The sequence below is a fragment of the Actibacterium atlanticum genome, assembly GCF_000671395.1.
In the GTDB taxonomy this organism is placed as follows: domain Bacteria; phylum Pseudomonadota; class Alphaproteobacteria; order Rhodobacterales; family Rhodobacteraceae; genus Actibacterium_D; species Actibacterium_D atlanticum.
Window position 1 is genome coordinate 1 of sequence record NZ_AQQY01000006.1, and the last position, 57671, is coordinate 57671.

The 57671-nt window shown below is 59.2% G+C and carries 50 protein-coding genes and 1 tRNA gene (1 of these 51 running past the window's edge); 30 read left to right on the forward strand and 21 right to left on the reverse strand.

Features of this window, described 5'->3' with window-relative positions:
• Window positions 1–191, forward strand: a 191-nt coding sequence (locus tag ATO10_RS16620; RefSeq protein ID WP_238323458.1) for a hypothetical protein, incomplete at its 5' end; no start/stop codon positions are given.
• Window positions 192–197: 6 nt separating this feature from the next.
• Here ATO10_RS16620 and ATO10_RS09980 read toward each other — a convergent pair.
• On the reverse strand, window positions 198–1823 hold the full coding sequence (locus ATO10_RS09980) for an alpha-D-glucose phosphate-specific phosphoglucomutase (RefSeq protein ID WP_035251090.1): 1626 nt from the start codon (window positions 1821–1823) through the stop codon (window positions 198–200).
• Between the two features lie 290 nt (window positions 1824–2113).
• Here ATO10_RS09980 and ATO10_RS09985 point away from each other — a divergent pair, with 290 nt between their 5' ends.
• From ATO10_RS09985 to ATO10_RS10035, 11 genes are all read left to right on the forward strand, one after another.
• Window positions 2114–3793 (forward strand): sensor histidine kinase, encoded by a 1680-nt coding sequence (locus ATO10_RS09985; protein WP_155886747.1) that lies wholly within the window; start codon window positions 2114–2116, stop codon window positions 3791–3793.
• Window positions 3790–5103, forward strand: a complete 1314-nt coding sequence (locus ATO10_RS09990) for a sigma-54-dependent transcriptional regulator (RefSeq protein ID WP_035251094.1) — start codon at window positions 3790–3792, stop codon at window positions 5101–5103. The genes ATO10_RS09985 and ATO10_RS09990 overlap by 4 nt, the downstream gene beginning before the upstream one ends.
• Entirely contained in the window at window positions 5100–6293 is a 1194-nt protein-coding gene (locus tag ATO10_RS09995; protein ID WP_035251096.1) for an ABC transporter substrate-binding protein, read from the forward strand. Before ATO10_RS09990 ends, ATO10_RS09995 begins: the two co-directional genes overlap by 4 nt.
• Window positions 6294–6539: 246 nt before the next feature.
• Entirely contained in the window at window positions 6540–7814 is a 1275-nt protein-coding gene (locus ATO10_RS10000; protein ID WP_035251409.1) for an ABC transporter substrate-binding protein, read from the forward strand.
• A gap of 88 nt (window positions 7815–7902) precedes the next feature.
• On the forward strand, window positions 7903–8799 hold the full coding sequence (locus ATO10_RS10005; protein WP_035251098.1) for a branched-chain amino acid ABC transporter permease: 897 nt from the start codon (window positions 7903–7905) through the stop codon (window positions 8797–8799).
• The gene (locus ATO10_RS10010) at window positions 8796–9779 is read left to right on the forward strand and encodes a branched-chain amino acid ABC transporter permease (RefSeq protein WP_035251100.1); all 984 of its coding nucleotides are present in this window, start codon (window positions 8796–8798) and stop codon (window positions 9777–9779) included. The genes ATO10_RS10005 and ATO10_RS10010 overlap by 4 nt, the downstream gene beginning before the upstream one ends.
• Window positions 9780–9781: 2 nt before the next feature.
• Window positions 9782–10561, forward strand: a complete 780-nt coding sequence (locus tag ATO10_RS10015; RefSeq protein WP_035251102.1) for an ABC transporter ATP-binding protein — start codon at window positions 9782–9784, stop codon at window positions 10559–10561.
• On the forward strand, window positions 10561–11220 hold the full coding sequence (locus ATO10_RS10020; protein ID WP_035251104.1) for an ABC transporter ATP-binding protein: 660 nt from the start codon (window positions 10561–10563) through the stop codon (window positions 11218–11220). Before ATO10_RS10015 ends, ATO10_RS10020 begins: the two co-directional genes overlap by 1 nt.
• A gap of 9 nt (window positions 11221–11229) precedes the next feature.
• On the forward strand, window positions 11230–12402 hold the full coding sequence (locus ATO10_RS10025) for an iron-containing alcohol dehydrogenase (protein WP_035251106.1): 1173 nt from the start codon (window positions 11230–11232) through the stop codon (window positions 12400–12402).
• A 74-nt stretch (window positions 12403–12476) separates the two neighbouring features.
• Window positions 12477–13958: an NAD-dependent succinate-semialdehyde dehydrogenase gene (locus ATO10_RS10030; RefSeq protein WP_035251107.1), complete on the forward strand. Its 1482-nt coding sequence runs from the start codon at window positions 12477–12479 to the stop codon at window positions 13956–13958.
• A complete protein-coding gene (locus ATO10_RS10035) occupies window positions 13955–14395 on the forward strand; it encodes an acyl-CoA thioesterase (protein WP_035251108.1) in 441 nt (146 codons plus the stop codon). The genes ATO10_RS10030 and ATO10_RS10035 overlap by 4 nt, the downstream gene beginning before the upstream one ends.
• A 12-nt stretch (window positions 14396–14407) precedes the next feature.
• Here ATO10_RS10035 and ATO10_RS10040 read toward each other — a convergent pair whose 3' ends face one another.
• The 8 genes from ATO10_RS10040 to ATO10_RS10075 all read right to left on the reverse strand — a co-directional run bounded on the left by ATO10_RS10040 (window position 14408) and on the right by ATO10_RS10075 (window position 25210).
• Window positions 14408–17746 carry an error-prone DNA polymerase gene (locus tag ATO10_RS10040; protein WP_035251109.1) on the reverse strand — a complete coding sequence of 1113 codons (3339 nt, stop codon included), beginning with the start codon at window positions 17744–17746 and terminating at the stop codon, window positions 14408–14410.
• Between the two features lie 125 nt (window positions 17747–17871).
• Window positions 17872–19350, reverse strand: coding sequence for a Y-family DNA polymerase (locus ATO10_RS10045; RefSeq protein ID WP_035251110.1), 1479 nt, complete (start codon window positions 19348–19350; stop codon window positions 17872–17874).
• The gene (locus tag ATO10_RS10050; RefSeq protein ID WP_035251111.1) at window positions 19292–19843 is read right to left on the reverse strand and encodes an ImuA family protein; all 552 of its coding nucleotides are present in this window, start codon (window positions 19841–19843) and stop codon (window positions 19292–19294) included. Before ATO10_RS10050 ends, ATO10_RS10045 begins: the two co-directional genes overlap by 59 nt.
• 164 nt (window positions 19844–20007) lie before the next feature.
• Entirely contained in the window at window positions 20008–20775 is a 768-nt protein-coding gene (locus tag ATO10_RS10055) for a citryl-CoA lyase (protein ID WP_035251112.1), read from the reverse strand.
• A complete protein-coding gene (locus ATO10_RS10060; protein WP_035251113.1) occupies window positions 20772–21956 on the reverse strand; it encodes a CaiB/BaiF CoA transferase family protein in 1185 nt (394 codons plus the stop codon). Before ATO10_RS10060 ends, ATO10_RS10055 begins: the two co-directional genes overlap by 4 nt.
• Complete coding sequence (locus ATO10_RS10065; RefSeq protein ID WP_035251114.1) at window positions 21949–23463, reverse strand: tripartite tricarboxylate transporter permease; 1515 nt, start codon at window positions 23461–23463, stop codon at window positions 21949–21951. Before ATO10_RS10065 ends, ATO10_RS10060 begins: the two co-directional genes overlap by 8 nt.
• A gap of 12 nt (window positions 23464–23475) precedes the next feature.
• Window positions 23476–23958: a tripartite tricarboxylate transporter TctB family protein gene (locus ATO10_RS10070; RefSeq protein ID WP_035251115.1), complete on the reverse strand. Its 483-nt coding sequence runs from the start codon at window positions 23956–23958 to the stop codon at window positions 23476–23478.
• A gap of 271 nt (window positions 23959–24229) precedes the next feature.
• Complete coding sequence (locus ATO10_RS10075) at window positions 24230–25210, reverse strand: tripartite tricarboxylate transporter substrate binding protein (protein ID WP_035251116.1); 981 nt, start codon at window positions 25208–25210, stop codon at window positions 24230–24232.
• Window positions 25211–25328: 118 nt separating this feature from the next.
• Between ATO10_RS10075 and ATO10_RS10080 the strand changes: the two genes are divergently transcribed.
• Genes ATO10_RS10080 through ATO10_RS10090 form a run of 3 tightly spaced genes read left to right on the forward strand, consistent with a single transcriptional unit; the run spans window position 25329 to window position 28353 of the window.
• Window positions 25329–25994, forward strand: coding sequence for a response regulator transcription factor (locus tag ATO10_RS10080; protein WP_035251117.1), 666 nt, complete (start codon window positions 25329–25331; stop codon window positions 25992–25994).
• The gene (locus ATO10_RS10085; protein WP_035251118.1) at window positions 25991–27367 is read left to right on the forward strand and encodes a sensor histidine kinase; all 1377 of its coding nucleotides are present in this window, start codon (window positions 25991–25993) and stop codon (window positions 27365–27367) included. The genes ATO10_RS10080 and ATO10_RS10085 overlap by 4 nt, the downstream gene beginning before the upstream one ends.
• On the forward strand, window positions 27337–28353 hold the full coding sequence (locus ATO10_RS10090) for an ABC transporter substrate-binding protein (RefSeq protein WP_035251119.1): 1017 nt from the start codon (window positions 27337–27339) through the stop codon (window positions 28351–28353). Before ATO10_RS10085 ends, ATO10_RS10090 begins: the two co-directional genes overlap by 31 nt.
• 358 nt (window positions 28354–28711) lie before the next feature.
• Here ATO10_RS10090 and ATO10_RS10095 read toward each other — a convergent pair whose 3' ends face one another.
• A complete protein-coding gene (locus ATO10_RS10095) occupies window positions 28712–30322 on the reverse strand; it encodes a GMC family oxidoreductase (RefSeq protein ID WP_035251120.1) in 1611 nt (536 codons plus the stop codon).
• A gap of 226 nt (window positions 30323–30548) precedes the next feature.
• On the opposite strand from ATO10_RS10095, the gene ATO10_RS10100 reads away from it, so the two are divergent.
• The 4 genes from ATO10_RS10100 to ATO10_RS10115 are packed head-to-tail and all read left to right on the forward strand — an operon-like array spanning window position 30549 to window position 34552.
• Window positions 30549–31640, forward strand: a complete 1092-nt coding sequence (locus ATO10_RS10100; RefSeq protein ID WP_035251121.1) for a TRAP transporter substrate-binding protein — start codon at window positions 30549–30551, stop codon at window positions 31638–31640.
• A gap of 31 nt (window positions 31641–31671) precedes the next feature.
• On the forward strand, window positions 31672–32226 hold the full coding sequence (locus ATO10_RS10105; RefSeq protein WP_051598076.1) for a TRAP transporter small permease subunit: 555 nt from the start codon (window positions 31672–31674) through the stop codon (window positions 32224–32226).
• Between the two features lie 34 nt (window positions 32227–32260).
• Complete coding sequence (locus ATO10_RS10110) at window positions 32261–33631, forward strand: TRAP transporter large permease (protein ID WP_035251122.1); 1371 nt, start codon at window positions 32261–32263, stop codon at window positions 33629–33631.
• A gap of 21 nt (window positions 33632–33652) precedes the next feature.
• Window positions 33653–34552, forward strand: a complete 900-nt coding sequence (locus tag ATO10_RS10115) for a LysR family transcriptional regulator (RefSeq protein ID WP_035251124.1) — start codon at window positions 33653–33655, stop codon at window positions 34550–34552.
• 296 nt (window positions 34553–34848) lie between these two features.
• Here ATO10_RS10115 and ATO10_RS10120 read toward each other — a convergent pair whose 3' ends face one another.
• The 3 genes from ATO10_RS10120 to ATO10_RS10130 form a co-directional block, all read right to left on the reverse strand.
• Window positions 34849–35415, reverse strand: coding sequence for a hemerythrin domain-containing protein (locus ATO10_RS10120; protein ID WP_035251126.1), 567 nt, complete (start codon window positions 35413–35415; stop codon window positions 34849–34851).
• A 70-nt stretch (window positions 35416–35485) separates the two neighbouring features.
• Window positions 35486–37012 carry a glutamate synthase-related protein gene (locus tag ATO10_RS10125; protein WP_035251128.1) on the reverse strand — a complete coding sequence of 509 codons (1527 nt, stop codon included), beginning with the start codon at window positions 37010–37012 and terminating at the stop codon, window positions 35486–35488.
• A 219-nt stretch (window positions 37013–37231) separates the two neighbouring features.
• Window positions 37232–38107, reverse strand: a complete 876-nt coding sequence (locus ATO10_RS10130; RefSeq protein WP_035251129.1) for a LysR family transcriptional regulator — start codon at window positions 38105–38107, stop codon at window positions 37232–37234.
• Window positions 38108–38215: 108 nt separating this feature from the next.
• Between ATO10_RS10130 and ATO10_RS10135 the strand changes: the two genes are divergently transcribed.
• The 5 genes from ATO10_RS10135 (at window position 38216) to ATO10_RS10155 (ending at window position 43563) form a co-directional block, all read left to right on the forward strand.
• Window positions 38216–39373, forward strand: coding sequence for an ABC transporter ATP-binding protein (locus tag ATO10_RS10135; RefSeq protein WP_035251130.1), 1158 nt, complete (start codon window positions 38216–38218; stop codon window positions 39371–39373).
• A 1-nt stretch (window position 39374) separates the two neighbouring features.
• Window positions 39375–40346, forward strand: a complete 972-nt coding sequence (locus ATO10_RS10140) for a carbohydrate ABC transporter permease (protein WP_035251132.1) — start codon at window positions 39375–39377, stop codon at window positions 40344–40346.
• Window positions 40343–41305: a carbohydrate ABC transporter permease gene (locus ATO10_RS10145; protein WP_035251134.1), complete on the forward strand. Its 963-nt coding sequence runs from the start codon at window positions 40343–40345 to the stop codon at window positions 41303–41305. Before ATO10_RS10140 ends, ATO10_RS10145 begins: the two co-directional genes overlap by 4 nt.
• A gap of 110 nt (window positions 41306–41415) precedes the next feature.
• Window positions 41416–42663, forward strand: a complete 1248-nt coding sequence (locus ATO10_RS10150; protein WP_035251135.1) for an ABC transporter substrate-binding protein — start codon at window positions 41416–41418, stop codon at window positions 42661–42663.
• Window positions 42664–42717: 54 nt separating this feature from the next.
• Window positions 42718–43563: a phosphodiesterase gene (locus ATO10_RS10155; protein WP_035251137.1), complete on the forward strand. Its 846-nt coding sequence runs from the start codon at window positions 42718–42720 to the stop codon at window positions 43561–43563.
• A gap of 106 nt (window positions 43564–43669) precedes the next feature.
• On the opposite strand, the gene ATO10_RS10160 is transcribed toward ATO10_RS10155, so the two are convergent.
• The 3 genes from ATO10_RS10160 to ATO10_RS10170 all read right to left on the reverse strand — a co-directional run bounded on the left by ATO10_RS10160 (window position 43670) and on the right by ATO10_RS10170 (window position 47637).
• On the reverse strand, window positions 43670–44284 hold the full coding sequence (locus tag ATO10_RS10160) for a response regulator transcription factor (RefSeq protein ID WP_035251413.1): 615 nt from the start codon (window positions 44282–44284) through the stop codon (window positions 43670–43672).
• A gap of 35 nt (window positions 44285–44319) precedes the next feature.
• Window positions 44320–46137 (reverse strand): ATP-binding protein, encoded by a 1818-nt coding sequence (locus ATO10_RS10165; RefSeq protein WP_238323460.1) that lies wholly within the window; start codon window positions 46135–46137, stop codon window positions 44320–44322.
• Between the two features lie 165 nt (window positions 46138–46302).
• Window positions 46303–47637 carry an aspartate aminotransferase family protein gene (locus tag ATO10_RS10170; protein WP_035251139.1) on the reverse strand — a complete coding sequence of 445 codons (1335 nt, stop codon included), beginning with the start codon at window positions 47635–47637 and terminating at the stop codon, window positions 46303–46305.
• Between the two features lie 219 nt (window positions 47638–47856).
• On the opposite strand from ATO10_RS10170, the gene ATO10_RS10175 reads away from it, so the two are divergent.
• From ATO10_RS10175 to ATO10_RS10190, 4 genes are all read left to right on the forward strand, one after another.
• Window positions 47857–48828: a TAXI family TRAP transporter solute-binding subunit gene (locus ATO10_RS10175; protein WP_035251140.1), complete on the forward strand. Its 972-nt coding sequence runs from the start codon at window positions 47857–47859 to the stop codon at window positions 48826–48828.
• Window positions 48829–48919: 91 nt separating this feature from the next.
• Complete coding sequence (locus tag ATO10_RS10180) at window positions 48920–51523, forward strand: TRAP transporter permease (protein ID WP_035251142.1); 2604 nt, start codon at window positions 48920–48922, stop codon at window positions 51521–51523.
• Window positions 51520–51951, forward strand: coding sequence for a universal stress protein (locus tag ATO10_RS10185; RefSeq protein ID WP_035251143.1), 432 nt, complete (start codon window positions 51520–51522; stop codon window positions 51949–51951). The genes ATO10_RS10180 and ATO10_RS10185 overlap by 4 nt, the downstream gene beginning before the upstream one ends.
• A gap of 17 nt (window positions 51952–51968) precedes the next feature.
• On the forward strand, window positions 51969–52517 hold the full coding sequence (locus ATO10_RS10190; RefSeq protein WP_035251145.1) for a carboxymuconolactone decarboxylase family protein: 549 nt from the start codon (window positions 51969–51971) through the stop codon (window positions 52515–52517).
• 364 nt (window positions 52518–52881) lie between these two features.
• On the opposite strand, the gene ATO10_RS10195 is transcribed toward ATO10_RS10190, so the two are convergent.
• Together ATO10_RS10195 and ATO10_RS10200 are read right to left on the reverse strand one after the other, a co-directional pair.
• Window positions 52882–52957 (reverse strand) — tRNA-Thr (locus ATO10_RS10195).
• 44 nt (window positions 52958–53001) lie between these two features.
• Complete coding sequence (locus ATO10_RS10200) at window positions 53002–54660, reverse strand: ABC transporter permease (protein ID WP_035251146.1); 1659 nt, start codon at window positions 54658–54660, stop codon at window positions 53002–53004.
• Between the two features lie 149 nt (window positions 54661–54809).
• On the opposite strand from ATO10_RS10200, the gene ATO10_RS10205 reads away from it, so the two are divergent.
• The gene (locus tag ATO10_RS10205; protein WP_238323462.1) at window positions 54810–55637 is read left to right on the forward strand and encodes a hypothetical protein; all 828 of its coding nucleotides are present in this window, start codon (window positions 54810–54812) and stop codon (window positions 55635–55637) included.
• Between the two features lie 6 nt (window positions 55638–55643).
• Here ATO10_RS10205 and ATO10_RS10210 read toward each other — a convergent pair whose 3' ends face one another.
• Window positions 55644–55847 (reverse strand): hypothetical protein, encoded by a 204-nt coding sequence (locus ATO10_RS10210; RefSeq protein WP_035251150.1) that lies wholly within the window; start codon window positions 55845–55847, stop codon window positions 55644–55646.
• 117 nt (window positions 55848–55964) lie between these two features.
• Window positions 55965–56225, reverse strand: coding sequence for a DUF2312 domain-containing protein (locus tag ATO10_RS10215; RefSeq protein ID WP_035251151.1), 261 nt, complete (start codon window positions 56223–56225; stop codon window positions 55965–55967).
• A 115-nt stretch (window positions 56226–56340) separates the two neighbouring features.
• Here ATO10_RS10215 and ATO10_RS10220 point away from each other — a divergent pair, with 115 nt between their 5' ends.
• Complete coding sequence (locus tag ATO10_RS10220) at window positions 56341–56556, forward strand: hypothetical protein (RefSeq protein ID WP_035251152.1); 216 nt, start codon at window positions 56341–56343, stop codon at window positions 56554–56556.
• A 5-nt stretch (window positions 56557–56561) separates the two neighbouring features.
• Here ATO10_RS10220 and ATO10_RS10225 read toward each other — a convergent pair whose 3' ends face one another.
• On the reverse strand, window positions 56562–57671 hold the 3' portion of the coding sequence (locus ATO10_RS10225) for an enoyl-CoA hydratase-related protein (RefSeq protein WP_035251154.1). Its footprint extends 741 nt past the window's final position; 1110 of the gene's 1851 nt are visible here — the last part of the coding sequence; its start codon lies off the right edge, out of view — the gene reads right to left on this strand; its stop codon occupies window positions 56562–56564.

A 57671-nucleotide genomic window follows, 5' to 3' on the forward strand; every position in this document is an offset into this window, starting at 1 on the left:
CGGTGAAGGGGGTTCTAAGGCTACCCACCCAAACCCGCAAGTGCTTTTTTGCATTTTATGCGAGAAAAAGGCGAAAAACTTTGAAAGCTCTAAAAAATCAGCGGCTTAGCTGCGCTGCAGCATGGGGTTTGAAAGAATATTTCAAAAGAAAGGCGCGCCGTGAAACTCAGGGCGCGCCTTTTGCACAATAATACCGATCAGGTGATCACATCCGGGGCCGTGCGCCCCGTCAAATCTCGAATCCCGGCCAGGGTATCAGCGGCCTCTATGACGCTGGACAGGGCCTGTTGCGGATCCTTGCCAAAGTCATCGGCGCTGAACCATTCCAGATAGACGCGCAGGGTGGCACCTTCTGTGCCTGTGCCCGACAGGCGCATCACCACGCGCGCACCACCTTCAAACAGGATGCGGATCCCCTGCCCCTCTGATCGTGACCCATCCACCGGATCGTCATAGGCGAACTCATCCGCAGCCGAAATCACCAGCCCGGCCACGGTTTGCCCCGGCAGATGGGCCAGTTTATCACGCAGGCCCTGCATCAGGCTGTTGGCCGCAGCGCTGTCGATCGCTTCATAGTCATGACGCGAGTAATAGTTGCGGCCGTATTCACCCCAATGATCTTGCATGACAGCAAGAACGCTTTGATTGCGCACGGCCAGAATGTTCAGCCACAGCAGTACCGCCCAAAGCCCGTCCTTTTCGCGTACATGATCTGAGCCTGTACCCGCGCTTTCTTCGCCGCACAGCGTCGCGCGCCCTGCATCCAGCAGGTTGCCAAAGAACTTCCAGCCGGTGGGCGTTTCATAAGACCCGATACCCAGCTTTTCGGCCACGCGGTCCACCGCGCCCGAGGTGGGCATGGATCGCGCCACGCCTGCAAGGCCGTCTTTATACCCCGGCGCCAAATGCGCATTGGCCGCCAGAACCGCCAGACTGTCGGACGGGGTCACATAGCAGCCCTTACCGACGATCATGTTGCGGTCGCCGTCGCCATCCGAGGCCGCCCCGAAATCAGGTGCCGCGTTGCCCATCATCAGATCCATCAGGGTTTTCGCCCAGATCGGATTGGGGTCCGGGTGACCACCGCCAAAGTCGGGGCTGGGCACGGCGTTAATGACGGTGCCGGGCGCTGCACCCAGCGTGTCTTCGAGGATCGCCGTGGCATAGGGGCCGGTTATGGCATGCATCGCATCAAAACACATGGTGAAGCCGCCGGCGAACAAGGCCTTGATCGCATCGAAATCAAACAGGTCGGCCATCAGCGTGGCATAGTCGGCCACCGGATCGACCACCTCGACAATCATATCCCCCATCTGGCTTTCGCCCAAGGTGTCAAGATCCACGTCATGGGTTTGCACGATGTGGTATTCGGTCAACGTCTTGGTGGCCTCAAACATACGTGCGGTCACGTCTTCGGGCGCAGGGCCTCCGTTGGACATGTTGAATTTCACGCCAAAGTCTTCATCCGGGCCGCCCGGGTTATGGCTGGCCGACATGATGACGCCGCCATCAGCCCCGCGCTGGCGGATCAGGTTTGAGGCTGCAGGGGTAGACAGCAACGCCCCCTGCCCCACGATCACCCGTTCCGCGCCGCCCGCAGCGGCCATGCGCAGAATTACCTGCGCAGCACGATCATTGAAATACCGGCCATCGCCGCCCAGAACCAAGGTTTTGCCCTGAACACCGCCAATCCCGTTCCATATCGCCTGAACGAAATTTTCCAGATAGTGCGGCTGCATGAAAATGCGTGTCTTCTTGCGAAGGCCGGAGGTTCCGGGCTTCTGCCCCTCAATCGGGGTGGTGGTAATAGTAAGGCGTTCCAACCTGGTCTTCCTGATATTTACGTCATCGATAAAGCTGCTCTATCGCAGGAATATGCATGAATTATATCGCGCGCCAACCGGAATGGGCGATTTAAGACCTGATGATCACTGCACCGCCTAATAATTAACGAACTGGCTCGGCATGTGCTTGCTGAACAGAGTACCGGGGGCCTACCCCTAAAACCATCCTCGCTCCACCAGCCAAGTCTGAGCGGTTTCCGCTCAGAACCGTGCGCGATTTTGTATCAAAGCCATTCTTCGCGGTGTAACGTCCCCACAGGGAGGAATGCGTGGTGTTTGCCAAATCATGGAGTCGTGGCAGTCTCGCGCGGCGCTATATGGTGGCCGCGTTGATTGCGGCATTGGTGCCGCTTCTGATTATCTCCGTACTTTATGATCGCTACGCTGCGGATCTGTTGCACCGGGTCTCGGCCAGCCGGGTCGAGGGTGAAACGGAAGCCGTCGCCGCCCGGATGAGCAGCTTTCTGTCCGGGCAAATGAACCGGCTGGAAAACATCGCCGATTTACCTGCAACGGCTGCTTTTCTGCGCGCGGGCGCTGAACAACCGATTGATGACGCCTATTTCGACTTTCTACTACTGGAGGCCGAAAGCCCCGAAGTCTATGGCATCGAACTGCTGGCGGATGATGAGCACCTTTTGGCCGCCGCTCCTTCCGGTGCAGGGAAACGCGAAAGCATCCCCGTGATGGCCCCGTTTGTGCGCCATGGCGGTGCCGATATTATCGGCCCGATCCTGCCAGAAAACGGGCGGCCCGGCTGGTTCCTGATCCGCATGCCGGTCACCGTGGATAATCAGCCTTTGGGTTTTGTGATGATGCGCCTGCGGCTTGCTTCGCTAACAGAACAGATGGCCCCCTTAAGCCTTCCGGGCATTCGCAGCCCGCAACTGGTGGTTTTTGATCGGCTGGGAGTCGCGGCCACGGGAACATTGGCGGCGGCGGGGGAAGTATTGCAAAGTTCGGCCCCCATCCTGCCGGGCTGGCGGGTGCAACTGGTGGCCGAGACCGGTCGCCTCGATGCGCCACGCCAGAACTTGCGCCTGACGCTATTGTTGCTGGCCGCGCTTCTGGCGGCGGCGATGGGGGCCTTGTTTGTACAGATGTCACGCCGTTTGTCCGGATACCTGCGCCCGCTGCGCGACGGAGCAGATGCGGTGTCGAGGGGCGATTTCGCAACCCCTGTTCCCGACAACGGCCCCGGAGAGCTGGGCAGTCTTGCTCAGGCGTTCAACCATATGCGCCGCCAATTGCGCGAGATGATCAACAGTCGGGTTGATATGGAACGCCGCGGGGCCTTGGGCGACATGGCCGCCGGAATCGCGCATGAAGTCCGCAATCCTCTGGCCACCGTGTCGACCACGATCTACGGCATGAAGAAAAGCGAGCCCGACCCGGATCGTATTGTCATGTATGACGCGATCACCGACGAAATCGAGCGGGTTGACCGCACCATCGAAGCGTTTCTGAAATACGCGCGCCCCGCCGCGCCGGTTAAATCCCGGGTGGCGGTACGCGAGGTGTTTCGCTCTTTGCGCACCCTCACGGCGGCCCGTCTGATGGAACGCAATGTCACGATGAACCTGGCCGGAGAGTCTCGGTTAGAGTTCGAGATTGACCCAACCCACCTTCGGCAAATTCTGCTGAACCTTGTGTTGAATGCTGTCGAAGCGATGCCTGATGGCGGCGTGATCTCGCTGACGGTCCTGCGTCAGAATGGTGAGGTGGTACTGACCGTTGCAGATACCGGCGCCGGAATGGATGCCCCGACATTGCAGAAAGTTCTGCGCCCGTTTTTCACGACACGGGCCGGGGGCTCGGGGCTGGGCCTTGCGGTGACCGCCGAACTTGTCCGCAACAACGCCGGCACCATGAATATCGACAGCCGCCCCGGCAAAGGTACCGTCGTGACCCTGACCTTTCCGGCACATAAAAGCGAGGCCCCCGAATGAGCGCACGCATCCTGATAATCGACGATGAGATCAAACTGACGCGATCCTTGGCCTTTGCGTTGCGCCAGGCTGGGTATGAGTGTCTTGAAAGTCATGGCGGTGCGGTTGGCCACAAACTGGCCCTGAAGGAAAAGCCCGACCTTGTGTTGCTGGATGTGCGCATGCCCGGCGTATCGGGGATAGAGGTGCTGCGCTCGCTCAAGGCTGAATTGCCCGCGTTGCCGGTGATCGTGATGTCAGCGCTGGACGCCACGCAGGACGCGGTAAAGGCGGTGAAGCTGGGCGCGGTGGATTACTTGGGCAAACCCTTCGACATGGACGACCTGCTTGCGCTGATCGAAACCACGTTGTCGGAAACCGCGACCCTGCACGAGCAACAGTTCTTCAACGAACGCCGGGTCGAGGACGCCAGTCTGTTGGGCAACAGCCCCCCCATGCGCCAGTTGCGCGAACAGGTAGGACGCGCCGCAGAAACCGGGGTGCCCTGCATTTTACTGCAGGGCGAGATCGGCGTCGGCAAGGCTGTGGTGGCGCGGGACTTCCACCTGCGCGCCAGTGGTGCCGAGGCTCCGTTTGTTGAAATCAATTGCGCCACTCAATCTGGCGCTCAGATTGAGGCGGCCCTATTTGGCGAAGGTGGCGACCTGCCGCGCCGCGGGCTTGTCGAAGCCGCTGACGGGGGCACCTTGTTTCTGCATGAAATCGAAGCCTTGGGTCCCACGGCACAGGCCCGCATCATGGCGTTTCTGGATAGCGGCACAATCCGGCTGGAAACCGGCGCAGTTTTGGCGCCAAGTCTTTCTCTTGTTGTGGCGTCGAACAAAGATCTTCAAGCCTGTGTCGCCGCGGGCACGTTTCGCAGTGACCTCTATTTGCGGCTGGCAATGTTCCCGTTGCTGATGGCCCCCTTGCGCGACCGGTTGGAAGATGTCGAATTGCTGTGCCAAAGCTTTGCCCGCGATCTGGCGCGGACCACGGGCCAGAAACCCGTGCGGTTTTCCAAGTCTGCGTTAAAACGCTTGTCTGCCTATGACTGGCCCGGCAATGTGCGCGAGTTGAAGAATATGGTCGAACGGCTGACCATCCTGCGCCCGGGCGCCCTGATCGAAGACACGGCCCTGCCCGATGAAATCCAACGTCAGCATCTGCGCTCTCCTGAAACCATCGAAGACAAAGTACGTTCGATTGAACGCGATCTGGTGCTTGAAGCCTTGCAAAAGGCGCGTGGCCGCAAGGGGGTGGCTGCGGATCATCTGGGCATCTCTCGCCACGCCTTGAAACGCAAAATGCAACGACTGGACCTGTCATGAGAGCACTGTTGATACTGCTGCTGATGGCCTGCCCGGCGTTGGCTCAGAGCGCGCCGGTCAAGGTTGGATGCCTGTTTCCTCTGTCCGGTTCGGGCGGGCTCTATGGGCGGGATTCAACCGTCGCCATTGATATGGCCGTGGATTGGCTGGCCACGCAGGAAGGCTACCCTGAATTGCAGGTAGACGTGCAGGACAGCCGATCCAAAACCTTGCGCAGCCTGCAGATCGCCCGTCGTTTCGTCGAAGAAGATAGCGTTGATTTTCTGTGTGGCGTGGTCAGTTCGTCTGTTGCGCTGACGGTGAGCGAATACGCCCGCAAATCGCAGACCTTTTTCATCGGCACAGATCACGCGTCGCCGACGCTGGTCGGGGCGGCGCGCCACCCTTGGTACTTTCGTGTCAATAACGATGCGCGCCAGTCGATGCGGGCAGGCGCCAAATACATTGCAGAACACTATAAACGTGGCGCACCGCTGCGGGTGGCTTTCATCGGCCCAGATTACGACTATGGCTACCAAAGCTGGGACGATATTCGCCGCTTTCTGGATGAAGAAGGCGTGGCCTATACCCCGGTTTCAGCCTATTGGCCAAAGTTGTTCGACACAGACTACAGCCTGTACATCAACGCGCTGATGCAGGACGCGCCTGATATTCTGGTGAACGCCCATTGGGGATTGGACCTTGTCGCGTTCGTGCGCCAAGCCGATCAACTGGGTCTGTTCCAGAACATGCAGTTCATGAATTTCGATGCCGGGGGCAATTATGAAATCCTCGCGGACCTTGGTGAAGACATGCCCGAAGGGTTGATCCTGTCGGCGCGTCATCATGTCAACTGGCCCGATACGCGCCATAATGCCCAGTTCGTGAAAGAGTTCTACGCCCGCACCGGGCGCTATCCCAGCTACGCGGCAGCGGGCGCATGGTCAGGCATGATCGCCATCGCCACCGCCGTGCGGCAGGCCGGTGGCACCCGCGACACCGCCGCCTTGCGTCTGGCGTTGAAACACCTGCAACTGAAACTGCCCGAGGACCCAGAGGGGTTTTCCTCTCGTATGGATCCGACATCGCACCAGATGCTGCAGGTACAGGCGATTGGCCGTACTCTGCCGAATCCCGACTTCGCGCCCGCTACTATGATGTTGGGCGATATTTCGGTCTATCCGCCCCCCGACATATGGCCCGCTGACTAAGGCGTCGATGCTGCAACGCGTCATGGGTTTTGAGCGCCATCCGCTCAGAATCCGGGTCGCATGCGCGGCTGGCGCTCAGGAATGACTGCCGATTGTCTGTCGCCCCTGCCCTCGCTGCGGCACGGTTAACGGGCGTCCGGAAACGGGGCGTTTGGGAGGATTTCGCAAAGCACATCCAAAACACCGCTTATCAAGCGGGCGATGCTTTGTGGGCTTCTGTATGGAACAGAACAACTGGAGGAAATCATGGGACTTAGCACCCGCATTTTGCAAGGCTCGACCGCGTTGGTCATGGCCGCTGCTCTGGCCGCCCCTGCTGCGGCTGAACCTGTAAAAATGGGCATCGTCACCTTTTTGTCGGGCGGTGCCGCTGGCCCGTTTGGCGTGCCTGCGCGCAATTCGGCCGAGCTGATGATCGAAGCCATCAACGCCGGCACCCTGCCCGCACCTTACAACAGCGCCGGTCTGGCCGGTGAAATGATCGACCCGATCTATGTCGACGAGAACTCCAAGCAAAAGAACGCTGACTTCCAGAAGCTGGTGGAAAAAGACGGGGTCGAGCTGGTCGTTGGCTATATTTCGTCGTCATCGTGCAAAGCCATCGCGCCCGAAGCCGAGAAGCTGCAAAAGCTGACAGTTCTGTTCGACTGTGGCACGCCGCAGATTTTCGAAGACATCGTAACTGAGCCTAAATACACCTTCCGTTCGGCCGCAACGGCCACCATGGATAACGTCGCCGCCGCGCGGTATCTGCAAGATACAGGTGTGTCCACGCAAAAGGTGGCGGGCATCAACCAGAACTATGCATGGGGTCAGGACAGCTGGCGCGATTTTTCCGAGTCGATGAACATTCTGGAAGACAGTCCCGAAGTCGTGACCGAGCAGTTCCCAAAGGTTTATGCAGGTCAGTACGGCTCTGAAATTTCAGCGTTGCTGACGTCGAAACCCGATGTCGTACATTCGTCGTTCTGGGGCGGCGATATGGAAGCTTTCGTGATCCAGGGCTCGGCCCGTGGGTTGTTTGAACGCTCCCGCGTGGTGCTGACCGCGGGTGAAACCGCCATGTACAGTCTGGCCAAGCAGATCCCCGATGGCACGATTATCGGTGCACGCGGCCCGCATGGTGATCTGGCGCCCGAAAGCGCACTGAACGATTGGTTCCGTGCAGCTTATGAAAAGCGCTTTGGTACCCTGCCGACCTATCCCAGCTACAAGATGGCGCAGGCCCTGTTGGGTGTGAAAGCCGCAGCGGACAAAGCCGGTGCTGCAGATCAGCAAGCCCTGATCGGGGCGCTGACCGGGCTGGAATGGGAAGGCCCCTCGGGCAAGGTTTCCATGGCGCTGGCCGGTGGCCATCAGGCCATTCAGGACACCGCCTATGGCACGTTTGAGCTTTCAGATGATGGCGAGGCCAAGCTGGTCAATGTGATCCGCTATAGCGCCGAATGCGTGAACCCTCCAGCCGGTGCCAAGTCGGTTGAATGGATCAAGTCGGGCTTTAACGGCACCAGCTGTAACTAAGCCCAGCTCTGGGGCCCGGCATCTCCCGCCGGGTCCACCCCACACAAAACTGGCGGGCGCAAAAGCCCGCCCTATCGGAGGAATTCCTATGTTGACTGCGGTCGCCATCGCCGTGGACGGGTTGGGCTTTGCCGCCTGGCTGTTTTTGTCCTCGGTCGGGCTGACGCTGATTTACGGCGTCATGCGTATTCTGAACATCGCCCATGGCGGCTTTTATGCGCTGGGGGCTTATGCCTCGGCCTGGGCTATCGGGCTTTATGTACAAACCGGCAATCCTGTCGCGCTTAGCTATCTGATCATCCCTGTGATGGCAGTAATCGCGGGCACGGTGGCCGGACTGCTGATAGAACGCGGCGTACTGCGGTTTATGTATGGCCGCGACGAGGTGCTGATGGTGCTGGTCACCTATGCGCTGTTTCTGATCCTTGAAGACGTGACCAAGCTGATCTGGGGCACCGACAGCTATGTCGCTTGGCAACCGGCCTATGCGTTGGGAACCGTCGACATCATGGGCATCCCCTATACGGTCTATAAACTGGCGATCATCGGTGTTGCCGTGATCTGCGGCGGCTCGCTTTGGTGGGGGCTGACCCATACCCGCGTTGGCAAGCTGCTGTTGGTGGTGATCGAAGACCGAGAGGTCGCCGGGGCCCTGGGCATCAATGTCACCAAGTTCTTTACTGTCACCTTCCTGATCGGTGCCACGCTGGGGGCTTTGGGCGGCGCTTTGACCGCGCCAGAGATTTCCGTAGTGCCCGGCATCGGCGCCGAGGTCATCGTGATGGCCTTTGCGGTGATCGTGATCGGCGGCATGGGGTCGATCCCCGGCGCGGTGATCGGCGCATTGATCGTGGGCTTTGCCCGCGCGACCTCGGTCCATCTGTATCCACCGGCCGAGCTTTTCTCCATCTATCTGGTTATGGCCGCTGTGCTGGCCGTCAAACCCTATGGGCTGTTTGCCCTCAGCGAGGGGCGCAAAATATGAAACAGCTTGATCGAACCGAACTTTCCCTTCTGGTCGCCCTGCCCGCGTTGATCTTGGCCGCCATGGTGCTGCCCTCGTGGATCGTGAACTACGTACAGGTATCGCTGGGCATGGGGCTCGTGGCGCTGGGAGTGATGATCCAGATGCGCGCCGGATTGGTCAGCTTTGGCCAAGGGCTTTACTTCTGCATCGGCGGTTATGCCGCCGGTCTGGCGGGCAAATACCTTGGCATCAGCGACCTGTTCGCGTTGCTGTTGATCGGCATCCTTGCCGCACTGATCATCGCCACGACCCTTGGCTTCCTGTTGCGCCGCTACCGCGAGATTTTCTATGCCATGCTGTCGCTGGCAGTTTCGATGATCCTTTATGGTCTGCTGTCCTCGACCGAGGAACTGGGCTCGACCGATGGGTTCAACCTACCGGTGCCGACCTATCTTGGCATGGCCCCATCGGGCGAAGCCGCGCGGATGACCCTGTTCATCATCACCGCCGCCGTTGTTGTCGCCAGCGCCATTGCATTGAACCGGTTGCTGCGCTCGTCTTTGGGATACGTCAACGAGGCTATTCGCGAGAATGAGCTGCGTGTGGAGTACCTTGGCGCGTCAGCCCACAACGCGGTGCATGTGACCTATGTGATCGCGGCGGTCGTGTCGTCGATGGGCGGGGTGCTTTGGGCGCTGAGCCTGGGCCATGTGGACCCCGAAATGACCAACTGGACCACGTCGGGCAGTTTCGTGTTTGTCTGCATCCTTGCCGGCACGGGCAGCATCGTCGCGCCCCTGATTGGCACCTTCTTGCTGGAAATTCTGCGGGTTTATGCCGTCGAGATATCCCCCAACACCTGGCAGATGATCCTGGGCACGGTGATGCTGTTGACCATCATCTTCCTGCCTAAGGGGCTGTGGTCTTTGCTGGCCAAATCCTCCACCGCGAAGCGCTTTGATCCCGAAGCCGACGCCAACACCCAACCCGGAGAATGAACATGGATGTCATCCTTGAAACTCGTGATCTGAAACGCACCTTTGGAGCGGTGGTCGCGGCCCATAACATCAACATCCGTATTCACGCCGGCGAGGTCATGGGCGTGATCGGGTCGAACGGCGCGGGCAAGACCACCTTTGTAAATATGGTCACCGGCTATCTGCCGCCCAGCTCGGGCGAGATCCTGTATCGCGGCAAAAGCATGATTGGCTTGCCGACGCGGGTCATCACCCGCAAGGGCATCGCGCGCAGCTTTCAGATCCCGCAGCTGTTTCAGGAACTCACGGTGATCGACAACATGCTGATCGCTCTGACCATTGCCGATAATCCCGCCCCGCCAGTGTTCAAACCCGCTATTGATCGCCGCCTTGAGGGCCGCGCGATAGAGGCGTTAGAGCGTTTCGGCATCGCCCAGCACGCCCACCGCGAGGTTGGCACGCTGGCGCAGGGCATCCGCAAGCTGATCGACATCGCCATGGCGACAGTTTCGGACCCGGCATTGCTGTTTCTTGATGAACCCACCTCGGGTGTTTCGGCAGACGAAAAGATGGAATTCATGGGCACGTTGATCGAGGCACTGAAATCCTCGGACACGGCGGTGCTGTTCATCGAACATGACATGGAAATCGTCGAGGCCTTCAGCCCTCGCGTGGTCGCCTTTTATGAAGGCACCATTCTGGCCGATGGCCCCACCGCCGAGGTCCTGACCAACGACAAGGTGCGCGAGTTCGTCATCGGCACCGAATTTCACCGTACCGCAGACACAGAAGGGGTTGCCTGATGCTGACCATGGAAAACGTCAACCTGTCGATTAAGCGGATTCCGATCCTGCGTGACATCAACCTTGAGATTGAAACCGGCACCACTGTGGGCCTGATCGGGCGCAACGGCGCGGGCAAAACCACCGTCATGCGCGCCATTATGGGCGTGCTGCCGGTGGACAGCGGCTCTATCCGGTTTGACCATCAAGATCTGCACCGAACCCCGGCCCATCACCGGGCCGAATTGGGTGTCGGGTACCTGCCCGAAGATCGCCGTCTGGTGCCCCACTTCACCGTCGAGGACAACATCATGGTGTCGCTCTGGGCCACTGGCAACGCAGATCGTGCGCGGCTGAAATGGGTCTATGAGCTGATGCCCGAGATTGGCCGCTTTGCCGAACGCCGCGCCATGACCCTGTCTGGCGGTCAGCAAAAGCTGGTGGCACTGGCGCGGGCCTTGGTGGCGGGCAGCAATCTGTTGTTGCTGGACGAGCCGTTCGAGGGAGTCGCCCCTGCGTTGGCACAACGATTGATGGAGGTCATCGCGGACCTGCGGTCAGAGCACCTGTCGGTTCTGATTTCAGAATCCGACTACAGCCACTCGGAAAAGGTCGTCGACAAGGTCTATGCGATTGAGCGGGGTCAGATGAGCCAGATGCCCGCCAAGGCCGCAGCGTAAGGGGGAGCCATGTCAGATTTCATCTTTAACACCACCGCGTCCGTGCGCCAGATCGACGGCGGCGCGGCGCAGATGGGACAAATCGTGGCCAGCCTGCCCGGCATCGCCCCCGGTGCCCCAGTACTGTTTGTCACCGATCCGGGGATCATGGGGCTGGGCCTTGCCGACGGCGCTTTGGCGTCGCTCAAGGCTGAAGGCTTTGACGTGACCCTGTTTGACGGCATCGAGCCCGACCCCAAAGCCACCACCGTCCAAGAGGCGACCCAAATCGCCCGCGATGCGGGGGTGGCGTGCGTGGTTGGATTCGGTGGCGGCTCGTCTATGGATGTGGCCAAGGTCGTGGCGCTGTGCCTTGGCTCGGATCAACCGCTGGATCAGATGTATGGCGTGGCGCAGGCACGGGGGCAACGCAAGCCGCTGGTGCTGGTGCCGACCACTGCCGGCACCGGGTCCGAGGTCACGCCGATCTCGATCCTGACCACCGGTGCGGCGGAAAAGAAGGGGATCAGTTCACCCCTGATCCTACCCGATGTGGCGCTGTTGGATTGCGATCTGACTCTGGGCCTGCCCCCTGCCGTCACCGCCGCCACGGGCGTCGATGCTATGGTCCACGCAATCGAGGCATATACCTCCAAATCGCCCAACAACAATCCGCTGAGCCGTATGTTGGCGGTGCAGGCATTGCAACTTCTGTCTGCGAATATTCGGGAGGCCGTGTTCAACGGCACCAACCGCACAGCGCGGGCGAATATGTTGCTTGGCTCGATGTTGGCCGGGCAGGCCTTTGCCAATTCCCCCGTTGCAGCGGTGCACGCGCTGGCCTATCCGGTTGGGTCACTGTTCAAAGTGCCGCACGGGTTGTCGAACGCTTTGGTTCTGGCGCAGGTGATGCGCTTCAACGCGCCGGTCGCCGGGCCGCAATACGCGGAACTGGCCCCGCATATCTTCCCCGATATCGACACGAGCCGCGACAGTCAGGCGATCTGCGCCGATCTGATCGACCGTCTTTCCAGCCTGAATCGCGAACTGGGGCTGGAACCCGGCCTGCGCGGTGTTGGTATCGGCGCAAGCGACGTGCCCAAACTGGCAGCAGACGCGATGAACCAGACCCGGCTTTTGGTCAATAATCCACGCGATCTGACCGAGGCCGATGCCCGCCACATCTATGAGGCCGCGCTCTAAGCACCCACGGCGCGGCTGATGCGGCCGCGTCGCCCCTCTCTGAACTCGGCGCTATGGCCCAAGGAAGGACTCTCATGCCCAAAGACACCATCGAATTGGCCGCGCGCCTCTCTGATCCAACCCTGCTGATCTCTGCCGCTCCAGTTGCCGGGCGCTGGATTTCAGACGCCCCAAACCAGTTCGAAGTGCGCAACCCCGCCACTGATGAGGTCATCGCCACCCTGCCCAATCTGGGCATAGACGAAACCCGCGCCGCAATTGATGCCGCTCATGCCGCCCGCCCGGCCTGGGCCGCGCGCACCGGCAAAGAGCGCGCGGCGGTGTTGCGCCGCTGGTATGATCTGGTCGTGGCCAATGCCGATGATCTGGCCGCGATCCTGACCGCTGAGATGGGCAAACCACTGGCCGAGGCCAAGGGCGAAATCCTTTATGGCGCGTCCTATATCGAGTGGTTTTCGGAAGAGGCCAAACGTATCTATGGCGAAACCATTCCCGGCCATCAGCCCGACAAGCGCATCACCGTGATCAAACAACCGGTGGGGGTTGTGGCCTCGATTACGCCGTGGAACTTCCCCAACGCGATGATCGCGCGCAAGCTGGCCCCTGCATTGGCCGTGGGTTGCGCCTGCATCGCCAAGCCAGCAGCAGAAACACCATTGTCGGCACTGGCATTGGCCAAGCTGGGCTTTGACGCCGGGGTGCCGATGGAGTTGCTGTCGGTGGTGACCTCTTCTCGTTCGGCCCCCATAGGCCAAGAATTTTGCGCCAACCCTAAGGTCGCGAAGCTGACTTTTACTGGCTCAACCGAAGTCGGACGAATTCTGATGCGTCAGTCTGCCGATCAGGTACAAAAAACCTCGATGGAACTGGGCGGCAACGCACCGTTCATCGTTTTTGAGGATGCCGATCTTGACGCAGCGGTCGAAGGCGCGATGACTTCCAAATACCGCAACAACGGGCAGACCTGTGTCTGCGCCAACCGGATTTACGTGCAGGACGGAGTTTATGATGCATTCGCTGCGAAATTGGTCAAAGCCGTTGAATCCATGCAGGTAGGCGACGGGTTTGAGGATGGGGTTAGCGCCGGGCCGCTGATTTCGGCCAAGGCGATGGATAAAGTGCAAGACCATATCGCAGATGCCACCGCCAAAGGCGCGCAGGTGGCTACCGGCGGCGCGCCCCATGCCAAGGGCGGCACGTTCTTTCAGCCCACGGTGCTGACCGGCGTCACCCGCGACATGGCCGTTGCCACCGAAGAGACCTTTGGCCCGGTTGCTCCCTTGTTCCGTTTCAGGGACGAGGCCGATGTGATCGCGCAAGCCAATGACACGATCTTTGGTCTGGCCTCGTATTTCTATGCCAATGACATCTCGCGCGTGTACCGCGTGGCCGAGGCGCTGGAATACGGCATGGTCGGGGTGAACACCGGGCTGATCTCGACCGAGGTTGCGCCCTTTGGCGGGGTGAAACAATCGGGTCAGGGCCGCGAAGGCTCGCGTCACGGGGTCGAGGACTACCTCGAGATGAAATACATCTGTTTGGGGCTTGAGGCATGAGTACCCGCCCTAGCCCCGGCAATCGCGCGGAATATGCCGCCTTTTATCCGCTGCAGACGCGCTGGCAAGACAATGACATGTACGGCCATATGAACAACGCGGTGCATTACAGCCTGTTTGATACAGCGGTGAATGGCTGGTTGATCGCGCAGGGGGTTTTGGACCCGCGCGCGTCTGATGTGATCGGGTTGGTGGTGGAAAGTGGCTGCCGTTACTTCGCCGAACTTGGCTTCCCCGCGCCGCTGGAGGCCGGGTTGCGCGTCGGCCATCTGGGGCGCAGCTCGGTGCGTTATGAAATCGGGCTTTTTGCCGAGGACAGTCAAACCGCGGCGGCAGAGGGGTATTTCACCCATGTCTTTGTTGACCGCCAGACCCGAAAGCCAACGCCCTTGACGCCGGAACTTCGTTCAAAGCTCGAGGCATTGATCTGCAGCTGACCCGGCTAAGCATCAATGAAAATCGCGGCTTGGAAACAGCCGCTTGGCCTGTTCGCGCGGGTGCATTGCACGGGGTTGCGCCTTGGGGCGCGGGGCCTGATCCATTTCGGGGGTGGTCTGGGCGACGGCCTCGCCCAGCGGGTGACCCAGCTGCGACAAGCGCGGCGACAGGTCCTCGATCTGTTGGGCGATCAGATGCACCACGATGCCTTCGCGTTGCAAATAACCGGTGACGCGCAACAGCCGCCCCCCCATCACAATCCGCCGATATTTCTCATAGACCTTGGGCCAGACCACGACGTTGCTGACGCCGGTTTCATCTTCAAGCGTCAGGAAAATCACGCCCGAGGCGGTGCCGGGGCGTTGTCGCGTGATGACCAGACCACAGACACTGACCCGACCCAATGGAATGGTGCCCAGTTTACTGTGCTGGGTCAGCCCGGGCAGGCTGGGGCGCAACAATTCCATCGGGTGGGCGCGCAGGGTCAGGCGGGTTGAAACGTAATCTTCGACCACCTCTTCGCCCAGATGCATGGCTGGGAGCGAAACCTTGGGTTCATGAATGCCTTCGCCATCAATCGGGTCATTGAACAGCGGCAGCGGTTTGGGCGCACGCAAGGCCCGCACCGCCCACAAAGCATCGCGGCGGCTTAGGCCCATGCTGGTGAAACTATCGGCCTCGGCCAGACGTTCCAACGCGGCCGGCGCCAGCCCGGCACGTAGCCACAGGCTTTCGGGGTCTGGATAGCCATTGCCGCGCGCCGCGACGATCCAGCCCGCGTCCTCTTCGCGGAAGCCTTTGATCTGTCGAAACCCAAGGCGCAGCGCCAGCCCGCCATCAGAACGCCGTTCAAGCATGTTGTCCCAGTGGCTGGCGTTCACACAGATCGGGCGCACCTCGACCTGATGTTCACGCGCATCGCGCACGATCTGTGCGGGGGCATAAAACCCCATCGGCTGCGAATTCAGCAAAGCGCAGGCAAACACCGCCGGGTGGTGGCATTTCAGCCAGGCCGACACGTACACCAGCAGGGCAAAGGCCGCCGCATGGCTTTCGGGAAAGCCGTAATCGGCAAAGCCTTCGATCTGACCGAAACAGCGTTCAGCCACCTCTTGGCTGTACCCGTTCGCCAACATGCCTTTGATGAATTTTTCGCGGTGCTCGCCAATGGTGCCCATGCGCCGAAACGAGGCCAGCGAGCGGCGCAGATGGTCGGCCTCTTCGGGCGTATAACCCGCGCCGACCACGGCGATCTGCAGCGCCTGCTCCTGAAACAGCGGCACGCCCAACGTGCGCGCGGTGACCTTTTCCAGCGCCGGGCCAAAGGGCTGTGCCTTTTCCAGACCCTGACGGCGTTTGATATAGGGCTGCACCATGCCGCCTTGGATCGGGCCGGGGCGCACGATGGCGACCTCGATCACCAGATCATAAAAGGTGCGCGGCTTCATGCGGGGCAGGAAATTCATCTGCGCCCGGCTTTCGACCTGAAATACCCCGACCGCATCGGCAACGCACAGCATGTCATAGGTCGCCGGGTCCTCTTGCGGGAGGGTATCAATCGTCAGGTTCTGGCCGTGGTGCTGCTGCATCAGGTCAAAGGCCTTGCGGATGCAAGACAGCATCCCCAGCCCCAGCACATCCACCTTCAGAATGCCCAAGGCGTCGATATCGTCCTTGTCCCATTCGATAATGGTGCGGTCCTCCATCGCGGCGTTCTCAATCGGGGCCAGCTCATCCAGCCGCCCCTTGGTGATCACAAAGCCCCCGACATGCTGCGACAGATGGCGCGGGAAACCGATGATCTCGCCGATCAACCGAATGGTCTGGGCCAGTCGCCGGTCTGACGGGTCCAGCCCCAGTTCCTTGATGCGTTCGGGATCGGCGCCGCCATTGGACATGCCCCAGATCTGCCCCGACAGGCTGGCGGTTACGTCCTGACTGAGGCCCATCACCTTACCGACCTCGCGGATCGCCGCGCGGGATCGAAAATGGATCACCGTGGCGCACAGCCCCGCGCGGTGACGCCCGTATTTCTCATAGATGTGCTGGATCACCTCTTCGCGGCGTTCATGTTCGAAATCGACGTCGATATCGGGCGGCTCGCCCCGGTGTTTTGACATGAACCGTTCAAACACCATGGCGATCTGATCGGGTGAGACATCGGTGATGCCCAGCAGGTAACACAGGATCGAATTGGCGGCTGATCCACGCCCCTGGCACAAAATCCCCCGCCCGCGCGCGAATTGCACGATGTCATAGACCGTCAGGAAATAGGCGGCAAAACCCAGATCGGCGACCAGCGCCAGCTCTTTGGTCATCAGGTCATGCACCCGCTGCGCCGCGCCATAAGGATAGCGGGTTTTCAGCCCCTCTTGCGCCAGCCGCGCTAGTCGCGCTTGTGGGGTTTCGCTGTCAGACACTTCGTCGGGGTATTCATAGCTCAGCTCGCTCAAGTCGAAACTGCAGCGCGCGGTGATTTCCAGCGTACGGCGCAGGGCGGCGGGATGGTCGTGGAAAACCCGCTCCATGTCGCGGGCGGCTTTCAGGCGGCGTTCGGCATTGGGAAGGGCGCGGGTGCCGATGGCATCAATCGTGATGTGTTCACGCATACAGGTCAGCACATCGGCCAGCTGGCGGCGTTTGGCGTGATGCATCAGCACATCCCCGACCGCCACCATCGGGGTGGAACAGCGCAACGCCATCTGTGCGCAGGCGGTCAGCCAAGCCTGATCCGAGCCATCATAGCGCGGCGCAGCCCCCAGAAAGACATGGCCGGGAAAACGGCGCTGCATCTGTTGAATCGGCCCTCGTGCTCCCTGCAACGCCCCTTGTGGCAGGGCGATCAGGATCATGCCGGTGCAGCCGTTCAGCAAGTCGGTCATACCCAGATGACAGCCCCCCTTTTCAGCCCGGCGTTTGCCAAGGGTCAGCAGCCGGGTCAGCCGTTGATAGGCGGCGCGGTCTTGCGGCAGGGCGATCCAATCCACCGGACAATCACGCAGCACCAGCCGGCAGCCCACGATCAGCTTGGGCAGTTGGGGCGCGGCGGGGCGGTGCAGGCCCTGGGGCGCGCCGACCTCCTGGCGCGAGCTGCTGTCGGTGCGGTGTTGCGAGCGGATGCGAATGGCGCCCTCGGCCTCTTGGCGCAGCACCTTGAGCGCCGAATAGGCCCGCACCACCCCGGCCAGCGAATTGCGGTCGGTGATGGCGATAGCGGCAAGGCCCAGCTCGGCGGCGCGCGTGACCATCTCTTCGGGGTGCGAGGCGCCGGTGAGGAAGGTGAAGTTGGTGGTGGTGCACAGTTCGGCATAACCGCTAGGCACCGTGTCTGATGTGGTTGCTTTCGGCATTTAGCATCCCTCACGACAGAGGGCAGCGCCCGCTTCGGGGTGGGCGTGAAGCGCCCGCCCGTGGGGTGAGGCGGGCGCTGCCCGGTCCGCGACGCGCACCGGGTGTTTGCATGCCCCTTTGCGCGTCATGCGAATTCCCCCTGCACGAACCAGCCCGGGTTTTGCGGCGTGTGATACATCCACAAGCGCCGCCCTTGCCGGGTTTCTACCTGCCAATAGTCACGCACCCCGCTGCGCCAGTTTTCATCCGCCAGCCACCATTCGGGTGCCAGCCGTTCGGGGCCGGTGGCGCGGGCGGTGGTCAAGGACATGCGCCGCCAGCGAAACTGGCGCGGCGGGCGGGCGCCGTGCCCGGCAACCGGTTCAGGCGGAAACAAGCGCACGGGGCGCGGGCGCAGACTGGCCCAACCGCTTTGGGGCGTGCTGAAGGCGGCGGGGGCGATGATGAAGCTGCGCTCGGGGATGTGGCTGTCGGCAGGCAGAAACCGTTGAATGTTTTCCAGCCCAATCCGGGTGCCGATGCGGCTTATCAGATCGTCCAACCGGTCCTGCCCCTTGGCGGCGATATGGCTGACCTGCCGGGGCTTCAGGGGTTCAACCTGTGTTGCCTCCAGCCGGATCTGGTCAATGCCATATCCGGCATCCACCGTGCCGACACCGCGTTCAAACAACGGCAGGATGCGTTGTGGATCGCGCAGCGGGCGGGCCAGCCGCAACTCGATCTGTTGGCTGTCCTGATCGACACGGCGCAGGGTGACACACAGAGCGCGGGCACCCGCATCATGGGCCAGCAGGCGCTCACAAAGCGGGGCCAGCAACCGACCGATCCCCGCCATCAGATCATCCACCAATCCAATCGGCTCGGGCAGAGTCATTCGCATGCCGTAATGGGGCGGGTCGGGCTGTGGGGTGATGGATTCGGGCACCGCGCCCAGAGCCTGATCCAGCCGCAACAGCAGGCTGGGGCCAAAGCGACGGGTCAGTGGCGCGCGATCGGCGGCGGCCAAATCGCCCACCGTGCGCAAGCCCAACCGTTGCAGGGCAACATCCTGCGCGGCTTCCAGCCGCAAAGCCGCCACGGGCAAATCCGCCAGCGCAGCGCCCATATCACCGGGCGCGGCTACGCCTTCGCCGTGGTGGGCCAGCGCCCAGGCCGCGCCGCGCGTGTCGCCCAGCCCCAGTTGCACGGTCAACCCTGCGCGCAGCAAACGTTGGCGCATCTCGGCCAGCATCTGCGCCTCGCCGCCCCACAGATGTGCGGCGCCGGTCACATCCAGCACCAACCCGTCCGCCCCATCCAGCCCGACCCAAGGGCACCAGCGCGTGGCCCAACGGCGCAGGGTTTGCAGAAACCGGGCCTCTTGCACTGGTTCGCTGGGTCGGGTGATCAGATCGGGGCAAAAAGCGCGGGCATCGGCATAGCTCATGCCACGGTGTAACCCGGCCCGTTCAGCCTGCACATTCAGGCACTGCAGCCGTTCGGCATTGCTGTGTTTCAAGGTCAGGGCAAAGGGCGCGTCAATCGGGCGTGCACGCAGAGCCCGGTCACTTGCCAAGCGGGGAAACCACATCGAGACGATGCGCCGTTGCGTCCCATCGAACATGCCAGAATCCTAATGTTCCTGATTTGTTCTTTGTAATTTCCCAACGCATCAGAGTCGAGTCCTGCGGCTCAAAAACCGGGGCGCAATGCCAGCGGGTTTCGGCGGCGTTGCTGCCCATCCCATCGGGGATCAGACACAGGCCAGTCGTTCCGCCCGCCTTTGCCGCCAACTGTAGCCGCCGCCCTTCGCGCAGGTCCAGCGGGCGGCTGATTTCCAACACCACCAAAGGCACAGCCCCATCTTTGAGCGCCTCTTCGGCCACTGCAAGGGTTTCAACCTGATCCCGTGTCCGGGCCAACAAAAGCCGCGCAGGATCAAAAAAGGCAGACAGCCCATGGGGGTTGATCATCTCGGGTTTCCAGGACTCGCAGACCCAAAGCACGCGTGCCTGCCCTGCCGCCAAAATCGCGGCAAAGCCCATGGCACCGGGTCCGCAGACCTCATGCACGCGCGTTTTGCGCAGCGGAAAGGGGATATCTCTGGGCTGACTCATAATGGGCCTATAATGGCGAAGAACCCGCCGCCCCATCAAGGGCAACCTTTTCAATCGCCATGCATCGGAAACAGATGGCCAACTATTGCCCTGTACCAAAACGGGACGAAGCAAACATTCGACCATGTGGTCGCAAAGCCCCTGCCCCACACATAGGACGCGATCTATTTACCGGTATAGGTCCACCGATACTCGGGCGGGGTCGGCCCTTTGTTTCTGCCACCTTCCTGAGTTTGTTCCCAGGAATGGGCCAATATCCCAACAGAGCGAGACAAGCAGAAAAGCCCCCGGGCAAGAGGTGGCGCAAAGCCCAGCTCGGCATAAATAACCGCCGTTGCACCATCAATATTCATGGGGATGGGGCGGGATTTTCGCTGTGAAATTTCATGCTCAACCTTCAGGGCGATTTGTTGGTAGGCGCCAGCGCAAGCGCCTGCATCGACCGCTTCTTGTACCAGCTCCATCAAGCGTGGCGCGCGCGGATCAGTTGGTGTGTGGAAGCGGTGACCGAAGCCCGGAATAATCTTGCCGCGCGTCGCGATCCAGTCGTCCAACGCTTGGTCAATTGCCCCGTGATGCGACTCGATATGGTGATACAGTTCAACCGCCTGTTCCCCGGCCCCGCCATGCACATCACCCAGCATGTTCACAGCACTGGCCATGGCATTGTTCAACGGCAGGCCACAGGTAACCGCCATACGCGCAGCCGCGATTGAAGGGGCCTGTGGCCCGTGATCGACAGCCGAAACCAGCGCTGCCTCGAACAGCTTGGCCTGCGCCGCAGTTGGTTGGTCACCGCGCACCATCACCCAGATCATCTGAGCAAAGCTGACCTTGCCGATCAGGTCCTGTATCGGATGGCCACGCAGGTGAATGCGGCCCGGTTCCATGTCAATAATCGCGGTTTTCCACCAGTCGGACACGTCGCTCATAGGATTCCCTCATTCTTCAGGGCATCAATTTCTTCCTTGGTCAGACCGATATCCGACCAGATCGCGTAATTGTCTGCACCAAGCTGTGGCGGTGGCGTCTGCGCCATGGGGCGCGCGCCATCGGCCACGATGGGACTGCCCGCAAGCCTGAGGTCTTCGCCATCCATCTGCACTGAACCGATCAGACCCCGACCAGCAAGCTGCGGGTCGTCCAGCGCCTCCGGTACAGACAGGACCGGCCCGGTTGGAACACTAAGCGCATTCAGTTCCTGCACCCACTCGGCAGCGGGGCGCTTACATAGGCAGCGCTCTAGCTCTTCGCGCAGCGCGAGACGGTTGCGCTTACGGTCTTCACGGGTGGCATATTGCGGATTCTCCAACAAGTCATCCCGCCCAAGATGGCGCGCCAGCGCCTCCCATTGCTCATCGCGATTGGCCGCAATGTTGATAGGGCTGTCGGCAGTCTGAAAAGTGCCCGAAGGTGCAGAAGTGGTATTTTCATTGCCATGTGCGGCCGGTGCCACGTCGCCGATCAAATGGTTGGACACAACCCAGCCCATGGTCGAGACCACCGCTTCGGTCATCGCGATGTCAAGAAACGTGCCGCGCGGTTTGGCGTTTAGTGCGGCGGTGATGGCAAAAGCGGCCGTCAACCCGCCGACTGTATCTGCCAGCGGATACCCAACCCGGTAAGGCGCCGTATCCGGTGCCCCGGTGATTGCCATCACCCCGCTGATCCCCTGAACGATCTGGTCATATGCAGGGTCATCTTTTCGGGGTCCGTTTTGCCCGAACCCGCTGATGGCGGCATAGATCAGATCCGGGTTTTCAGCCCGCAACACCTCATACCCCAGCCCCAGACGTTCCATCACACCGGGGCGGAAATTTTCCACCAGCACATCCGCGCTTTGAACCAGCTGTTTCAACAGCGCCTTGCCACGATCCGATTTCATATCCAGCGTGACAGATTTCTTCCCGGCATTTTGCGCCAGAAAACTGATCCCCATACCCGCGCCGTTGCGGTCGGGATCCGCGCCCAGAACCCGTGCCAGATCACCGGAACCGGGGCGTTCAACCTTGATCACCTCGGCCCCTAAAAGGCCGAGGTGATAGCAGCAGTAAGGTCCAGCCAGGACATTGGTCAGGTCCAGAACCCGTATGCCCTTTAACGGATCAGTCACCTTCAGCCACGCCCTCTTTTCGGGCTTTGGCACGGCGGGCGCGATAGCTGGGCACGATCACCAGAAGCGCGGCAATCACCAGCAAGCCCAGGGTCATCGGACGGTCGATGACAAATCCAACCCCGTCATACAACTGCATGGAGCGTGCGAAGTTGTCCTCCAGCATACCGCCAAGAATGAAGCCGATCAGAAGCGGCGCCAGCGGATAGTCAGCAAACTTCAGCACCGTCGCGCAAATGCCCATACCCACCAGCAACAACAGCTCGGTCGCGTTGTTTTGTCCGATGTAACTGCCCATCAGGGTAAAGAACAGAATGAACGGGATCAGATAGTTGCGCGGGATGGACAAAACCTTGGCGATGTAAGGGATCAGCGGCAGGTTCAGGATCAGCAGCACAAGGTTGCCGATATACATCGAAATGATCACCGCCCAGAAAATCTGCGGCTCGTCGATCATCAGGCGCGGGCCCGGGGTGACGTTCAACGCAATCAGCGCGCCCAGCAAGATCGCCGTGGTGCCTGACCCCGGGATGCCCAGCGTCAACAGCGGCACGAACGACCCGGTGCAAGCGGCGTTGTTTGCGGTTTCCGGCGCGGCCAAACCTTTGATCGCGCCCTTGCCGAACTCTTCCTGCTCTTCTTTGCTGGCGATATTGCGTTCCACCGCATAACCCAGGAACGAGGCAATCGTCGCCCCTGCCCCCGGCAGCACGCCGATAAAGAAACCCTGGATCGACTGGCGCCCGATAACAGGCGCAATCTTGCGGCCTTCCTCGCGGGTAATGCGCAGGTTTTCGATCTTGCCACTGGCCCCCTGCGCGCTGCGCGCCGGGTTCAGCACCAGGAACAACGCTTCGGGCAGCGCAAACATCGCCATCGCCAGCGTGATGAAGCTGAAGCCTGATTGCAGGTCCATTAACCCCATCGTGAAGCGCGGCATATTGAACAACGCGCCCTCGCCCACCGTCGCCATCACAAGGCCCACAAGGGTCATCAACACCGCCTTGGCCACATTGCCCGTGCCCGCAAAGGCGGCGATGGCCGACAAGCCCACCACCATCAGCGCGAAATACTCGGCCGAATGGAACAGCAAGGCCACGGTCGACAGCATTGGCGCAAAGATCATCAACAGCAGGGCACCGATACTGCCCCCCGCAAATGATGCGATGGCGGCGATGGTCAGTGCCTTCCCGGCCTGCCCTTTTCGGGCCATGGGATAGCCATCAAAGCTGGAGGCTACCGTGCCCGCGACCCCCGGCGCATTCAACAGGATCGACGAGGTCGAGCCTCCAAAAATTGCGCCGTAATACACCCCGGCCAGCAGGATAATCGCAGCCGACGGGTCGCCAATGGTGATGGCAACCGGGATCATGATGGCGATAATCGACATCGGGCCCAGACCCGGCAGCATGCCGATAAACGTACCAATCAAACATCCGGCGATCACCATCAACAGGTTTTGAATGGAAAACGCGGCGGATAGGCCGATCAGAAGACCTTCGATCATTGTCTCAGCTCCCTAGATAAAGAATGGCCAGGGGCGCAGGAAGATTCCCAGCACCTCATCGACCAGATACCAGACGATAAAACTGGCAAGGGCCGATACCGGCAGCATGATGTGGAACTTGCGCTCTCCTAATGCAAATGAACCAAGCACCAGAAAGGCGAAGGTGGCAAAGAGGAACCCGCCAGGACGCAAGATCAATGCATAGCCAACCATAAGCGCGAGCAAGGTCAGCGCGGGGATCAGATGGTAATCTCCCAATCGGCGATAATCGATGTCTGGCTCCTTGCCGGTGTCCTCAGACTTCTCGAGCCCCAGCAAAATGATCAGCGCGGTAATAATGGTCAGAACCGCCAGAACCTTGGGAAAGGTGCTAGGCCAGATCGGGTTGCGCTGCATGAACGGTGGTAAAAGCGCGTCCATAGTGAAAAATGCGGCGTAGCCATAGGCCATCGTGACGCACAGAATGACAAATGCAACCCAGCGGTCCAGTGCCATTGTCCCCTCCTTGATTTTGGTTGATCGAGGGGCTTTGCCCCTCTTGAGCCTGCGGCTCAATTCACCCCAAGGTATTTTGAGCAAGAGGAAAGAGATTGTTAACCAATCGCCGCCAAATTGAGGTCACGGTACAGGCTGAGGAGCCGATGACCGTGCAAGGGGAAGGTTCTTCCTTCCTTACGGGGGGAGCACCGTGTGTTCTCCCCTTCCTCTTGCCGAAAATACCTCGAGGAGCGCGAGGGGTAGAACCCCTCGCACCCGTTGTTTCAGTTTACAGGAAACCCAGCTTTTTCATCAAATCGCCGATGACCTTTTCCTGTCCTTCCAGGAAAGCCTTAAAGTCATCGCCCGAGTTGTGGATGTTGACCCAACCGTTGCGCGCACGCACGGCTTCCCATTCGGGAGTGGCGTACATCTTTTCGATGGCATCCTGATACATGGTCAGCTTGTCCTCCGGCAGACCTGGCGCCGCGAAGAAACCACGCCAGTTGACGAAGGTGGTGTCGATGCCCTGTTCCTTCATGGTCGGAGCGTCGCCGTAAGCGTCTACGCGCTCGTCCGCGGTTACGCCGATGATTTTGACTTCACCAGCATCTGCCAATGCCACAGCTTCCGAGAAACCCGTCGACAGGGCTTTAATTTCGCCGGACAGCAGCGCTGCCATGGCTTTTCCGCCCGCATCATAGGGGATGTACTTGACGTTCAGCGCATCTTTGCCAGCGGCTTCCATCACCATGGCTGCAACCAGGTGATCCATACCGCCGGGAACAGAACCACCGCCGATTGCGGTTGCTGATGCATCAGCGTCATAGGCGGCCAGCAGATCTGCCATCGAATTGATCGGGCTGTCTTTGTTAACCACAAGCGCCGCATAGTCACCAATTGTGCCTGATACCAGCGTCAGATCGCGGAAGTTGTGCGGGAAAACACCGGTCAGCGAGCGGATCACGATGGGGGTCGAGTTGACCATCAGAGTGCCGTGGTTGCTGTCTGCGTTTTCAATCAGGTAGCCGATGGCTTTGCCGCCACCGCCGCCCGACATGTTTTCATAGGACGCATTTCCAACCAGACCAGCGCCTGTAAGGGCTTCGCCCGTTCCACGTGCGGTGCCGTCCCAGCCGCCACCTGCACCACCGGGGATCAGGAAGTGGATGCTGTCCAGAACCTGGTGACCACCGGCGCTCGCCGAGCCGGCCATGGCGAAAGCTGCTGCTGCAGCAAGAAGGGCGCGACGCCCCAGTACGAATGTCATGTTATTCTCCTCCCATTTGACATTGGCGGCGCATGCCGCTCATGTCAGAGGAAGGTGACAATCTAAGCTGACACAAAGCTGACATGGCTAAGAAATAGGCGGAAAGAGAAATATCCTCATGCGGTTCCTTCTGATTGAAGACAACAAGCAACTTGCTGAAGCGGTCGTCGACAGGCTGATTTTGGATGGCCATGTTGTCGACCACGCGCCGGACATTCAGACCGCACATGATTTCACTGCCACAACCTCTTACGAGTTGATTTTGCTGGATGTTATGCTTCCCGATGGCGATGGAAGAACCTTTCTGGCGCAGCATCGAAAACAGGAAGAAAGCACGCCGGTCATCGTACTGACCGCGCGTTCTCAAGTCGCGGATCGCGTAGGGCTTCTTGACCTTGGTGCAGACGATTACATGGTCAAGCCAATCGACTTTTCCGAGCTTGAAGCCCGCTGTCGGGCGGTGCTGCGCAGGCGCGGAGGTGTCGCCCAAAACCTTCTGCCCCTTGGTGATCTTCGTTTCGATTCGCTTTCCGGAACGTTGAAATTTCCTGATCACGACGTTCAGCTTCGCACCCGGGAGTTGCGCCTTTTCGAGGTATTTGCGAATGCGCCCGGTCAGGTATTCTCGAAATCCATCCTCGTGGACAGGCTGTTTTCCTATGATGATGATGTCACGGAAAACGCGATCGAGGTCTATGTCGGTCGTCTTCGACGCCACCTTAAAAACTCTACGGTGAAGATCACGACCATCAGGGGGCTTGGTTACAAGCTGGAACCTGAATGAGCAAACCTGCAGCGCATGGCTCCATTCGTCGCAGGCTTTTGCTGTCATTGCTCGCGGGGGCGGCTGTGCTGGCGTTCGTTGTTTATTTTGTCGTGCAAACCGTCGCGCGTCAGGTTGCTCAGGAAAGTCAGGACAACGTGCTGGCGGCCTCGGCGCAGTCTATTCTTGATGGCGCGCGTTTAAGCGGCGGCGAGGTCAATGTTGATCTTCCCTACTCTGCCCTATCCATGCTGGACAGCATCTCGGACGAGCGCGTGTTCTATGCCATCCACCTTGAGCACGAGTTTCTCAGCGGCTACGCAGACTTACCGGCACCAGAGGGAGACCCCAGCGGTGCCCCGGCCTTTCTTTCGGCCGAGTTTCTTGGAGAGGATGTGCGGATTGCTTCGGTCCGGCGGCGGGTGTCCACGGGTGCCGGGCGAAGTTATCTGAAGGTTTCGGTTGCACAGACCCTTTCGGGGCAAAAGCTGGTTCTTTCCAGAATCTCGCGGATCTCCATTACCATTGGTGCGGGTTTCTTTCTTATCTCGGTTTTTATGGCCGGGATCATATCAGGAAGTGCAATACGCCCACTGGACCGATTGACGGCTTCGGTCTCTCGCCGGGGGCCCAAAGACCTTAGGCCGGTTGCGGCCCCGGTTCCAACAGAGATGGTTCCGTTGGTTGCGTCGCTGAACTCTTTCATGAGGCGCCTGCAACAGTCGCTCTTGCGGTCAGAGGATTTCATAGCAGAAGCCGCGCACAGGGTGCGTACGCCATTGGCAATCGTACGCACCAAGGCAGAGGTTATTCAACGGGTGTCTGACGATCCCGAGACCCGCAAAGCACTAAAGGAAATGATCCACGCCATAGATGACAGCTCGCGTACAGCAGGTCAGCTGCTTGACCACGCCATGGTGACCTTCCGGCTTGATCATCTTGTGCTGGAAGAGATCAATCTGCTCCATCTCGTACATGACACGGTTGAAAGACTACGCCCGACATCCGAGCTGAAAGACATCACGATGCAGGCCTTCGGGGAACAGGACTCGGTTATCAAGGGTGATCCCATCCTTGTTCAAAACGCCCTGCACAACCTTCTGGACAATGCCGTGAAATATTCCCCAGCCGGCAGCCAGATTGATGTCGTATTGGCGCTTAATCAGAATGAAGCAGAGGTTTGCGTCAAAGATACAGGCCCCGGTTTCCCAGCAGATGAACTTGATAGCCTGCCCAAGCGCTTTGTCCGGGGCAAAAATGCCGAAGCGGTTGTCGGATCCGGACTGGGTCTGACCATCGCAAAAGAGGTCATCACAGCCCACGGCGGCACCTTGAAGATTAGCAACAACCCAGGAGGCGGCGCATGCGTCAGTTTGCTCTTTCCCTTGCCCTGATATTCACGGCCGGTTGGTCCTGTGCTTTCGAGGCCGAAGACGTTGCTTCATTCGGCCCGTCCGACAGCAAACAAGTGCTACGGATACTATCGACGGCTGACATTGATTTCTTCAAACCGATGATCTTGTCTTTCCTTGCCTCGCGGCCTGAAACCGCAATCGACTATACCGTTGCCAGTTCGACCGAACTTCAGAAGGCCATTGTCGAAGAAGGTCAGGCCTTTGACGTTGTTGTTTCCAGCGCGATGGACCTGCAAACCAAATTGGCCAATGATGGTCTGGCGCAACGCTACAAGTCCGAAGCCACCGGTTCTCTTCCGGAATGGGCGGTGTGGAATGATATGCTTTTCGCTTTCACACAAGAGCCAGCGGCAATCGTCGTCTCCAAAACCGGGTTTAAGGACATTCCCCTTCCCAATTCACGCAACGATCTGATCAACCTGCTGCGCCAACACCCTGAAATCTTTCGCAGCCGCGTCGGCACCTATGACGTGCGACAGTCCGGCCTGGGCTATTTGTTTGCGACCCAAGATACCCGCGCCTCTGAAATCTATTGGCGCTTGATGGAGGTTATGGGCGGGCTGGATGCGCAGCTCTATTGTTGTTCTTCGGATATGATCGACGCTGTCAAATCCGGCGACCTGCTAATCGCCTACAATGTGCTTGGAAGCTACGCCATCAACCGGGAAGATCGGGAGGATTTTCACATCATCCTGCCCACGGATTTCACCACGGTCATGCTGCGCACCGCGATGATCCCCAGTAATGCGCCTTCGGCTGAACTCTCAGGTGAATTCATCGATCATCTGTTGGACATGTCACACGGGTTAGATGCCGTGCCCCTGACCAGCGCAGAGCTCGATCTCAGCCGAGTAGAGCCATCCCTGAATCGTATCAAGATCGGCCCCGGTCTTTTGGTCTTTCTGGACCAGCTCAAAAGGCGTTCATTTCTTTTGGAATGGGAAAGCGCCATCCTCCAGAATTAGACAATTCAGGCCGCTGGGGCGTCTGCGCCCTAGATGTCCTGCGGTTCATAATCCGCCGAAGCTTCGGACATGAAGCCTTGCAAAATCGCCACAGATTTTACGCTCATTTTCAGGGGTTAAGCGCCACATCATAGGCGCCCTTTTTTTTACCATGTCCCCGCCCCCATACGAAGCCGAGCCAAAGGCCGCTTCGAATGATCCGCGGGCGAATATTGAGCTTACTTTCGAGTTTCTTAAGCATTTGTCACCCGACAAGATCGCCGCCCACAGGAAAAGTCTGGGCGTGTGCTCTGACAATGTCGTTCGCTAGTAAGCGACTGGTCTTTGGGATGTTTGCTGGGCCCTAAAGGCCGGTCCGCTAAGTTGCTGCGACATGGCCCTTGATGAGATCACTGGCGCGCTCCGCGATCATGATCGTCGGAGAGTTGGTGTTTCCCGATGTGATCGTCGGCATGATCGAAGCATCGACCACGCGCAGGTTTTCGACCCCATTCACCCGAAGCTCCGAGTCGACGACCGCCCGTGCATCGGTGCCCATGCGCGCCGTGCCCACCGGGTGGAAGATGGTCGAGGCGACCTGCCCTGCCCCTTCGGCCAGTTCGGCGTCGGTCTGGTATTGCGGTCCCGGTTTAAACTCTTCGGGCTGATAAGGCGCCAACGCGGGCTGCGCCATGATCTTGCGGGTCTGGGAAACGGCGCGCGCCGCCACCAGCCGATCCCCTTCGGTTGAAAGGTAGTTGGGCTGGATTTCAGGATGGGCGCGCGGGTCGGAGGAGGTAATTTTAACGTGGCCCCGGCTTTCGGGGCGCAGGTGGCAGACGCTGGCGGTGATCGCCGGAAAGTCATGCGGGGCCTGACCAAAAGCCTCCAGCGTCACGGGTTGCACGTGGTATTCCAGATCTGGGGTTTCCACCCCTTCATGCGAATAGCAAAACGCACCTAACTGGCTGGGGGCCATCGACATTGGCCCAGAACGTTTAAACATATACTCCAGCCCGATCTTGGCCTTACCCCACAGGGTCGAGCTCATAACGTTCAGGGTTTTGGCGCCTTGAATCTTATAGGCACAGCGGATTTGCAGGTGGTCTTGCAGGTTGCCGCCAACATCAGGCGCATCGTGCAGCACCTCGATGCCGTGTTCTTGCAATAGCGCACCCGGACCGATGCCCGACAGTTGCAACAACTGCGGCGATCCGATCGCGCCCGAGGCAAGGATCACCTCGCGCCGCGCGCTGACCTTGGACAGGATATCCTTGCGCCTAAACTGCACGCCTTTGGCGCGTTTGCCGTCAAACAACAGCTTTTCGGCTTGTGCATGGGTCATGACTTTCAGGTTCGGACGCGACTGCGCCGGTCGCAGGAATCCCTTGGAGGTGTTCCAACGCCAGCCGGACCGTTGGTTGACCTTGAAATAGCCAACCCCAAAGTTGTTGCCCCGGTTAAAATCGTCGGACTCCGGGATGCCCGCCTGCGCGGCGGCGTTTTTCCAGGCTTCGAGGATCTCCCAGCTTAGGCGCTGTTCTTCGACACGCCATTCGCCACCCGCGCCGTGGGCCTCGTTCGCGCCGGCGTAATAGTCTTCGGATTTCATGAAATAAGGCAGAACATCATCCCAGCCCCAGCCGGTGTTTCCCAATTGCCGCCAGCCATCATAATCGGCGGCCTGCCCCCGCAGATAAAGCATGCCGTTGATCGACGAGCAGCCGCCCAACACCCGGCCGCGTGGATACAACAGGGACCGTCCGCCAAGCCCGTCACAAGCCGCGGTGGAATAGCCCCAATCTGTGCGCGGATTTCCAATGCAGTACAGATACCCGACCGGTATGTGAATCCAGTGGTAGTTGTCCTTGCCGCCAGCTTCGAGCAGCAAAACACGCGTTGTCGGATCTTCGCTTAGCCGATTGGCCAGCACACAGCCCGCAGACCCCGCGCCAACAATGACGTAATCGAACTCACCGTAATCGTGCATGGGCTGTCTCCTCCTTGGCGGACATATCCGGGAACAACGGTCACCCGGCACATGGTCTCGGCTCGAGAAGAAGTCTGAAACAGTGGCATTTTCCAATGAATGTTTTTGCACATTGGCTGTCGGCATTCGTGCATTGGAGCAGGCCCGGGTTGGCCCCTATCGTCGCAACATCCCGCACCAAGGGAGAGGACCAGGTGCGGAACCAACATATGGGAGGAGACAGAAAATGAGCATTACGACCAAACTAAGTGTGTCCACGGCCGCGACCTGCGCCGCATTGACGCTGGCCGCCACCGCGCCCGCGTCGGCTGAAGAAGTACAAAAGTTGAAATGGGCCGTGCCGATCAGCTTTTCGTCCAGCCTGACCGCGCTGGGCGACACCCTGCCTTGGGTGGCCGATCAGATGAAAGCGGCTTCGGGCGGCAACATCCAACTGGAAGTCTTTGAGCCCAACAAAATGATCCCCGCGCTGGCCGTTTTTGAAAGCGTCGCGACCGGCCAGATCGAAGCTGGTTATAGCTGGATGGGCTATGAACGTGGTCAGGTGCCGGCCTCGGCCCTGTTCGGGGCCACCCCGTTTGGTCTTGAGCCCGCGCAGTTCACCGCTTGGATGTATCAGGCGGGCGGCAACGAGCTGCTGCATGAACTGTTCGAACCTTACAATGTGCACCCCGTTCTGTGCGGCACCATCAGCCCCGAAGCTGCAGGTTGGTTCAAGTTCCCGATTGAGTCGGTGGATCAGCTGGACGGCCTAAAGTTCCGCGCGGCCGGTCTGGGTGGCGAGATCATGAAAGAAGTGGGCATGTCGGTGACGGTTCTGCCCGGCGGCGAACTGTACCAAGCGCTTGAAACCGGCGTTCTAGACGCGACCGAGTTTTCGCTGCCCACCGTGGACGAACAGTTGGGCTTCTATCAGGTGGCCAGTTATTACCACCTGCCCGGTTGGCACCAGCCCTCGACCTCGCAATACCTGTATATCAACGGCGATGTCTGGAACGATCTGAACCCCACCACGCAAGCCGTGATCGAAACCACCTGCATGGCCGGAACGGTCTATGCCATGTCGCGCGCCGAAGCGCTGCAGGGGGCGGTTCTGAACTCGTTCGGCGATAAGGGTGTCGAAGCTAAGCGCCTGCCCGAGGACGTACTGCAGGCCTTTCGCGATGCCACCGCCGTTGTGATGGAGCGCGAATCCGCTGCCGATCCGATGTTTGACAAAATCTACAGCTCGATGATGGCGTTCAAAGCGGAAAACGCACAGTGGCATGCCCTTGGGTATCTGCCGCGTGACTGGACCTGGAATAACGACGCCCAGTAAGCGCGACCATTAAACAAAGGGAGGGGACGGAATGCCAAAGCTTGTCGACGATACGCCAACCGCGGGTCATGAACATGTCATGGGTTCCGCCCCCTTACTGGCGCGGATAATCGAAGGGATCGTCCGGCTTGTATCGGTCTCGGCCCATATCAGCTGGATCGTGCTGGTCGTGGTGATCATCCTGAACGTTGTTCTGCGTTATGTTTTCACCAACAGCAACGTGGCCTTGGAAGAGCTGCAATGGCATCTTTATGCCTATGCCTTCATGATCGGCGTCGCCTATTGTCTGGTGCAAGATCAGCACGTGCGCGTCGATGTGATCGCCGAGCATTGGCCTGCAAAGCGCCGCGCTTGGATTGATCTGGTCGCCATGCTGCTTTTGGTCATGCCTTTCGCCTATGCCGTGGGCACCAGCGCCATTCCCTTTGTCGAGTTTTCCCACAAGCTGAACGAAACATCGCGCTCGCCGGGGGGCTTGCCCTATCGGTGGCTGATCAAGTCTGTAATCCCGCTTTCCATGGCCCTGCTGTTTCTGGCTGCCTTTGCACGCGCCTTGCGCATGGTTGCCGTGATCCGCGGCCGCTGAAGTTTCAAAAACAATAAAATCTGGAGGCACCGAGATGCTTGGGCTCGCAGTCAATGAATTGATGGTGATCGGGATGCTCCTGAGCTTCATCACCTTGCTCTTTCTGGGCATTCCGGTGGCCTGGTCGCTTGCGGGCGTGTCGCTGGGTGTCGCCCTGCTGGCAATTGCGTTGAACCAGAACCTCGGGGTCGACACGTATTTCCTGGACAGTTGGCGCGACTATTCGGTGATCGTTCAGCGCATATGGTCGCTGATGGAAAACGGCGTTTTGGTCGCCTTGCCCATGTTCGTTTTCATGGGGCTGATGCTGGACCAGTCCGGCCTAGCTGAAAAGCTGATGTCCGAATTTGCCGCGACCTTGGGCCGGTATCGCGGAGGGCTGGCCGTGGCGGTGATCCTGATAGGGATTTTGCTGGCCGCTTCGACCGGGATCGTGGGGGCATCGGTGGTTCTGCTGACGACCATCTCGATGCCGATCATGCTGGAAAACGGCTATGATAAACGGCTGGCGGCGGGGGTGATTGCCTCGGCTGGAACGTTGGGGATTTTGATCCCGCCCTCGATCATGCTGATCATCATGGCCGATCAGCTGGCCCTTTCGGTGGGCGAACTCTTTATGGGAGCCGTCATCCCGGGGCTGCTGCTGGGCTTTGCTTATCTGGCCTATGTAGTGCTGGCGGTGACCGTTAAACCTGACCTTGCCCCGCGCCCCGAAAACCCTGACCCGCTGACCGCGCGCCGCCTGTTGCGCACGCTGGGTGCGGTACTGCCGCCTATGGCGCTGATCTTCGCAGTGCTGGGCAGTATCTTCATGGGGATCGCCACCCCGACCGAAGCCGCCGGGATCGGCGCATTGGGCGCGGCGCTGCTTGCCCTTGCCAATCGTCGCCTGAGCCTGTCCGTCCTATATGAGGTTGCCCGGCGCACAACGCTGACCACATCCTTCATCTTTGGGATTTTCATTGGCGCCACCGCCTTTGCGCTGGTGATGCGGTCCTTAGGCGGCGACCAGATGATCGCCGAAGCCCTGAAAGCCATTCCTTTCGGCAATCTGGGCGTCGTGGTCACCATCTTGGTGTTCGCCTTCTTGGCTGGGTTCTTTCTGGACTGGCTCGAGATCACTCTGATCTTCTTGCCGCTGGTCGGGCCGGTTGTGGTCAACGATCTGGGCTTTGATCCGATCTGGTTCGTGATCCTGTTCTCGGTGGCGCTGCAAACTTCGTTCATCACGCCGCCGGTCGGGTTCTCGCTGTTCTACCTGAAAGGTGCCGCACCGGATGAGGTCAGCACGCCGGACATCTATCGCGGGATCATCCCCTTCGTTCTGATCCAGCTTGCCATCGTCGCCTTGATCCTTTTCATCCCAGACGTGGTGACTTGGCTGCCCGAACTCGTCTACGGTTGATCCAGAGGGACACACAGGTACATGAACTTTGATTGGGACGATATGCGGATCTTTCTGGAGATCCAGCGCACCGGACGCCTGAACCGGGCGGCCAAAAGGCTGGGGTCGTCCCACACCACCGTCGCGCGGCGGCTGAAAGCCATGGAGGCCAAGTTTGGCCTGTCCCTGTTCGATGACACCGAAGACGGTCTGGTGCCCAGCGAGTTTGGCCAGCAGGTTCTGTCCCACGCACAGGATATGGAGGCCGCCGCCACCGCCATCGCAGATCAGGCCGACCGGCTGACAGGCTCGGGCAGTAAGCGCGTGCGCGTCGGTGCGCCCGATGGGTTTGGCAACGCGGTCTTGTCGCATATCCTGCCGCAGTACATGGCGGCAGACCCTTCGATGGAGGTGGAACTGGTGCCGATCCCGGTGACCCACAAGCTGTGGCGCCGCGATGTAGACATCGCCATCAGCCTTGATCGGCCGCAAACCGGCCGTCTGGTGATGCGCAAACTAACAGATTACGATTTGCGCCTGTATGCCGGCCCCGCGTTTTTCAACGATAAGCCACGCCCCAAAAGCCGCCAAGACCTGCGCGAACTGCCGTTCGTCGGCTATGTCGACGAGCTTCTCTATACCCGCGAGTTGGACTTCAACACGATCATCCTGCCGGGGCTCAACATCGTCTATCGCGGCGCCACCGTAAAAGCCCAGTTTGACGCGGTGCGCGGCAATGTCGGGCTGGGGGTTTTGCCCTGCTTTATGGCACGCGAATCCGATCTGGAGCCTGTCCTGCCAGAAGAGATCACCTTCAGCCGCACCTATTGGCTGCTATATCCCGAAGAATATCGTGACCTTGAACGCATTCGCAGTGTCAGCGATTACATCGTCGGGGCGACGCGAAACATGGGTGCGCATTTCAAGTTTGACTGCGCCTGATCGCGAAACATCCGCGGAATACTCGCGCCGAAAAGCCACAACAAAATGCGGGCGGTTTGAGCGCGTTTTCTTGATCAGACGATCACGTAGCAGTGGGACAGACGGCAAAGGGTCAACCAGACGTGTCCCGTTGTTCACCGCCAAGGGGCTTCTATGCCTCCCTATCCGCCTTCATATGCGGCACACTCATGCCCTTGCGATCCTGAAAAACTGGGCGAAACCCATATGCGCCGCGCACGGGTTACTCTCGTGCGCGACGTGTTTTGGTGGGGCTTTGAGCAGTATAATCGCTCAGACTACCCCCTTAACCGGTGGTGCAGGATGATCGGGACAGCCAGTTCCTCTTCATCCGCGAGGTGGCGTTCTAGGAATGCCTCAATCGCTTCAGCGGCGGGCAATACGGCCCCCACCTCTTCCATGGCTTGCGTTTCATCCAAGGTCGACAGCTTAATGACACGGTTTGCTTTGCGCGTTATGTCATCGAGCACCTGATCCAGATCTGCATGGTCTTGCTCCAACAGCTCTAACCCAGCGTCAAAACGCGGATCAGCAGCGCTGAGTTCCGGGAAATAGCTGTGGTCTTCCCAGCCATGATGCCCGTGCAAGCTGCCCACGAGGTTGCCACCAAAATAAGAGAGCCGCCCGGCATAGCTGTCCAAAGCGATATCTTTGTTGATTACAGCTTCGGTATCCAGTCGCACCTGTTCCGCGATTTGGCGAAACGCGCTGTGCGCAGCCAGCCAGTGACGGGTTTTCTCCTTAAAGCCCGGATGTGCATCCCATGCCTCTCGCGGGTAGGTTTCCAGAAGAACCCGCATCTCTTTCGGCATGTCGTGGTCGCGCATTTTGTAAGTATCGAGCATTGGTCTTCTCCTTTCCACATTGATTTGGGGGGCGACAACGGCGCGCACCAGATGTGGTCAGGCATGGCAGTTATGCGACCCCGGCAAAGCGAATGCCGGACATGTCTGCGACCTCTCTCTTCCAGCTGGTAATGTCACGCCACGTGAAACCCGACAGGCTGTCATGGCCGCAAGCACGCGCCAGCACCTGCATCAATTCGACAGATGCACCAAAATAGCGGGCCAGTTGTTCGGCCCCCACCTGCACGTCCAGACGTTTGCGAAGTTCGGGTTTTTGCGTGGCAACACCGACGGGACAGTTGTTGGAGTTACACATACGCGCGGCGATACAGCCGACGGCCTGCATGGCAGAGTTGCTGACAGCCACAGCATCGGCCCCCAGAGCCATGGCCTTGGCAAAATCCTCGGCCACGCGCAAACCGCCGGTGATCACCAGCGTGACCTCGCGACCGGTTTTAGCGTCCAGATGGCGCCGTGCCCGCGCAAGCGCCGGGATTGTCGGCACTGAGATATGGTCACGAAAGATCAAAGGCGCTGCCCCGGTGCCGCCACCACGCCCATCAAGGATGATATAATCAGCCGTCGCTTCAAGCGCGAAGTCGATGTCATCTTCGATGTGGTTCGCAGACAGCTTGAAGCCGATGGGGATACCTCCGGATCGTTCGCGCACCTGATCAGCGATCCGCCTGAAATCAGCAGGCGTATGAAGATCCGGGAAGGTCGAAGGGGAAATGGCAGATTGCCCCGGTTCCAGCCCGCGCACTTGGGCGATCTTGCCCTGGACCTTGTCGCCCGGCAAATGGCCACCGGTGCCCGTCTTTGCCCCCTGCCCCCCTTTGAAATGGAATGCCTGCACCTTAGCAACGTGCTCTAGCGACCAACCAAACTGCGCCGAAGCCAGCTCATAAAAGTAGCGACTGTTCTCGGCCTGCTCTTCGGGCAGCATCCCACCTTCACCCGAGCAAATCCCAGTGCCTGCCAATTGTGCGCCACGGGCAAGGGCGGTTTTGGCTTCCTCAGACAGAGCACCATAGCTCATGTCCGAGACAAACAGCGGAATAGACAGCGAAAGTGGTTTGCTGGCACGCGGGCCAATCACCACGTCTGTCGCCACAGGGGCATCATCCAACAGGGGCTTGCGCGCCATTTGAGCAGGCAGAATCTGAATGTCATCCCAATGAGGCAGATCCTTGCGCGGCACCCCCATGGCGCCCATTTCGCCGTGATGACCCAGCTTGGACAGACCATCTTTGGCCAAGGCATGAATGCGCGCCACTGTTGGCTCTTCGGGCGTTGGGGTGGCTTGTGGAATATCTGATTTCGGTTCAGGAGAAGCATCGCCCACAGCCAAATCCCCAAGTCGCGCGTGTGATCCATCGCAAAACGGCGCATTGGCGCTGGCTTTGCACTGACACAGTGCTGCCGCGCCGTCCTTTTCTGCGATGAATTTCAGTGGTTCAAGGCCCGTACCCGCGTGGGAACCATCGCAAAAGGGTTGGGTCTTGGATCGGCCACAACGGCACCAAAAGTAGGTTTTTCCGGCCTCCACTTCGACTTTTTTTGGAACCTTTGCTGCAATGATCGGGGCGTGTGTCATGTGATTTTTCCCATTCATAGGTCTAACGGCCAGTTCAGATCGGCGACGTTATGGCGGCCTGCCGTGCTCCGATCTGACTTCAAAAGCCGGGCCAACGGCGCTGACCAACATTTAGTGAAGTCCTAAATACAGTGTGCGTGCAAAATTCCCCATCTGCCAAGGGTGTTTCGACCCAAAGCTATCCTTCACCAAGTCACTTTGTTGCGGCGTTGCGGGGCGCTAGCGAAAGTCAGATGAAGACGCGACTTCGATGAAGGCTTTGACCAACCTGAGCCGCGACCGGTCTTTGGGGGCGACGACCGCTGTTTCATGCGTCTCGGACAATTCTGCCACGGGCACTTCGACCAGGCCGCGGGAAATCAGCCCGCTGTTGGCAAGAAAGATGGCGATGCCCGCGCCCTGAAGAACGGCCTCGCACATCAGGGGGAATGTCGTCATCTTCAGGGTGTGTTGAAACGTGGCGCCATGTTTTTCCTGTGCTTCACGCACGACGCGCTCGGTCAAAGAACCGGTTTCCGGCAGGATGAGCGTTTCGTTCTTCAAATCCTTGAAAGTCAGAACACGACGATCTGCAAGAGGCGAGGACGGCAACAGGTAAGCCACGTAACGGACCTGCTGAATGGGCACGCGTTCCCAATCGTCCGATTTCGGCGGATCGGTGATCAGCCCCACATCGGCGCGGCGTTCGCGCAACAGGCGCACAGCCGTCGTCCAGGCATAAAGCGCAAAGTCGATCTCGACCTCTGGATAGATTTGACGGAACTGGCTGATTGCGCGCAGGGCCGGAAGCGGCGCGTTGGCGATGACCTTGATATGCCCGCGTTCCATCGCGGCAAAGCCCTCAAGCCGCTCTGAGATCGCAGTGTCCAGCGTCACCAAGCGGTCCGCCAGATTATAAAGCTCTTGTCCGGTTCGGGTCAGTTCCACCCCATCGCGCCTGCGCAGCAATAGTTGCGACCCCACCTGTTCTTCAAGCTTGGCGACATGCTGCGTCACGGCCGATTGCGTCACACCAAGCCGGTTGGCAGCGTGCGAAAAACTGCCCTCGCGCACCACATAGGCAAAGGCGACGAAACGGTGATGGTTGGCGCGCATTTGTGTTCCTTTCACCCGCAATCATAGGGGCCATTAGTCTCGCTAATATGACGTCACAAAATTGCAGGCTCATCTGACTAAACCCGCCGTGTCAGATGGAGGAATCAGATGGCTGGGCTGAAGATTGAGAACATCACCAAACGCTTTGGCGAAACGGATGTGCTCAAGGGCGTGTCTTTGGACATTGCCGATGGAGAATTCCTGTCTCTCGTCGGCCCCTCGGGCTGTGGCAAGTCTACCTTGCTGCGGATCATCGCCGGGCTGGAAGAGCAAAGCAGCGGCGAGATTTACATCGGCGGTGCGCCTGTCGCGGGCCGCCGCGCCGCTGATCGCAACCTGTCGATGGTGTTTCAGTCCTATGCGCTTTACCCGCATCTCAGCGTGGCCGAAAACATCGCTGTGCCGCTGAAGATGCGCCGCCTGAGCCCCCTCCAGCGCCTGCCCGTGTTGGGCCGGTTCATGCCCGGCATGCGCCATCAGGCCGCTGAGATTGGCACCGAGATCACCCACGCTGCCAAGATGCTGGAAATCGCGCATTTGCTGGATCGCAAGCCCGGACAACTTTCAGGCGGGCAACGCCAGCGCGTGGCGCTTGGTCGGGCCTTGGTGCGTGATCCGACCGCGTTCTTGCTGGACGAGCCCCTTTCGAACCTTGATGCCAAGCTGCGCGTGCAGACGCGGGCCGAGATTGCACAACTGCACCGCCGGCTGGAAGCGACGTTCATCTATGTCACCCATGATCAGGTCGAAGCCATGACCATGTCCGACCGGATCGCGGTGATGATGGGCGGGCGCATCCTGCAATGTGCTGCCCCGGATGTGGTCTATGACGATCCCGATACCATCGAAGTCGCCGAATTTATCGGCTCGCCCAAGATCAACATCGTTCCGGTCGAAGTGGCCGAGACCGGAGAGATCTGCCTGCTGGATCGCAAGCTGGACCTGTTGGCGCAAGGCCGGGGCAAGGGCGTGATGTCACTGGGGCTGCGCCCCGAGGCGTTGCGCCTTGCGGGTGAGGACGCGCCGATCAAGGGGCACGTTGTGCATAGCGAAAACCTGGGCGCAGAGCTGTTCGTGCAGATCGACGCGGCCGGTCTGGGCCACCCCCTGACCTTCCGCGCAGCACCGCGTGACCGGCAGGCGCTGGCCCTGGGTGCGCCTGTGGGTCTGGCGTTTGATGCGGCTCAGGCGCTGCTGTTTGGCGCTGACGGGCTGCGGGTGCGCGATGTTCGGCACCATCTGCCCACGCAAGCAGAGGTCGCTTAAAATGGCTCTCGCCGAAACAACTCTCCCCAAACCAACCGCCTCGGCCGCAAGCCAGGAACGGCGCGCGGCGTGGTTTCTGACGGCCCCGGCCTTGGCGCTGATGGTATTGATCCTTCTGGTGCCGGTTGTCATCGCGGGTGTTCTGTCCTTTACCAATTATTCGCTGGGCAACAGCGGGTTCGACTGGGTCGGGATCAAGAATTACGACCGGCTGTTCACCCGCTCGACCTATGAAAAGATGTTCATCGCCACCTTCACCTATGTGGTGACGGTGGTGCCGATCTCGGTCGGGCTGGGCCTTGGGGCCGCCTTGTTGATTAACTCGCTGGGCCGGTTTCGCGAGATTTACAAAACCATCTACTTCCTGCCGGTGATGGCGACCTTGCTGGCCATGGCCATCGCGTGGGAGTTCATGTTGCACCCGACCATCGGCATGGTGAACCGCACGCTGGAAATGGGCTGCGGCACGTTTGTTGAAAGCCTTTGGCCTTTCATGGCCGAAAGCTGCGCGGGGCGGTTCCCGGTTTGGCTGGGCGACAAACGCTATGCCATCTGGGTGATCAGCTTTATCGGGATCTGGCAGGGCTTTGGCTTTAACATGGTGCTGTATCTGGCGGGGCTGACCAGTGTGCACCGCGAGCTGTATCATGCCGCCGAAATGGACGGCGCAAAATCCGCGTGGGAGCGGTTCCGTCTGGTCACATGGCCCGCGCTTGGCCCGACCACCGTCTTTGTCGTCACCATCAGCTGCATCCGCGCCTTTCAGGTGTTTGACACCATCGAGGCCTTCTGGCCCCAAGGCGGCGGCCCCAACAAATCCACATACGTCATGATGTTCGCGATCTTTGAAAAAGGCGTGCAGCAAAACCTGATCGGGATCGGCTCGGCCATTACCATGCTGTTTCTGGTTTTCGTGATGTTCTTGACCCTGATCCAGCGCTGGCTGGTGGAACGAAAGGTGCATTACGGATGACGCGCGACTGGTGGAAACATCTGATCCTGATCCTGGGTGTGATCGTCGTTATCGCGCCGTTTTACATGATGGTCAGCTATTCGTTCAAAAGCCCGGGAGAGATTGACCGCGGCGAAGGCGGGTTCTTTGGTCGCCAGGAGATGATGGTGGACGAACGCTGCGTGAAACTGCGCGATCCCAGCCGCGATGACATCGCCGCTGCCATGGATCGCTTCCCCGGCCAGACCGACGCCGCCATCCGTACGGCACTGGTGGCCGAGGCCGAAGCCGACTGTTCCATGCGCCCGGTGGTGTTCAACTATTCCAAAGCTTTCACCGAGGCCCCCTTGCTGCGCTACCTGCTGAACGGGGTGATCGTGACCGCGTCGATCTTTCTGATCCAGGTGGTTGTGGCGCTGCCGGCGGCCTATGCGCTGGCCAAGCTGAAGTTTTGGGGGCGCGAGACGGTGTTCGGGCTGGTTCTGTTCTGCCTGCTGATCCCGGTGCACGCCATTGCACTGCCGCTTTACATCATGCTGACCAAGCTGGGGCTGACCAATTCCTATGCCGCATTGGTGGTGCCCTGGACGATCTCGGTCTTTGGCATCTTCCTGATGCGCCAGTTTTTCATGACCGTCCCCGACGACCTGATCGATGCTGCCCGCATGGACGGCATGTCAGAACTGGCGATCGTGTGGCGCGTCATGCTGCCCACCGCCGTGCCCGCGCTGATGGCCTTTGCGATCTTCAGCGTCGTGGCCCATTGGAACGATTATTTCTGGCCGCGCATCGTGATCTCGGGCAACCGCGATCTGTTCACCCCGCCTTTGGGCCTGCGCGAGTTCAAAGGCGACGCGGATGGCAGTTTCTTTGGCCCGATGATGGCCACCGCCACCGTGATCGTCACCCCGCTGATCGTCGCCTTTCTGATCGCGCAAAAGCGCTTCATCGAGGGGATCACCCTAAGCGGTATGAAATGAGTTTCGGGTGCGGGTCGCCCCGCACCCGCCCGATATCCCGCAAGGGATCAAACCCGGAGCGTGCATCGCCAAACACATGCGCTCCTTGTCAGGAACGAGAGGACCTTTCCATGAAAACCACCCTGTCCGCAATGGCTTTGGCGCTGACCGCCACCGCCGTGATGGCCGAAGAAACCGTCACCATCGACTTTGCTTACCCCTATAGCCACCTGTTCGACGTGACCTACGAAGCCATGATGCCGGCCTTCAAGGAAGCCCACCCGAACATCGAGGTGAACTTTCGCGCCACCTACGAATCCTATGAAGATGGCACCAACACCATCCTGCGCGAAGCCGTATCGGGCGACCTGCCTGACGTCACCATGCAGGGTCTGAACCGCCAGCAGATCCTGGTGGAAAAAGGCATCGCCAAGTCGCTGGAGCCTTTCATCGCCAAGGAAGCTGACTTTGCCAAGGACGGCTATCACGACGCCATGCTGTCACTGTCGACCTTCGGCGACAACGTGCACGGCCTGCCGTTCTCGGTCTCGCTGCCGGTTGGGTATTACAACATGGACATCCTCAAGGCGGGCGGCATCGACAAAATGCCCACCACCTGGGACGAAGTGATCGGCGCCTGTGAAACCATGAAGGCCAACGGCATCGACAACCCGATCTTCTGGGGTTGGAACATCACCGGCAACTGGTTCATGCAGGCCCTGATGTGGTCGCAGGACAAGGCCATCGTCGAGAACGGCCGCGTCACCCTGGACAGCCCCGAGGCGCTGGCCGCCATGGAGCAAATGCAAGAGATTTTCACCAAGTGTGAAATGCAGAACCTGGAATGGAAAGCCGCGCTGGCCTCGTTCTCGGCGGGTGAGATCGGCATGATGTTCTGGTCGACCTCGGCGCTGGGCGCTGTTGAACGCTCGCAGGGTGATTTTGAACTGCTCACCGGCCCCTTCCCGGGCATGGGCGCAACCCCCAAGGGTCTGCCTGCAGGTGGCAACGCCGCGATGCTGACCTCGACCTCGGATGACCCCAAGGTGCAGGAAGCCGCCTGGGCCTGGCTGAAGTTCATCACCTCGGGTGAAGGCGCGGCCGAAGTGGCCAAAACTACCGGCTACATGCCACCCAACAAAGCCGCCAACGAGGTGATCCTGGCCGATTTCTACGACCAGAACCCCAACAAGCAGACCGCTGTTGATCAGCTGCCGCTGCTGCGTGACTGGCTGGCCTATCCGGGCGACAACGGTCTGGCCATCACTCAGGTCATCTATGACGGCATCGAGCGCATCGTCACCGGCGACGCCACCGACATGAAAGAGCTGCAGCAAGAGCTGGTCGAAGAAGTCGCCGATCTGCTGCCCAACGGCTAAATGATCCCCGGTTGCCCGCATCAGAGCGGGCAGCCGACCTTTGCAGGACATCCCATGAAAATCATCCATATTTCCGATATTCACCTGACCATCCCCGGCGAGGAGATGGGCGGGCTTGACCCTCATGCCCGCTTTGCCCGGGCTCTGGCTGATGTGGCTGAAAACCACACGGATGCAGATCGTATCGTCATCACCGGCGATCTTGCTCATTGGGGCGAGGAAGCTGCCTATGAGGCGCTGAAAACCGCGCTTGCAGATGTCTCTGTTCCGGTGCGCCTGATGATCGGAAACCACGATGACCGCGGGGCCTTTCTAAGCGTGTTTAACGACCATCCCATTGATGCGAACGGCTTTGTCAATCACGCTGAAACGGTGGCGGGTGTCCGGATGATCTATCTTGATAGCGTCGGCCACAAGACCCATGCGGGCCACTTTTGTGCCGCCCGCCGCGCGTGGCTTGAGGCCGAGCTGGCCGGGGCAGATCGCGCCCGCATTTTCATGCATCACAACCCCATGCGTCTGGGCCTGCCCGCCGAAGACAAGATCGCGCTGGTGCCCGAAGACCGCGCGCCGTTTGAAACCCTTTTGCGGACCTATGGCACGCGCATCGACTATATCCATTTCGGCCATGTCCACGCCCCAATCCATGGGCGTTTTGCGGGTGTTCCGTTTGCCAGTGTGCCCTCGACGGGCAACCAGTCTTTGCCGGACCTGACCGAAACCGAGCTTTTGAAGGGCGCGCCAATGGATCCCGCCTATTTCGTGCTGATGATTGATGGCGACGACACCACAATCCATCAAATTCCCTTTGCCTGGGACGGGCCGGTGATCTCGACGGGAACCGGTTGGGAAGACTGGGCCAAACCAAGCCCTGCGACAGAGTGTATTTCCGCCTCTTAGGCGATGGCGGACTTTTCTGGCGGTTGGTGGCCCATCGTTGAAATTAAACCGGTGCCACCGACACCGCAGCACATCACTCCGTTCCGGAAGTCTACCGGAACGGTGCCTAGCTCAGCACTTTTTGAGAGAGCTCAACCAATTCAATGACCGACCCGATTTCCAGTTTTTCTAGAATCCGCGCCCTGTGATGGTCGACCGTGCGGGGCGAGATATCGAGCGCCCGTCCGATATCTTTGCTGGATGTGTTTGAAGGGTGTTCCATCATGAACACGGCCACTTCCCGTTCACGCGAGGTCAGGCGCCCAAACCGTTGCTTGGCGTCGTTCTGCTCGGACGCGGCTTTGCGCATCTTCGCGTCGCGCTCAAAGGCGGTCTGAATGCAGGCGATCAAATCGTTCTGGCGAAAGGGCTTTTCAAGAAAATCCACCGCCCCCGCCTTCATGGCCTGTACGGATTCCGGCACGCCCCCATGGCCTGAAATAAAAACAATCGGGATCGTAATATTTTGCTGGATCATAAAGGATTGCAGCTCCAGCCCATTCAGTTCGGGCATGCCGTAGTCCAGCACCAAACAGCCCAGCTGATCCGTTTCATATTGCTCCAGAAATCCCTTAGCCGAGTCAAAGGCGGCAACGGTGAACCCGCGCTTTCTGAGCGCGCGCGACAGCGTTGTGCGCACCTCTTCTTCATCGTCGATCAAAAACACTGTTGGGTCAGTCACGTTTGGGCCCCGTGTCAAAGACAAATTAAGCCCCTTCATCGCGTTTCCCGGGGCAGCGTAAAACAGAAGATCGTCTGGCCTGCGGCCTCTGCATCATGCCACAAACGACCCCCGTTGTTTTCGACAATACTCCGGCTGATCGACAGGCCAAGCCCCATGCCGCCCTTTTTGCTGGTTTGAAATTGTTTAAACAGCCGCACGTCTTCGGGCACGCCCGGGCCGGTGTCTTTCACTTTGACCAGCAAGACATCTTCCTGTGCCTTGGCCTCTACCAGGACTTCACGGGTCTTTGTGTCAGCGGCGGCCATGGCCTCGATAGCGTTGCGAATTAGGTTGATCAAAACCTGCGCGATCTGAACACGGTTGCCTTTAACCATGGGGTGCTTTGCGGGCACATAGATCAGTTTGACGTGGTTTTCTTCGGCTTCGTGGCGCATCAGACGTTTTGCCTGATCAATCAGTTCGTTAAAGTTGAAGACCGCAGTTTTGCCTTCGTCCTTTCGCACAAAACCACGCAAGGCGCGCACCACATCGCCCCCTTGATGGGCCTGTTCGTCGAGCTCATTCAATATTGTCAGCAGGTCTTCGCTGGCTGTGCCACTTTCCTTGGCGGTCGAGATGGCAGCGTCGACATTCTGCGTGATGGCCGTAAGCGGCTGGCTTAGTTCATGCGCCAAACCCGATGCCATCTGCCCCATGACATTGATGCGCGAGAAATGCGCAAGGTCACGACTGAGCTCCTGAACCTTGGCTTCCGAATCCCGACGCTGGGCGATCTCGTCGATCAGGGTTTTGTTGGCCTTGCTCAGCTCGCGATAGGTTTTAGGCAGTGGCGCGTTGGCGGAAACCTCGCCCTGCGAAACAAGAGAGGTGCGAACCGCAAAGGCGCGGACCGGTCGCAGGATTATCTCGGCAATGGCAAGCCCGACCAGCGCGGTCAAAATAGAGATGCCAGCAGCGATCCAGATATTGCGCGCACGGTTCTTTTTGATTTCACCGATGAAGTCGTTTTCAGGCGCATAGATCGCCACGGTCCATGGCAAATCTATCCCTTCAAGCGGTTCAAAAAGCCCCAGATAATTGTTGCGCCGGAACGCCGCATTCGAGGGCAGGTCAAAGTTGGTGACGGTCCCGCCTTCGAAATTCGCAAAGGCGGCGCGTGACACCGGATCGTCGATGTCCTTGATGTTGGCAAAGCTGAGCGTCCCGTCGTCATTTAACACTTTGATCTGGTTGGGGTCTGGATGTGCAAGCACGCTGCCATCCTGATGCAGGATCACAGCCGCGCCGCTTTCGCTGACCTGCAGGTCGCTCAGGAAATCCGAGATGTCCGAGATTTCGATATCGACACCCACGACCCCCTGAAGACCGTCATCTTCGAAAACAATCGGTGCGGCCACCGTGATGCCCGGCTGCTGAGAGGTGAAAAAGATATAAGGGTTGGTCCAGATCCGCCGGTCAAGATTGCTGGCTTTCAGGTACCAAGGCCGCGTGCGCGCGTCGTAAGGGTCAAGCGGGTCACTGTCGCGGGCGACGACTTCATAATCTGCGGTGCGCCAGATAAAGTCCGTGGTGCGAACGCCGTCTTCGATGGTGATGAACTTAGTGCGGTAAGGCCCCGGCCCGTCGCTTTTCATCACATAGACAAAGTTGCCCTGCTCATCGCCATAGTTGATGCCTGCCACATTGGTTTCGGTCTGCAGAAGCTCAAAGAAATAGCGCTCCATCGTGTCTTTATCGGTGGTGCCGACAAGCCCGGTGTTCAGCACCCGGCGCGCCTGTTCGGTCATCTCTGCAGCTGGTTCAAGAAAACGTTTTGTATGGTCAACGGCATTGGCACCGGCGCGTTCCATCAAGCCGCGGGCGTGGTCCAGAATTGCGCGCTCGGACGAAACGTATGAGGTGAGGACAACAAACAAAATGGCGACGAATTGCAAACCTGCAAGAGAGATCGCCAGGACGAAACCCAGCGAAACCCTGATGCCATCTTGCCTAATGCGATACGCCAAATGCTCTGATCACATCCCCAAGTCTGCGGTGACTTTACTGACGGCGATGGAAAGCTTGCTGACCACTTCTTCCAGATGATGGTCTTCCGAGATGAAGGGGGGCGCAAGCAACACGTGATCCCCGTTCTTGCCGTCAATCGTACCGCCCATCGGATAGCAAATCAAACCCGCCTCGAAGGCTGCGGTTTTCAGGCGGGCGTTGAACTTGTGGCTGGGGTCGATCACCGCCTTGCTGTCGCGGTCGGCGACAAACTCAAGCCCGACAAACAGGCCGCGGCCGCGAATGTCACCCACATTGGGGTGCTGGCCGAATTCCTGATGCAGCAGATCACGCAATTGCTTCCCCTTGGCCGAGACCTGATCCACGATGCCGCCCTGCGTTAGCTTTTGCACCACGGCAAGCCCGGCAGCGCAGGCCGTGGGATGGCCGACATAGGTGTGCCCATGCTGAAAGAACCCGCTGCCGGTTTTGATGGCGTCAAAGATTTCCACCGAACACAGGGTCGCACCGATCGGCTGATACCCGGCGCCCAACCCTTTGGCGATGGTGCAGATATCGGGGCTAACCCCGTCTTGTTCTGCTGCAAACAGGGTGCCGGTGCGTCCCATGCCGCACATGACCTCGTCCAGGATCAGCAAAACACCGTATGTGTCGCAAATTTCGCGTATGCGTTTGAAATAGCCTTCGACCGCTGGCACGGCGCCCATCGTCGCACCCACCACAGGTTCTGCGACAAAAGCCATCACCTGATCAGTTCCCAAACGCAGGATTTCCTGTTCCAGCTCGTTGGCGACGCGTTGGCCATAGTCAGAGCTGGTCTCATCCGCGCGGCGATCCCGGTATTCGTAACACGGCGCGATGTGGCTGACGTTCATCAGCAACGGTGCAAAAGGTTCACGCCGCCACGCGTTGCCGCCCACCGCCAAAGCACCCAGCGTGTTGCCGTGATAGCTTTGCCGCCGGGCGATGATCTTGGAGCGTTCCGGCTGGCCGATCTCAAGAAAATACTGCCGCGCCAGCTTTAGCGCCGCTTCCACAGCCTCGGATCCGCCGGATACGAAATAGACGTGCTCTAACCCGTCAGGCGCGTGATCAACCAGCAGATCGGCAAGGTCTTCGGCGGGTTGCGAGCCAAGGAAACCCGTATGCGCAAATGCCATAGAATCAAGCTGTTGCTTGATCGCGTTGATAATATCCGGGTCGCCATGCCCAAGGCAGGAAACCGCAGCGCCGCCCGATCCGTCGAAATAGGCCTTCCCATCGGCGTCATAAAGATAAACGCCGCCACCCTTTGTGCCGATTGGGGGTAACTTATTGGAATGTCTGTGGAAAACGCGGCTCATTGATCCGATTCCATGGTGCTTCCGGCACATGCAATCACTTTGGATAGGCAAATTCTATAGGTAGTGACGCGCATAGACAGCAAGCCCGGTCTCGGGGACCATTTTGGGGTGTGATGCACTGAAACTCCTGCGTTTGACCACCAAACGCCGCGCAATTGCCGTGCTGGCTGTTGCGACCAAGGAGAGAAGCATCAAGAGACCGACAACTGGGAGACACTTATGTCATACACAAAATTTAACACAGTCGCCGCCACCGCTCTGGCGCTTGCTGTTTCTGCACCCGCGGCCTTCGCCGAGGAGTTCATCACCATCGGCACCGGCGGTGTGACGGGCGTTTACTATCCGACGGGCGGCGCGATCTGCCGTCTGGTTAATAAGGGCCGTCGTGACCACGGCATCCGCTGCTCGGTCGAATCCACCGGGGGCTCGGTTTACAACATCAACACCATCCGGGAAGGCGAGCTGGAATTTGGTGTGGCCCAGTCCGACTGGCAGTACCACGCTTACAACGGCACATCGAAGTTCGAAGATGCCGGCGCGTTTGAAGGCCTGCGGGCAGTCTTCTCGGTCCACCCTGAACCCTTTACCGTCGTCGCCCGCGCAGACGCGGGTGTTTCGTCGTTCGAAGACCTTAAGGGCAAGCGCGTGAACATCGGCAACCCCGGTTCGGGTCAGCGCGGCACCATGGAAGTACTGCTGGGCGCACTGGGCTGGACAACCGGCGACTTTGCCCTGGCGACCGAGCTGAAAGCCGCCGAGCAGTCGGCTGCGCTGTGCGACAACCAGATCGACGCGATGGTCTATACCGTTGGCCACCCCTCGGGCTCCATTCAGGAAGCCACCACCGCCTGTGACTCGGTACTGGTGAACGTGTCCGGCGATGCGGTTGACGGCCTGATTGCTGATAACTCGTTCTATCGCTCGGCAACCATCCCCGGCGGCATGTACCGCGGCAATGACGGCGACACATCCACCTTCGGCGTGGGTGCAACTTTCGTGACATCAGAATCGGTATCGGACGAAGCCGTTTACACCGTGGTTTCCTCGGTCTTTGAAAACTTCGAAGACTTCAAGAAACTGCACCCGGCCTTTGCCAACCTCAAGCCTGAAGAAATGGCCACCGCTGGTCTCTCTGCTCCGCTGCACCCGGGTGCCGCGAAATACTACAAAGAGCAAGGCTGGATCGAATAACCCAGTTTGATCAAAAGACTAGGAGGGGCGCCATTGGCGCCTCTCGCTACCAGTGAACTCAAGCCAATTGAGATATCCAGGGGGACTTAACGTGACAGATCAAAAGACAGAAGGCCGCGCACTTAGCGAAGAAGAGCTACAGGAACTGGTTTCGTCTTCCGATGCCGGTGCCCGAAATCCGGTTGGGTTTGTCGGCACGTTCCTTGCGATTGTCGCGATTGTCTGGTCGGTGTTTCAGGTCGTTCTGGCCTCGCCGCTGGCCAACTATGTTCTCCCCGGATCGGTCATAAACAACTCGCGCCAGATCCATCTGGCCTTTGCGATTTTCCTGGCCTTTATGGCCTACCCCGCGCTGAAATCGAGCCCCCGGCATTACATCCCGATCCAGGATTGGATTATGGCCGTGGTTGGCGCTTTCATCGCGCTTTACGGATATTTCTTTTATCAGAAAATCGTCAACTCAGGCGGATTGGCCGACAATGTTGACAAGTGGTTCGCGCTGGCGGGCCTGATCTTGTTGTTCGAGGCCGCGCGACGTGCGCTGGGCCCTGCCATGGCGATCATCGCCACCATCTTTCTGCTCTATGTCTTTTTCGGCTCGTCCACCGTTGTCCCGGATGTGATCCGCTGGGGTGGTGCGTCGCTGAAGAAAGCCATGAGCCATATGTGGATCACGTCCGAAGGCGTGTTCGGCATTGCGCTGGGGGTTTCCACGAAATTCGTTTTCCTGTTCGTGCTGTTTGGCGCGCTTTTGGATAAAGCGGGGGCCGGGAACTATTTCATCAAAATGGCCTTTGGTGCCCTTGGGCACCTCAAAGGTGGGCCAGCCAAGGCGGCGGTTGTGGGCTCGGCGGCGACAGGTCTGATTTCTGGCTCGTCCATCGCCAACGTGGTCACGACCGGCACCTTCACCATCCCCCTGATGAAACGCGTTGGCTTTACCTCGGAACAGGGCGGCGCGGTCGAGGTGGCCTCGTCCGTGAACGGTCAGATCATGCCGCCTGTCATGGGGGCCGCGGCCTTTTTGATGGTGGAATACGTCGGGATTTCATATGTTGAGGTGATCACCCACGCCTTCCTGCCGGCGTCAATTTCCTACATCGCGCTGGTCTATATCGTGCACCTTGAGGCAGTGAAACGGAACATGCCGGTTCTGGGCGACCGTGTTGTGTCGATGGGCAAAACCATCGGCGGCATGGCGGCTTTCTTTGTGGGCTTTGCAGCGCTGTGCTACGGCGTGCAATACCCGGTCAAAGCGATCACATCTTTGCTGCCCGCCTCGGGCCTGATCCTGTCGGCGCTGGTGTTCGTGGCTTACGTGGGCCTGCTGTATCTTGCCGCGCAAGTACCCGATCTTGAACCCGACGACCCGCATGCCAAAGAGGTCCAACTGCCCGTCGTGGGCGAGATTTACAAATCCGGTCTCTATTATCTGCTGCCGATCATCGTGCTGGTGTACTTCTTGATGATTGAACAGAAATCCCCGGGCCTGTCGGCCTTTTGGGCGACCTCCCTTCTGTTCGTCATCCTGCTGACCCAGCGCCCGCTCAAGGCGATGTTCCGCGGTGAAAGCGAGATGGTTGAGCGCTTCAAAGACGGCGTTGTCGACCTGCTGCAAGGTCTGGTCGATGGCGCACGCAACATGATCGGTATTGGTTTGGCCACCGCCACGGCGGGCGTGATCGTTGGCACTGTGACCCTGACCGGGGTTGGTCAGGTCATGGCCGATCTGGTTGAGTTCCTCTCGGGTGGCAATCTGATCTTGATGCTGGTCATGGTGGGCCTGTTGTCCCTTGTCCTTGGGATGGGCCTGCCGACCACGGCGAACTATATCGTGGTGTCCTCGCTGATGGCTGGGGTCGTGGTTGAACTGGGCGCGCAATCGGGCCTGATCGTGCCACTGATCGCCGTGCACCTGTTTGTGTTCTACTTCGGGATCATGGCGGACGTGACCCCGCCGGTGGGGCTGGCCAGTTTCGCAGCTGCCGCCGTATCGGGGGGGGATGCGATCCGCACCGGGTTCGTCGCGTTCTTCTATAGCCTGCGCACCGTGGCTTTGCCGTTTGTCTTTATCTTCAATACCGATCTTCTGCTGATTGATGTGACGTGGACGCAAGGCATATTGGTGTTCGTGATGTCCAGCATCGCGATCCTTGTCTTCACTGCTGGCACCATGGGGTACTTCATCACCAAGAGCCGCATTTACGAAAGCGTCGCTCTGATCGTGATCGCGTTCTCGCTGTTTAGACCGGACTTCTTCCTGGATCGCATCCAGCCGCCGTATAACGACATTCAACCAACGGCCTTGGTTGAAGCGGTCGATGCGGCGGCGGCCGGCTCTGAACTTCGGATCGTGCTGAACGGGCCTGATTTCGACACGGGCGCGCTGAAGGACACAACCCTTGTCCTGCCGATTGATGACACCCCTGCGGGTGCCCGAATGGATGCCTTGGGGCTGCTGACGTTTGAGGAGGATGGCAAACTGGTCGTCGAAGAACCGCTGTTCGGTACGCCATTTGCCACCACGTTGCAGGGCTATGACTTCTACGCAGACGAATTTGTCACCGTCAAAGAGGTCAAAGCCCCAACCGACCAAATGCCCAAAGAGCTGCTTTTCATTCCCGGACTGTTGCTTTTGGGTCTGATCGTCTTCCTGCAAAAAGCGCGCGCTTCAAAACAAGGAGTTCCAGCATGAGCCGTTCCGTCCTGTGTGCTGTCGACATTTCCAATCAGGGAAAAGACGACGCGGTTTTGAAAGAGGCCAAACGTCTTGCCGATCTTCATGGCGCCCAGCTTGATGTGGTCACGGTCATCCCTGACTTTGGTAAAAGCCTTGTGGCCGGGTTCTTTGAGAAAAGCCATCATGACAAAGCCGTCGCCGCGGCAAAGACTGACCTGAAAGGGCAGATCGTCAAAAGCCTTGGGGCGGAGGCGGATGCAAAGGTGCGTCACGTTGTGGCCACGGGCACGGCCTATGAGGAAATCCTGCGCGTGGCCGAGGAAACCAAATGCGAATTGATCGTGATCGGGGCGCATAAACCCAATTTCGCAGATTATCTGCTTGGGCCAAACGCGGCACGCGTGGTCAGGCACTCTACCTGTTCTGTGTACGTGGTGCGCTAAGCAAGCGAGCAAGGGCGATGATTCAGGGTTTCGAACCGATCCGCGATGCCGAGTGGCCCGCCGAAATCGCCGACATGCTGTCCGGTTTCGCGGGCGGGTTGAATGTTTATAGGACCATGGCGCATCACCCCGCATTACTAAGGGCATGGTCGAACCTGCGTGAGCACGTCGTCAACCAAACGTCACTGGGGGCGGAACAGAGCGAAGTCGTTATCCTGCGTACCGGCACGCGGCTTGGGTCGTCCTATGAATGGCATCAGCATATCATTCGGGGACGCAAGGCGGGATTGAGCGACGCGCGAATTGCACGTCTTGGGGGCCCTCTGGACGCAATCACCGGAGGCGATGCTTTGTTGGCCAAGGCTGTCGATGAGCTGTTTGACAACAATCGTTTGTCACCAGAAACCTGCGCTGAACTGAGCCTGAGGATCGGCAAGCATGGCATCTTAGATCTTCTGGCGACGGTCGGGTTTTACTCCACACTTGGCTATCTTCTGAACAGCTTTGAAACGCCTCTGGACCAAAGCATTGCTGATGAACTGACGCGCCAGCCTTTGGGCGCTTGAACACGCGGCTACAATTGCATGTTCTCTATCGAGAATCTGGCCTCACAGTTGGGCGGCAAAGCGTTTACAAATCTAGGGGCACCTGGGTCCGGCGGCACTTTTGATCCAACATAAGAACGACCATGTTTCCCTTGCAATGACCTTTCGTTTGGCTGGGCGGTCTGGTTTGAACAATACCACCGCAAACGAGTTGATCGGGTGGCGGAAAGTGCTCTTTGCCTAGGTCTAGCCCTGTTTGAACAATTTTAGGTAGTCGTAGTTCTTCAATCAGATTGCAGACCTGCTAACAGGGCTGAAGCCGGACGCTTGTTATACTACGACTACCAGCTATCAAGCCATTTCTTGCAAAAAAATTTGGGATTTATGGTGCCCCCACACGGACTCGAACCGCGGACCTACTGATTACAAATCAGTTGCTCTACCAGCTGAGCTATAGGGGCACTGGGGAGTGATTTATCCGCACCCCGGGCGCTGTGCAAGCCCCCTAACGGTTGGCGCGGGCTAAAAAGCCGACGGCGATCAATCCGACCATGCTGACCAACAGCGCCGCGGGGGCGGCCTCGGACAGGCTTTCAAGCGAAGCCTTGTCATAAACGCGCGTGGACAGGGTGTTGAAACCAAAGGGGCGCAACAGCAACGTGGCGGGCAATTCCTTGACGCAATCGACAAAAACCAGAAGCAGCGCGGTCCCGACCGAGTTTCGGATCAGCGGCAAATAAACAGAGGTCAGCGTGGTGCGGGCCGAGCGCCCCAAGGACCGCGCGGCCATGGGCAAGGACGGGGCAACCCGCCCCATCGCCGAATCCGCGGCCCCCTGCGCGATGGCAAAGAAGCGCACGCAGTAGGCAAAGATCACGGCAAAGGCGGATCCGGTCATCAGCAGGCCGCTACGCCCGCCTGTAATGCGGTCCAGCAGGTCTGCAATGGCATGATCTGCCGCCGCCATCGGAATAAGCAACCCGACCGCCAGAACGGCTCCGGGCGCGGCATAGCCAATGGTTGTTGCTGGCATCAGCAGACGCGGCAAAGTGCGACCACTTAACCGAACGCCATAGACAAGGAACAAGGCGCCGATCACGGTGACCAAGGCCGCGATCCCCCCGACCATCACCGTGTTCAACGTGTCTTGCAGCAAGCCAGATGCCAACCAGCCCTGTGGGGCATCCAGAGCATGGCTGATGATCACCCCGGCGGGCAGGACAAAGCCGATGGCAAACGGCACAGCACACAGCAGCGTCACCCCCCAAGCCAACGGTCCACGCAGCGCAATGCGTTCAATCGGACGGGTTTGGCGGGATGGGTTAAAGTAGCGCATCTTGCGGCGGCTAATCTTTTCCAGCGTCAACAGAATCAGGATCAGGGTCAGGATCACCATGGCGATCTGCGCCGCACCGCCTGAATTAGAGGATTCCAGCCAGACCGAGAAAATCCCGGTCGTCAGCGTCTGCACTGCGAAATAGTCCACCACACCGAAATCGTTGACTGTCTCCATCATCACGATTGCAGCGCCTGCGGCGATGGCCGGACGGGCAAGCGGCACGCCAACCCGCCAGAACCGGCCCCAAGCCCCCGCGCCAAGGGCACGCGCCACTTCGTATACCCCCCCCGACTGTTCGCGGAAGGCGGCACGCGACAACAGATAGACATAGGGGTACATCGCGGCACTCAACACGATCACAGCGCTGGTGCGCGATCTGACCTCGGGGAACCAGTAATCCCGTGCTGACTGCCAGCCAAACAGATCGCGCAGCAATGTCTGCACCGGCCCGGCGTATTCCAGAAAATCGACCAGAGCATAGGCCCCGATATAGGCGGGGATCGCAAGCGGTAGCAACAGAAGCCATTCCAGCCAGCGCACCAACGGAAAGCGATACATCGTGATCAGCCACGCCGCCCCTGCCCCGACGGCGGCGGTTAGTAACCCGACAGCCCCCATAAGTACCAACGAGTTTTCCAAATAGCGTGGCAGAGTCGTCGCGATCAGATGTGGCCAGATGTTTTCGCGCGGGTTCAGGGCGATCAGAATAACCGATACGATCGGCAGCAGTACGGCGCAGGCGATAACAACCGCCCCGACGGACCAAGGATCCACGCGCAATCCAGTGCGGTGCCGGCTTAATGGTTGAGCATTTTCATCGGTCATATCCCGGCACTACAGGAAAGCGGTTTTACTGTCCAGAAAGCTCGTATATTCATGGGTCTAAGCAGCAAATGGAAAGAGGCCGAAACATGCAGGTCGCATATCATCTGGGGACTCTCTGTACGGACGATGACCGGCTGATCAGATGCCTTATGCGCAACAGCAAAACGCTGAACGCCGAAGGCATTTATGCGCCGCATCTTGGCGCCTACCGGCCAAAACTGCATGAAACCATTGGCGAACACCGTGGCGCGCCTTTACCACCCGAGGCGCAATCGGAACTTCTGACGCATATCTTTAGCAAAGATGATGAAAAACCACCGCAACCGGAACGGTTGATACTTTCATTGCCCAACGCTTTTTGTATCGCTGCCAATACCTTGCAGGACGCCAGACTTTATAAACAGGCGGGCGACAAGGCCTATTGGCTGTCGCAGCTTTTCCCCGAGGCCAAGTGCGAATTTCACCTTGCGATCCGAAACCCCGCAACGCTGCTCCCTGCGCTATATGGTCGGCTGAATAATATCCCGTTTCAGGGGTTCATGAGCGGCACAGACCCGCTGACGATCCGTTGGTCCAGCGTCATCGAAGACATTGTCTCAATGATTGACGGCGCGCCACTGACGGTCTGGTGCAACGAGGACACCCCCCTGATCTGGCCCGAAGTCCTGCGCGAGGTATCTGGCCATGATCCGTACACAGCCTTGAAGGGCACGGATGATCTGTTGGCCAGCATCATGTCGAAAGAGGGCATGGAGCGTCTGCGCAGCTATCTTAAGGAGCATCCCCCAGCAAATGAAATTCAGCGCCGCCGCGTTGTTGCGGCTTTTCTGGACAAATTCGCCTTGGAGGAAGAAGTCGAGATGGAGCTGGATTTACCCGGCTGGACTGAAACGCTGGTTGAGGACATGACCGAGGCCTACGAAGAAGACATCTTTGCTATTGAGCGTATGTCAGGCGTGCAGTTCCTGGCCCCCTAAACGGCGTTACTTGTAATAGGTCTCACCACCCGTCACGCAAAAGGGCGGTATGCTGGCTGACACAATCCCGCCTGCCGCAACGCAGCTGTAGTAATCCGGCGATCCCCCCGACTGCGCGGCGGGCGGTGCAGATTGCTCGGGGATGGGGAAACAGGCAGACAAAGCCGCAAGAGCACTTGCGGCAAGGGTCAGTTTGGCAACTTGGGTCATGTCGGGGCTCCTGTACTAGGCCGAGGATTCGGATTTTACCCCAGTCTGCCTCGCATTGCCAAAGCGCATCCTCGCCACGGCGAGATGCTGCCAAACCGGCCCCGGTGCGGGCAGATTTTAGCCCATGCCAAGCGCTTCTTTGTACATCTCAAGCACTGCTTCTTCTTCGGCGATGTCATCGCGATCACGCTTGCGCAGAGCGATCAGCTTGCGCATGACCTTGGTGTCATAGCCCCGGCCCTTGGCCTCGGCCATCACTTCCTTGATCTGTTCAGCGATGTCTTTCTTTTCCTGCTCCAGACGCTCCACACGTTCAATAAAGCTGCGCAGTTCATCTGCGGTGACGCGGTAAGTGCTGTCGGTGACGGTGTCGTTCATCTGGGCCTCGGGCTATGCTCGTTTCGCTTTCCCCCCGGATACCTGCCCGCCTGCCCGCTTGCAAGACACGGCGTGATCCGATAGCTGCCCAAGCACGAGGATAGAGGAGCATAAGATGGAAGTTCTTATCTGGGGCGGCGCAGCGGTTTCGGTCATCGGCCTGATCGGGCTGATGCGGTGTATCTGGCTGGCCTATGCTGCAAAAAAGGCAGGACTGCCCGACGACGAGATGAAAGCCAAGCTTCAAAAAGTTGTTGTCCTGAACATGGGCGCGCTGTTTGTATCGGCAATCGGACTGATGATGGTGGTCGCGGGCGTGATGCTCGCATAACGCCCTCAGCGCGGATTCAGATCTGCGAACCGGCGCCCATTTTTGACCAGTTCAGAAATAACACCGGACGGCGCCCAGAATTCAGGGTCTTCACTGTCCAGCGCGCGCAGTCGGGTGCGCAGCGCCAGCAAGCCGTCGGTATCGGCTGTCATCATCGGACCGGCCAGCCAGCGCGGAAAGCCGAACCCGTCAACCATCACCACATCGACATCGGCCGGACACATGGCCAACCCACCTTCAATCAGCAACGCCCCGGTATTTGCCATGGCGTCCAACAGACGTTGCAAAATTTGATCAGCGGGCATGTCCAATGACCCCGCCCCGGCAGACGGCGCCGTGCGGGTATCATAGAGCACACGTTCAAACCCTGATCCTTTCAACGCAGCATCAATCGCTTCAGGCGCGACCCCGGCATGCACCATAAGGTCTGCCGCATAGGCACAGCCGCCCCAGACAGCCGCCCCGATCCCGCCGCCATCCAGCGGGCTGGGGACGATCAGCCGGTTCAGCGCACGGGCAAACCCGGCAAGGCGCTGGCGTGTCAGGACCGAAGTCTGATGCCCAACCAGCAATTCAATAACCCGCGTCTTGTGAATGGGACCGGGTGTCTGAATCAGGACAGTGCGGCTGGGGTCCCCACCGGCTGAAAGAACTTCGCCTTCCTGCCCCGGGGCCCGCACCGCGGCCAGAATGGCCCGCTCGGGAATCTGTGGGATCAGGTCATCCAGAGGCTCGTCGGTGCAGTCGATCACCAAGTCGGCGTCCGCCAGAGGCGCTTCGCGTAGCCGCGCCAGACGATCCGCGCGTTGGGCCTCGTTCAGACGGTTCTGCATCATCGCCTGATTGTACACGGTGCTGACCCGCATGCGCAGGTCATCGGCAGTTGCAACATCAGGCAACAGCACTTTCATGCCGGCGTCTAAACACACTACAGCCCAACCCCCAGCACCTGCCCCGGCCCCCAAAACAGCAACGGTTTTTATCTGATCGCTGTCTTTGTCCGGCCCCGGATTTTGGCTCAGCCGTTGCTCAGCCAAGTGCAGGTGCCGCAACGCCTTGGCAGCATTACTTTCGCGACAGGCCATGGCCGCATCCTGTTCAAAAGCCAATCCTGC

Coding starts and splice junctions, on each gene's coding strand:
- ATO10_RS10125 (WP_035251128.1), bottom strand. CDS start 37,012: ATGACACACGCCCCGATCATTGCAGCAAAGGTTCCAAAAAAAGTCGAA.
- ATO10_RS10090 (WP_035251119.1), top strand. CDS start 27,337: ATGCGTCAGTTTGCTCTTTCCCTTGCCCTGATATTCACGGCCGGTTGG.
- ATO10_RS10040 (WP_035251109.1), bottom strand. CDS start 17,746: ATGCCGAAAGCAACCACATCAGACACGGTGCCTAGCGGTTATGCCGAA.
- ATO10_RS10050 (WP_035251111.1), bottom strand. CDS start 19,843: ATGAGTCAGCCCAGAGATATCCCCTTTCCGCTGCGCAAAACGCGCGTG.
- ATO10_RS10015 (WP_035251102.1), top strand. CDS start 9,782: ATGGATGTCATCCTTGAAACTCGTGATCTGAAACGCACCTTTGGAGCG.
- ATO10_RS10030 (WP_035251107.1), top strand. CDS start 12,477: ATGCCCAAAGACACCATCGAATTGGCCGCGCGCCTCTCTGATCCAACC.
- ATO10_RS10155 (WP_035251137.1), top strand. CDS start 42,718: ATGAAAATCATCCATATTTCCGATATTCACCTGACCATCCCCGGCGAG.
- ATO10_RS10085 (WP_035251118.1), top strand. CDS start 25,991: ATGAGCAAACCTGCAGCGCATGGCTCCATTCGTCGCAGGCTTTTGCTG.
- ATO10_RS10020 (WP_035251104.1), top strand. CDS start 10,561: ATGCTGACCATGGAAAACGTCAACCTGTCGATTAAGCGGATTCCGATC.
- ATO10_RS10035 (WP_035251108.1), top strand. CDS start 13,955: ATGAGTACCCGCCCTAGCCCCGGCAATCGCGCGGAATATGCCGCCTTT.
- ATO10_RS10080 (WP_035251117.1), top strand. CDS start 25,329: ATGCGGTTCCTTCTGATTGAAGACAACAAGCAACTTGCTGAAGCGGTC.
- ATO10_RS10185 (WP_035251143.1), top strand. CDS start 51,520: ATGAGCCGTTCCGTCCTGTGTGCTGTCGACATTTCCAATCAGGGAAAA.
- ATO10_RS10000 (WP_035251409.1), top strand. CDS start 6,540: ATGGGACTTAGCACCCGCATTTTGCAAGGCTCGACCGCGTTGGTCATG.
- ATO10_RS10170 (WP_035251139.1), bottom strand. CDS start 47,637: ATGAGCCGCGTTTTCCACAGACATTCCAATAAGTTACCCCCAATCGGC.
- ATO10_RS10135 (WP_035251130.1), top strand. CDS start 38,216: ATGGCTGGGCTGAAGATTGAGAACATCACCAAACGCTTTGGCGAAACG.
- ATO10_RS09990 (WP_035251094.1), top strand. CDS start 3,790: ATGAGCGCACGCATCCTGATAATCGACGATGAGATCAAACTGACGCGA.
- ATO10_RS10105 (WP_051598076.1), top strand. CDS start 31,672: ATGCCAAAGCTTGTCGACGATACGCCAACCGCGGGTCATGAACATGTC.
- ATO10_RS10150 (WP_035251135.1), top strand. CDS start 41,416: ATGAAAACCACCCTGTCCGCAATGGCTTTGGCGCTGACCGCCACCGCC.
- ATO10_RS10045 (WP_035251110.1), bottom strand. CDS start 19,350: ATGTTCGATGGGACGCAACGGCGCATCGTCTCGATGTGGTTTCCCCGC.
- ATO10_RS10200 (WP_035251146.1), bottom strand. CDS start 54,660: ATGACCGATGAAAATGCTCAACCATTAAGCCGGCACCGCACTGGATTG.
- ATO10_RS10120 (WP_035251126.1), bottom strand. CDS start 35,415: ATGCTCGATACTTACAAAATGCGCGACCACGACATGCCGAAAGAGATG.
- ATO10_RS10130 (WP_035251129.1), bottom strand. CDS start 38,107: ATGCGCGCCAACCATCACCGTTTCGTCGCCTTTGCCTATGTGGTGCGC.
- ATO10_RS10145 (WP_035251134.1), top strand. CDS start 40,343: ATGACGCGCGACTGGTGGAAACATCTGATCCTGATCCTGGGTGTGATC.
- ATO10_RS10110 (WP_035251122.1), top strand. CDS start 32,261: ATGCTTGGGCTCGCAGTCAATGAATTGATGGTGATCGGGATGCTCCTG.
- ATO10_RS10210 (WP_035251150.1), bottom strand. CDS start 55,847: ATGACCCAAGTTGCCAAACTGACCCTTGCCGCAAGTGCTCTTGCGGCT.
- ATO10_RS10140 (WP_035251132.1), top strand. CDS start 39,375: ATGGCTCTCGCCGAAACAACTCTCCCCAAACCAACCGCCTCGGCCGCA.
- ATO10_RS10055 (WP_035251112.1), bottom strand. CDS start 20,775: ATGAGCGACGTGTCCGACTGGTGGAAAACCGCGATTATTGACATGGAA.
- ATO10_RS10025 (WP_035251106.1), top strand. CDS start 11,230: ATGTCAGATTTCATCTTTAACACCACCGCGTCCGTGCGCCAGATCGAC.
- ATO10_RS10220 (WP_035251152.1), top strand. CDS start 56,341: ATGGAAGTTCTTATCTGGGGCGGCGCAGCGGTTTCGGTCATCGGCCTG.
- ATO10_RS10100 (WP_035251121.1), top strand. CDS start 30,549: ATGAGCATTACGACCAAACTAAGTGTGTCCACGGCCGCGACCTGCGCC.
- ATO10_RS10205 (WP_238323462.1), top strand. CDS start 54,810: ATGCGCAACAGCAAAACGCTGAACGCCGAAGGCATTTATGCGCCGCAT.
- ATO10_RS10070 (WP_035251115.1), bottom strand. CDS start 23,958: ATGGCACTGGACCGCTGGGTTGCATTTGTCATTCTGTGCGTCACGATG.
- ATO10_RS10075 (WP_035251116.1), bottom strand. CDS start 25,210: ATGACATTCGTACTGGGGCGTCGCGCCCTTCTTGCTGCAGCAGCAGCT.
- ATO10_RS10005 (WP_035251098.1), top strand. CDS start 7,903: ATGTTGACTGCGGTCGCCATCGCCGTGGACGGGTTGGGCTTTGCCGCC.
- ATO10_RS10095 (WP_035251120.1), bottom strand. CDS start 30,322: ATGCACGATTACGGTGAGTTCGATTACGTCATTGTTGGCGCGGGGTCT.
- ATO10_RS10175 (WP_035251140.1), top strand. CDS start 47,857: ATGTCATACACAAAATTTAACACAGTCGCCGCCACCGCTCTGGCGCTT.
- ATO10_RS10115 (WP_035251124.1), top strand. CDS start 33,653: ATGAACTTTGATTGGGACGATATGCGGATCTTTCTGGAGATCCAGCGC.
- ATO10_RS10215 (WP_035251151.1), bottom strand. CDS start 56,225: ATGAACGACACCGTCACCGACAGCACTTACCGCGTCACCGCAGATGAA.
- ATO10_RS10190 (WP_035251145.1), top strand. CDS start 51,969: ATGATTCAGGGTTTCGAACCGATCCGCGATGCCGAGTGGCCCGCCGAA.
- ATO10_RS10165 (WP_238323460.1), bottom strand. CDS start 46,137: ATGGAACGCGCCGGTGCCAATGCCGTTGACCATACAAAACGTTTTCTT.
- ATO10_RS10010 (WP_035251100.1), top strand. CDS start 8,796: ATGAAACAGCTTGATCGAACCGAACTTTCCCTTCTGGTCGCCCTGCCC.
- ATO10_RS10065 (WP_035251114.1), bottom strand. CDS start 23,463: ATGATCGAAGGTCTTCTGATCGGCCTATCCGCCGCGTTTTCCATTCAA.
- ATO10_RS09995 (WP_035251096.1), top strand. CDS start 5,100: ATGAGAGCACTGTTGATACTGCTGCTGATGGCCTGCCCGGCGTTGGCT.